This window comes from Curtobacterium pusillum, assembly GCF_007680845.1.
GTDB lineage: Bacteria > Actinomycetota > Actinomycetes > Actinomycetales > Microbacteriaceae > Curtobacterium > Curtobacterium pusillum_B.
Genome location: NZ_VEIY01000002.1, coordinates 471287 through 526887, shown reverse-complemented (window position 1 = coordinate 526887; position 55601 = coordinate 471287). Strand labels below are relative to the sequence as shown.

General features: G+C 69.2%; 59 protein-coding genes (2 of these 59 running past the window's edge). 30 read left to right on the top strand and 29 right to left on the bottom strand.

Features of this window, described 5'->3' with window-relative positions; genetic code table 11:
• The 6 genes from gyrB to dnaA all read right to left on the bottom strand — a co-directional run.
• Positions 1-304, bottom strand: partial view of a DNA topoisomerase (ATP-hydrolyzing) subunit B gene (gene gyrB, locus FS825_RS06965; RefSeq protein WP_144711728.1) — the 5' end (the start) only. 1700 nt of this gene lie to the left of the window's left edge; the window shows 304 of its 2004 coding nt (coding positions 1-304); the start codon lies at positions 302-304; the stop codon falls past the left edge of the window.
• A 133-nt stretch (positions 305-437) separates the two neighbouring features.
• Positions 438-938: a DciA family protein gene (locus tag FS825_RS06960; RefSeq protein ID WP_144711727.1), complete on the bottom strand. Its 501-nt coding sequence runs from the start codon at positions 936-938 to the stop codon at positions 438-440.
• Positions 938-2305, bottom strand: a complete 1368-nt coding sequence (gene recF / locus FS825_RS06955) for a DNA replication/repair protein RecF (protein ID WP_260981056.1) — start codon at positions 2303-2305, stop codon at positions 938-940. The genes FS825_RS06960 and recF overlap by 1 nt, the downstream gene beginning before the upstream one ends.
• 30 nt (positions 2306-2335) lie before the next feature.
• The gene (gene gnd, locus FS825_RS06950) at positions 2336-3223 is read right to left on the bottom strand and encodes a phosphogluconate dehydrogenase (NAD(+)-dependent, decarboxylating) (protein ID WP_144711726.1); all 888 of its coding nucleotides are present in this window, start codon (positions 3221-3223) and stop codon (positions 2336-2338) included.
• 70 nt (positions 3224-3293) lie between these two features.
• A complete protein-coding gene (gene dnaN / locus FS825_RS06945) occupies positions 3294-4439 on the bottom strand; it encodes a DNA polymerase III subunit beta (protein WP_144711725.1) in 1146 nt (381 codons plus the stop codon).
• A 478-nt stretch (positions 4440-4917) separates the two neighbouring features.
• Positions 4918-6384 (bottom strand): chromosomal replication initiator protein DnaA, encoded by a 1467-nt coding sequence (gene dnaA, locus FS825_RS06940; RefSeq protein ID WP_144711724.1) that lies wholly within the window; start codon positions 6382-6384, stop codon positions 4918-4920.
• A gap of 509 nt (positions 6385-6893) precedes the next feature.
• Here dnaA and rpmH point away from each other — a divergent pair.
• From rpmH to FS825_RS06900, 8 genes are all read left to right on the top strand, one after another.
• Entirely contained in the window at positions 6894-7031 is a 138-nt protein-coding gene (rpmH, locus tag FS825_RS06935; RefSeq protein WP_058724833.1) for a 50S ribosomal protein L34, read from the top strand.
• A 46-nt stretch (positions 7032-7077) separates the two neighbouring features.
• Positions 7078-7419, top strand: a complete 342-nt coding sequence (gene rnpA, locus FS825_RS06930) for a ribonuclease P protein component (RefSeq protein ID WP_144711723.1) — start codon at positions 7078-7080, stop codon at positions 7417-7419.
• Positions 7416-7796, top strand: coding sequence for a membrane protein insertion efficiency factor YidD (gene yidD / locus FS825_RS06925; RefSeq protein ID WP_144711722.1), 381 nt, complete (start codon positions 7416-7418; stop codon positions 7794-7796). Before rnpA ends, yidD begins: the two co-directional genes overlap by 4 nt.
• An 8-nt stretch (positions 7797-7804) precedes the next feature.
• Positions 7805-8779, top strand: a complete 975-nt coding sequence (gene yidC / locus FS825_RS06920) for a membrane protein insertase YidC (RefSeq protein ID WP_144711721.1) — start codon at positions 7805-7807, stop codon at positions 8777-8779.
• Positions 8780-9289: a Jag family protein gene (locus FS825_RS06915; RefSeq protein WP_186377107.1), complete on the top strand. Its 510-nt coding sequence runs from the start codon at positions 8780-8782 to the stop codon at positions 9287-9289. It abuts the gene before it with no gap.
• Entirely contained in the window at positions 9286-9930 is a 645-nt protein-coding gene (gene rsmG / locus FS825_RS06910) for a 16S rRNA (guanine(527)-N(7))-methyltransferase RsmG (RefSeq protein ID WP_144711720.1), read from the top strand. The genes FS825_RS06915 and rsmG overlap by 4 nt, the downstream gene beginning before the upstream one ends.
• An 81-nt stretch (positions 9931-10011) precedes the next feature.
• Complete coding sequence (locus tag FS825_RS06905) at positions 10012-10905, top strand: ParA family protein (RefSeq protein WP_144711719.1); 894 nt, start codon at positions 10012-10014, stop codon at positions 10903-10905.
• Complete coding sequence (locus FS825_RS06900; protein ID WP_144711718.1) at positions 10905-11885, top strand: ParB/RepB/Spo0J family partition protein; 981 nt, start codon at positions 10905-10907, stop codon at positions 11883-11885. Before FS825_RS06905 ends, FS825_RS06900 begins: the two co-directional genes overlap by 1 nt.
• A gap of 155 nt (positions 11886-12040) precedes the next feature.
• On the opposite strand, the gene FS825_RS06895 is transcribed toward FS825_RS06900, so the two are convergent.
• From FS825_RS06895 to FS825_RS06870, 6 genes are all read right to left on the bottom strand, one after another.
• On the bottom strand, positions 12041-12628 hold the full coding sequence (locus FS825_RS06895) for a YdcF family protein (RefSeq protein WP_186377106.1): 588 nt from the start codon (positions 12626-12628) through the stop codon (positions 12041-12043).
• An 83-nt stretch (positions 12629-12711) separates the two neighbouring features.
• Positions 12712-13674 carry a D-alanine--D-alanine ligase family protein gene (locus FS825_RS06890; RefSeq protein WP_144711716.1) on the bottom strand — a complete coding sequence of 321 codons (963 nt, stop codon included), beginning with the start codon at positions 13672-13674 and terminating at the stop codon, positions 12712-12714.
• 44 nt (positions 13675-13718) lie between these two features.
• Positions 13719-15023, bottom strand: coding sequence for an aminotransferase-like domain-containing protein (locus tag FS825_RS06885; protein ID WP_144711715.1), 1305 nt, complete (start codon positions 15021-15023; stop codon positions 13719-13721).
• 152 nt (positions 15024-15175) lie between these two features.
• On the bottom strand, positions 15176-15502 hold the full coding sequence (trxA, locus tag FS825_RS06880) for a thioredoxin (RefSeq protein ID WP_144711714.1): 327 nt from the start codon (positions 15500-15502) through the stop codon (positions 15176-15178).
• 65 nt (positions 15503-15567) lie between these two features.
• Positions 15568-16575, bottom strand: coding sequence for a thioredoxin-disulfide reductase (gene trxB / locus FS825_RS06875; protein WP_144711713.1), 1008 nt, complete (start codon positions 16573-16575; stop codon positions 15568-15570).
• 85 nt (positions 16576-16660) lie between these two features.
• On the bottom strand, positions 16661-20665 hold the full coding sequence (locus tag FS825_RS06870) for a DUF6049 family protein (protein ID WP_144711712.1): 4005 nt from the start codon (positions 20663-20665) through the stop codon (positions 16661-16663).
• Positions 20666-20789: 124 nt separating this feature from the next.
• On the opposite strand from FS825_RS06870, the gene FS825_RS06865 reads away from it, so the two are divergent.
• From FS825_RS06865 to dnaB, 6 genes are all read left to right on the top strand, one after another.
• Positions 20790-22226: a CCA tRNA nucleotidyltransferase gene (locus FS825_RS06865; RefSeq protein WP_144711711.1), complete on the top strand. Its 1437-nt coding sequence runs from the start codon at positions 20790-20792 to the stop codon at positions 22224-22226.
• Between the two features lie 157 nt (positions 22227-22383).
• Positions 22384-22773, top strand: a complete 390-nt coding sequence (rpsF, locus tag FS825_RS06860; protein WP_144711710.1) for a 30S ribosomal protein S6 — start codon at positions 22384-22386, stop codon at positions 22771-22773.
• Between the two features lie 3 nt (positions 22774-22776).
• Positions 22777-23340, top strand: a complete 564-nt coding sequence (locus FS825_RS06855) for a single-stranded DNA-binding protein (protein WP_144711709.1) — start codon at positions 22777-22779, stop codon at positions 23338-23340.
• A gap of 47 nt (positions 23341-23387) precedes the next feature.
• Positions 23388-23645: a 30S ribosomal protein S18 gene (gene rpsR, locus FS825_RS06850; protein ID WP_017887834.1), complete on the top strand. Its 258-nt coding sequence runs from the start codon at positions 23388-23390 to the stop codon at positions 23643-23645.
• Between the two features lie 14 nt (positions 23646-23659).
• A complete protein-coding gene (rplI, locus tag FS825_RS06845; protein ID WP_144711708.1) occupies positions 23660-24112 on the top strand; it encodes a 50S ribosomal protein L9 in 453 nt (150 codons plus the stop codon).
• A 520-nt stretch (positions 24113-24632) separates the two neighbouring features.
• On the top strand, positions 24633-26000 hold the full coding sequence (gene dnaB, locus FS825_RS06840) for a replicative DNA helicase (protein WP_144711707.1): 1368 nt from the start codon (positions 24633-24635) through the stop codon (positions 25998-26000).
• 257 nt (positions 26001-26257) lie between these two features.
• Here the strand turns inward: dnaB and FS825_RS06835 are convergent, their stop codons facing one another.
• The 5 genes from FS825_RS06835 to FS825_RS06815 form a co-directional block, all read right to left on the bottom strand.
• The gene (locus FS825_RS06835) at positions 26258-27430 is read right to left on the bottom strand and encodes an MFS transporter (protein ID WP_260981084.1); all 1173 of its coding nucleotides are present in this window, start codon (positions 27428-27430) and stop codon (positions 26258-26260) included.
• Positions 27431-27476: 46 nt separating this feature from the next.
• Positions 27477-28328, bottom strand: coding sequence for an MBL fold metallo-hydrolase (locus FS825_RS06830; RefSeq protein WP_144711705.1), 852 nt, complete (start codon positions 28326-28328; stop codon positions 27477-27479).
• Between the two features lie 11 nt (positions 28329-28339).
• Positions 28340-29509 (bottom strand): thiolase family protein, encoded by a 1170-nt coding sequence (locus tag FS825_RS06825; protein WP_144711704.1) that lies wholly within the window; start codon positions 29507-29509, stop codon positions 28340-28342.
• A gap of 77 nt (positions 29510-29586) precedes the next feature.
• The gene (locus FS825_RS06820; RefSeq protein WP_144711703.1) at positions 29587-30048 is read right to left on the bottom strand and encodes a winged helix-turn-helix transcriptional regulator; all 462 of its coding nucleotides are present in this window, start codon (positions 30046-30048) and stop codon (positions 29587-29589) included.
• A 40-nt stretch (positions 30049-30088) separates the two neighbouring features.
• Positions 30089-30667 carry a TetR/AcrR family transcriptional regulator gene (locus FS825_RS06815; RefSeq protein WP_144711702.1) on the bottom strand — a complete coding sequence of 193 codons (579 nt, stop codon included), beginning with the start codon at positions 30665-30667 and terminating at the stop codon, positions 30089-30091.
• A 125-nt stretch (positions 30668-30792) separates the two neighbouring features.
• Between FS825_RS06815 and FS825_RS06810 the strand changes: the two genes are divergently transcribed.
• From FS825_RS06810 to FS825_RS06795, 4 genes are all read left to right on the top strand, one after another.
• Complete coding sequence (locus tag FS825_RS06810; RefSeq protein ID WP_144711701.1) at positions 30793-31656, top strand: alpha/beta fold hydrolase; 864 nt, start codon at positions 30793-30795, stop codon at positions 31654-31656.
• A gap of 8 nt (positions 31657-31664) precedes the next feature.
• Positions 31665-32462 (top strand): alpha/beta hydrolase, encoded by a 798-nt coding sequence (locus FS825_RS06805; protein ID WP_144711700.1) that lies wholly within the window; start codon positions 31665-31667, stop codon positions 32460-32462.
• A 75-nt stretch (positions 32463-32537) separates the two neighbouring features.
• Entirely contained in the window at positions 32538-32984 is a 447-nt protein-coding gene (locus FS825_RS06800) for a tautomerase family protein (RefSeq protein ID WP_144711699.1), read from the top strand.
• A gap of 31 nt (positions 32985-33015) precedes the next feature.
• The gene (locus tag FS825_RS06795; RefSeq protein ID WP_186377105.1) at positions 33016-33864 is read left to right on the top strand and encodes an alpha/beta fold hydrolase; all 849 of its coding nucleotides are present in this window, start codon (positions 33016-33018) and stop codon (positions 33862-33864) included.
• 49 nt (positions 33865-33913) lie between these two features.
• Here FS825_RS06795 and FS825_RS06790 read toward each other — a convergent pair whose 3' ends face one another.
• On the bottom strand, positions 33914-34534 hold the full coding sequence (locus FS825_RS06790) for a TetR/AcrR family transcriptional regulator (RefSeq protein ID WP_144711697.1): 621 nt from the start codon (positions 34532-34534) through the stop codon (positions 33914-33916).
• A gap of 74 nt (positions 34535-34608) precedes the next feature.
• On the opposite strand from FS825_RS06790, the gene FS825_RS06785 reads away from it, so the two are divergent.
• Complete coding sequence (locus FS825_RS06785; protein WP_186377104.1) at positions 34609-35160, top strand: TetR/AcrR family transcriptional regulator; 552 nt, start codon at positions 34609-34611, stop codon at positions 35158-35160.
• Positions 35161-35292: 132 nt separating this feature from the next.
• Entirely contained in the window at positions 35293-36501 is a 1209-nt protein-coding gene (locus FS825_RS06780) for an MFS transporter (RefSeq protein ID WP_144711695.1), read from the top strand.
• A gap of 59 nt (positions 36502-36560) precedes the next feature.
• Here FS825_RS06780 and FS825_RS06775 read toward each other — a convergent pair whose 3' ends face one another.
• A complete protein-coding gene (locus FS825_RS06775; RefSeq protein WP_144711694.1) occupies positions 36561-37403 on the bottom strand; it encodes an alpha/beta fold hydrolase in 843 nt (280 codons plus the stop codon).
• A 157-nt stretch (positions 37404-37560) separates the two neighbouring features.
• On the opposite strand from FS825_RS06775, the gene FS825_RS06770 reads away from it, so the two are divergent.
• The gene (locus FS825_RS06770) at positions 37561-38517 is read left to right on the top strand and encodes an alpha/beta hydrolase (protein WP_144711693.1); all 957 of its coding nucleotides are present in this window, start codon (positions 37561-37563) and stop codon (positions 38515-38517) included.
• A 99-nt stretch (positions 38518-38616) separates the two neighbouring features.
• Here FS825_RS06770 and FS825_RS06765 read toward each other — a convergent pair whose 3' ends face one another.
• On the bottom strand, positions 38617-39255 hold the full coding sequence (locus FS825_RS06765) for an HD domain-containing protein (RefSeq protein WP_144711692.1): 639 nt from the start codon (positions 39253-39255) through the stop codon (positions 38617-38619).
• Between the two features lie 91 nt (positions 39256-39346).
• On the opposite strand from FS825_RS06765, the gene FS825_RS06760 reads away from it, so the two are divergent.
• Positions 39347-40405 carry a GlxA family transcriptional regulator gene (locus tag FS825_RS06760; protein WP_144711691.1) on the top strand — a complete coding sequence of 353 codons (1059 nt, stop codon included), beginning with the start codon at positions 39347-39349 and terminating at the stop codon, positions 40403-40405.
• Positions 40345-41178: a GNAT family N-acetyltransferase gene (locus tag FS825_RS06755; RefSeq protein ID WP_144711690.1), complete on the top strand. Its 834-nt coding sequence runs from the start codon at positions 40345-40347 to the stop codon at positions 41176-41178. The genes FS825_RS06760 and FS825_RS06755 overlap by 61 nt, the downstream gene beginning before the upstream one ends.
• A 59-nt stretch (positions 41179-41237) precedes the next feature.
• On the opposite strand, the gene FS825_RS18845 is transcribed toward FS825_RS06755, so the two are convergent.
• A complete protein-coding gene (locus FS825_RS18845) occupies positions 41238-43007 on the bottom strand; it encodes an SDR family NAD(P)-dependent oxidoreductase (protein ID WP_222126901.1) in 1770 nt (589 codons plus the stop codon).
• Positions 43008-43084: 77 nt separating this feature from the next.
• On the opposite strand from FS825_RS18845, the gene FS825_RS06740 reads away from it, so the two are divergent.
• Entirely contained in the window at positions 43085-43693 is a 609-nt protein-coding gene (locus FS825_RS06740; protein ID WP_144711689.1) for a TetR/AcrR family transcriptional regulator, read from the top strand.
• A gap of 23 nt (positions 43694-43716) precedes the next feature.
• On the opposite strand, the gene FS825_RS06735 is transcribed toward FS825_RS06740, so the two are convergent.
• Positions 43717-44436: a hypothetical protein gene (locus FS825_RS06735; protein ID WP_144711688.1), complete on the bottom strand. Its 720-nt coding sequence runs from the start codon at positions 44434-44436 to the stop codon at positions 43717-43719.
• Between the two features lie 87 nt (positions 44437-44523).
• Between FS825_RS06735 and FS825_RS06730 the strand changes: the two genes are divergently transcribed.
• From FS825_RS06730 to FS825_RS06720, 3 genes are read left to right on the top strand one after another with little or no spacing between them, the layout of a single operon-like run.
• Complete coding sequence (locus tag FS825_RS06730) at positions 44524-45546, top strand: SLAC1 family transporter (protein WP_144711687.1); 1023 nt, start codon at positions 44524-44526, stop codon at positions 45544-45546.
• The gene (locus FS825_RS06725) at positions 45539-46558 is read left to right on the top strand and encodes a GlxA family transcriptional regulator (RefSeq protein ID WP_144711686.1); all 1020 of its coding nucleotides are present in this window, start codon (positions 45539-45541) and stop codon (positions 46556-46558) included. Before FS825_RS06730 ends, FS825_RS06725 begins: the two co-directional genes overlap by 8 nt.
• A gap of 42 nt (positions 46559-46600) precedes the next feature.
• Positions 46601-46900, top strand: a complete 300-nt coding sequence (locus FS825_RS06720; protein ID WP_144711685.1) for a putative quinol monooxygenase — start codon at positions 46601-46603, stop codon at positions 46898-46900.
• Between the two features lie 55 nt (positions 46901-46955).
• Here the strand turns inward: FS825_RS06720 and FS825_RS06715 are convergent, their stop codons facing one another.
• From FS825_RS06715 to FS825_RS06700, 4 genes are read right to left on the bottom strand one after another with little or no spacing between them, the layout of a single operon-like run.
• Complete coding sequence (locus tag FS825_RS06715; RefSeq protein WP_144711684.1) at positions 46956-47210, bottom strand: glutaredoxin family protein; 255 nt, start codon at positions 47208-47210, stop codon at positions 46956-46958.
• Positions 47207-48136, bottom strand: coding sequence for a ketopantoate reductase family protein (locus tag FS825_RS06710; RefSeq protein WP_186377102.1), 930 nt, complete (start codon positions 48134-48136; stop codon positions 47207-47209). The genes FS825_RS06715 and FS825_RS06710 overlap by 4 nt, the downstream gene beginning before the upstream one ends.
• Before the next feature lie 36 nt (positions 48137-48172).
• Entirely contained in the window at positions 48173-48607 is a 435-nt protein-coding gene (locus FS825_RS06705) for a DUF6841 family protein (RefSeq protein WP_144711682.1), read from the bottom strand.
• A gap of 47 nt (positions 48608-48654) precedes the next feature.
• The gene (locus FS825_RS06700) at positions 48655-49674 is read right to left on the bottom strand and encodes a LacI family DNA-binding transcriptional regulator (RefSeq protein WP_144711681.1); all 1020 of its coding nucleotides are present in this window, start codon (positions 49672-49674) and stop codon (positions 48655-48657) included.
• 64 nt (positions 49675-49738) lie between these two features.
• Between FS825_RS06700 and FS825_RS06695 the strand changes: the two genes are divergently transcribed.
• Together FS825_RS06695 and FS825_RS06690 are read left to right on the top strand one after the other, a co-directional pair.
• Complete coding sequence (locus FS825_RS06695; protein ID WP_186377101.1) at positions 49739-51001, top strand: MFS transporter; 1263 nt, start codon at positions 49739-49741, stop codon at positions 50999-51001.
• Positions 50998-51828: an MBL fold metallo-hydrolase gene (locus FS825_RS06690; RefSeq protein WP_144711679.1), complete on the top strand. Its 831-nt coding sequence runs from the start codon at positions 50998-51000 to the stop codon at positions 51826-51828. Before FS825_RS06695 ends, FS825_RS06690 begins: the two co-directional genes overlap by 4 nt.
• 97 nt (positions 51829-51925) lie before the next feature.
• Here the strand turns inward: FS825_RS06690 and FS825_RS06685 are convergent, their stop codons facing one another.
• The 3 genes from FS825_RS06685 to FS825_RS06675 all read right to left on the bottom strand — a co-directional run bounded on the left by FS825_RS06685 (position 51926) and on the right by FS825_RS06675 (position 55256).
• The gene (locus FS825_RS06685; protein ID WP_144711678.1) at positions 51926-52630 is read right to left on the bottom strand and encodes an SDR family oxidoreductase; all 705 of its coding nucleotides are present in this window, start codon (positions 52628-52630) and stop codon (positions 51926-51928) included.
• A gap of 761 nt (positions 52631-53391) precedes the next feature.
• Positions 53392-53940 (bottom strand): hypothetical protein, encoded by a 549-nt coding sequence (locus tag FS825_RS06680; RefSeq protein WP_144711677.1) that lies wholly within the window; start codon positions 53938-53940, stop codon positions 53392-53394.
• 254 nt (positions 53941-54194) lie between these two features.
• Positions 54195-55256 carry an AI-2E family transporter gene (locus FS825_RS06675; protein WP_144711676.1) on the bottom strand — a complete coding sequence of 354 codons (1062 nt, stop codon included), beginning with the start codon at positions 55254-55256 and terminating at the stop codon, positions 54195-54197.
• 236 nt (positions 55257-55492) lie between these two features.
• Between FS825_RS06675 and FS825_RS06670 the strand changes: the two genes are divergently transcribed.
• Positions 55493-55601, top strand: partial view of a hypothetical protein gene (locus FS825_RS06670; protein WP_144711675.1) — the start only. Its footprint extends 401 nt past the window's final position; the window shows 109 of its 510 coding nt (coding positions 1-109); it begins with the start codon at positions 55493-55495; its stop codon lies off the right edge, out of view.

The following is a 55601-nucleotide window of genomic DNA, read 5'->3' as shown; positions in this document are numbered from 1 at the left end:
CGTGGATGCCGACGGGGATGCCGCGGCCGTTGTCGACCACGCGGACGCCGCCGTCTTCGCGGATGGTGACGTTGATGGTGTCGCAGTAGCCGGCGAGGGCTTCGTCGACGGAGTTGTCGACGATCTCCTGGACGAGGTGGTGCAGACCACGCGGCCCGGTCGACCCGATGTACATGCCCGGACGCTTCCGGACGGCTTCGAGCCCCTCGAGCACCTGGATCTGGTCTGCGCCGTACGCCGGTTCGGTCTGCGGGGTCTGCTCGCCGGACGAGTTCTGTCGGTCGTCGTCAGATCCTGATGCCATGTCGAGAGTGCTCCTGCCTGCGCGCGGAACACCCGCGCACTGCACCTCCCAGTCTACCTCAGGACCCCCTCGTCCGAGGGCGGAATCCGCCCGTGGACGGCCTTTTTTCGTCCTCCAGGACGATTTCGTCGGCTCACCCGTAAGTGTCGCGAGGACCGCGCCCCTGGACCGTCCTGGGACCGCGTTTCCAGGTGGGGGCGTCGGGGCCGGAAACCCGGATCGATTGCACACCCGCTCCTGGGTGCCGTTCGGCGATGGTCGTCGTGATGGTGCTGCGCATCAGTCGGAGTTGCGTCGCCCAGGCCGTCGAGTCGCACCGGATGACGAGGGCGCCGTCATCGATGGTCATCGGCCGGGAGTGCTTCGCGAGCTCGTCGCCCACCACCGAGGGCCAGTCGACGAACAGCTCGGACCGGGCGAGCGGTTCGGCCCAGCCGAGCTCCTGGGTGAGGGAGCCGACGACGTCGCCGAGTCCCTGGGGCTCGCGGCCACGGCCGTAGGGGACCGAGTCGACGTCGAGTCCGTTCACCCGTCGACGTCGGGCGTCGACGCCGCGCTTCGACGGGTCGCCGAAGACCGCGCGGAGGTGGCGGTACACCCGCGAGGGCTCGGTCGGCTTCCAGGGCTTCGGCATCAGGCGCTCGTCCCCGCACCGTCGGCGGTGGCGGTGGCGGCGGCGGCGGTGGCGGCTGCGGCGGTGGCGGCTGCGGTGGCGGCGGCGGCGGCGGTGGCGGCGGCGGCGGTGGCGTCGGCGTCGGCGTCGGCGTCGGCGGAACCAGGTTCCGGACTCAGCACCGCGTCGTTGCCCGGTTCCGTGTCCGGAACCTGGTTCGCATCGTCGGGCAGGATCGTCCCCGCCTCGATCCGGACGGTGTGCGCCGCCAGCTGTGCGGGCACGTCACCGAACACCGCTGCGGTGATGAGCACCTGCTCGTAGTCCGCGACCGCTCCGGCCAGCCGTTCGCGTCGGGATTCGTCGAGTTCGGCGAACACGTCGTCGAGGATGATGATCGGGTCGCCGAGGCTCGACTCCGCCCGGAGGATCGACGCACTTGCGAGCTGGATCGCCAGCGCGAAGGACCACGACTCCCCGTGACTCGCGTAGCCACGGGCGGGTAACCCGTTCAGCTGGAAGAGCACGTCGTCCCGGTGGGGTCCGACGAGGGTCAACCCGCGGTCGAGTTCGTCCCGCCGCCGTCGCTCCAGCGCAGCGCGGAACGCATCGGCAGCCGACGCGATGGTGACCGGCTCGTCCGGCGTCCCGAGGACGGGATCGGTCGCGGCCGCGTCCTCCGGGTCGCCCCCGCGCACGCTCAGGACGCCGGCGATCGACGCCTCGTGCCGTTCGCCGGCGACGGTCGCGTACGCCTCGGCGACGAACGGAGCGAGCCGCCGGGTGAGGTGGTCGCGGGCGGCGATGATCTCGGCGCCGAAGGCCACGAGTCGGTCGTCCCAGACGCCGAGCGTCGCGAGCGACCCCGCCTTCGCACCCGTCGCCCGAGCCGACTTCAGCAGCGTGTTCCGCTGCCGGAGCGTGCGGTCGTAGTCGGCGAGGACGCCCTGCATACGGGGAGCGATCTGTCCGAGGAGCTCGTCGAGCATCCGTCGTCGGCCGGCCGGTTCACCACGCACGAGCGCGAGGTCCTCGGGGGCGAACAGCACGCTCGTGCAGTAGCGCGGCAGTTCACGTGGCTTGATCGCCGAACGGTTGACCTGCGCCCGGTTCGATCCGGTGCGGTTGATCTGCACCTCAGCGAGGATGCTGCGGTCCTCGTGCGAGAGGCGGGCTCGGACGACCGCCGCGTCACAACCCTGACGGACGAGCGCGGCGTCGGTCGGCACCCGGTGCGACCCGAGTGTGGACAGGTAGCCGATCGCCTCGACCAGGTTGGTCTTGCCCTGTCCGTTCCGTCCGACGAACAGGTTCGGCCCGCGTGCGAGGTCGACCTCGGCCTCCCGGTAGTTCCGGAAGTCCGTGAGTTGCAGGTGGTCGACGTGCACGCGGGCCGTGGCCGGGTTGCCCCGGTTGGACTACGCCTTCTTGACGGCGTGGCCGCCGAACTGGTTGCGGAGCGCCGCGACGGCCTTCATCGTCGGGGACTCGCTGCCCTGACGCGAGACGAAGCGGGCGAACATCGCCGCGGAGAGCGCGGGCATCGGCACCGCGAGCTCGATCGCCTCTTCGAGGGTCCAGCGCCCCTCACCCGAGTCGTCGACGTAGCCCTCGAGCTCGTCGAGCTTCGGGTCCTCGTTGATCGCGAGGACGAGGAGGTCGAGCAGCCAGGAGCGGACGACCGTGCCACGCTGCCACCCGGCGAAGACCGCGGGCACGTCGTGGATGATGTCCTTGGCCTCGAGGAGCTCGTAGCCCTCGCCGTAGGCCTGCATGATCGCGTACTCGATGCCGTTGTGGACCATCTTCGCGTAGTGACCGGCGCCGATGCCGCCGGCGTGCGAGAAGCCCTCGCCGCGCGGGCCCTCGGGGCGGAGCGCGTCGAAGACCGGCATGGCGAACTCGATGTCCTTGACGTCACCGCCGACCATGAGGCCGTAGCCGTTGTCCTTGCCCCAGACACCGCCGGAGACGCCGGCATCGACGTAGCGGATGCCCTTGGCACCGAGCTGCTCGGCGTGCTTCGTGTCGTCGAGCCACTTCGAGTTGCCGCCGTCGATGACGAGGTCACCTTCGCCGAGGACGTTCGCGAGCTCGGTGATCACGTCGTCGGTGATCTTGCCGTGCGGGACCATCACCCACACGAGCTTCTGTCCCTCGGGCAGCGCCGCGGCGAGCTCCGCGAGGCTGGCGACGTCCGAGACGGCGGGGTTCGCGTCGTAGCCCGTGACGTCGATGCCTGCGTTGCGGAGACGGGCACGCATGTTGTTGCCCATGCGACCGAGGCCGACAAGACCGATGTGCATGATTTCCTCTTCTGTTCGTCGTCGCGCTGATGCTTCGTTCGCGCGTCAGCGCAGTGTTCGGCTGTTGCGCTTACCGCAGCAGGAGATTGGGCTGCAGCAGGTACCGGTATCCGTCCGTGGCCGGTGCCTCCTGCGAGGTCTGACCGGTGATGAGCACCGGCCCCGGCTTGTTGGGGTTCTCCGTCTTGGTGAAGGAGATCCGGACGAACTCGGAGTGCACCGCGTTCAACCCGTCCAGGAGGAAGGCGGGCTTCAGCGAGACCACCGTTTCCTCCCCGGTCAGCAACGCACTGATCGACTCTGACGCCTGCGCTTGTTCGGAACCGATCGCTTCGAGCGTGAGCCCGTCGACCGTGAAGGAGAACCGGAGCGCCGCTTCGCGCTCCAGGACGAGGGAGACCCGTCGGACCGCTTCGACGAGTTCCGCGGTGTTGATCACCGCGTGGTCCTCGACGGTCTCGGGGAAGAGCCGGCGGACCGGCGGGTAGTTGCCCTTGATGAGCAGGGAGGTGACGGTCTTGTCGTCGGCGTGGAAGGCGATGAGTTCGCGGTCCGACGAGCCGCTGATCGACACCGACACCGTGGAGGCCGAGCCGAACGTGCGGCCGACTTCCTGCAGGGTGCGCGCGGGCACGAGTGCGTGGAGCGGCTCCGAACCGACCCGGCCCGAGTCCCACGCGATCGTCCGGACTGCGACGCGGTAGCGGTCGGTCGCGATCAGGGACAGGTCGTTGTCGCCGACCTCGAGCTGCACGCCGGTGATCACCGGGGTGACGTCGTCGCGGCTGGCGGCGACGGCGACCTGCGACACGGCTTCGGAGAACGAGTCACCGGGGATGACGCCGGTCTGCGCACCGATCTCGGGGAGCGTCGGGTACTCCTCGACCGGCATCGACAGCAGCGTGAAGTGCGCCGAGCCGCAGGAGACCGAGATCTTGGAGTCCTCGGTGGTGAAGGTCACCGGAGCGTTCGGGAGTCGACTCGCGATGTCGTTGAGGAGCCGGCCGGAGACGAGGACCGTGCCCTGCTCGTCGATCTGTGCGGTGATCGACGTCTGCGCCGAGACCTCGTAGTCGAACGAGGAGAGCGTGAGCCGCTCGCCGTCGGCGTGGATGAGGACGCCCGAGAGGATCGGGAGGGTCGTGCGCTGTGGGAGGAGCTTCACCGCGAAGGAGACGGCTTCGGAGAAGACGTCCCGGTTGACCTCGAACTTCACAGCTGGAACCCCTGTCGATCGGTTGGACTGTCCGGCCGCCCCATTGTGGCACAGCCCGGCGGAGCCCGGATTTCTTGTCATCCCGCCGTCCACAAGGTTGGCCCGCTGAGATCAATCGTTAACCAGGAGTAATGGTGTTAACGCCTGTGCACACTGTGGATAACCCTGTGCATGCCGCTCGGCGACTGGGAACTACAACCGTGTGAGTTGTTGGCGGCCTGTTGACGGCATCTGGATGAAGGAACCTCATCTATCCACTTCCATCCCCAGTTTCCACAGTTGCCCCGCGCGCTGTGAACAACCGGGCGGCGTGTCCTCCACAGTTATCCACAGGCTATCCACACTGTGAGAACTCCGGCGCATGGAACCGTCTCAGATGGTGGATGCACGCGGAAACGGGCCGATCCCGAGGGGTCGACCCGTTCCTCCAGTCCGTCACGGACGCGACGCGCGCGACGCGCGACGCCGACGAGCGTGCTCAGCGGTACCGGCGGTCCTGCTTGATCCGGCTGGTGAGCTCGGTGACCTGGTTGTAGATGGACCGACGCTCCTTCATGAGCTCGGTGATCTTCTTGTTCGCGTACATCACGGTGGTGTGGTCGCGGTTCCCGAAGAGCTGCCCGATCTTCGGCAGCGACAGGCTCGTCAGCTCCCGGCAGAGGTACATCGCGATCTGCCGGGCGGTGGCGATCGCCTGCGACCGGGACGACCCGTAGAGGTCGTCGACCGAGAGCTTGAAGTACTCCGCGGTGTGGTTGATGATGTCGGTCGGCGCGACCACGTTGTCGTCGTCGAGGGTGATGAGGTCCTTGAGGACCGTCTGCACCAGGGCCATGTCGACGGCCGTCCGGTTCAGGCTCGCGAACGCGGTGACGCGGATGAGCGTCCCCTCGAGCTCACGGATGTTGCTCGAGACCTTCGACGCCATGAACTCGAGGATGTCGTCGGGCACCTGCAGGTGGTCGGACTGCGCCTTCTTGCGGAGGATCGCGATGCGCGTCTCGAGTTCCGGTGCCTGGACGTCGGTGATGAGACCCCACTCGAAGCGGGACCGCATCCGGTCCTCGAACCCGGTGAGGTGCTTCGGCGCGACGTCCGACGTGATGACGACCTGCTTGTTGTGGTCGTGCAGCGTGTTGAACGTGTGGAAGAACGCCTCTTGGGTGGAGTCCTTGCCCTGGAGGAACTGGATGTCGTCGATCAGCAGGATGTCGATGTCGCGGTACCGCTGCTGGAACTGGTTCGACCGGTTGTTCGCGATCGAGTTGATGAAGTCGTTCGTGAACTCCTCGCTGGACACGTACCGCACCCGGATCCCCGGGTAGAGGCTTTCTGCGTAGTGGCCGATCGCGTGCAGGAGGTGGGTCTTCCCCAGACCGGAGTCGCCGTAGATGAACAGCGGGTTGTAGGCCTTCGCGGGGGCTTCGGCGACGGCGACGGCCGCGGCGTGCGCGAACCGGTTCGACGAGCCGATGACGAAGTTGTCGAAGTTGTACTTCGGGTTGAGCCGGGACTCGGGGCGACCGCTGGTGCCCGGGGAGTCGATCTGGCTCGGGACGAACGGCGCCTCGATGTACTGGCGCGGCGCCGCGCTCTGCTCGACCGCTCCCTGCACCGGCTCCGCGTACTCGGGGACGTGGCTCGGGACCGGAGCGTCGACCCGCGGCTCGGAGGCCATGTCCGGGTTGACCGTGATCGCGAAGTTGGCCACGGCGTCGTCGCCGATCCGGGAGACGGCCTCGGTGATGGGGATGCGGATGCGCTGCTCGAGCATGCCGCGGGTGAGGTCGTTGGGGACCTCGAGGTAGAGCGTGCCGGCGAGGACGCCCTTCGGCTCGACCAGGTTGAGGAAGCCGTGGAGCTGCGGCGTGATGCGGTCGTCCTCCGAGAGGAGTCCGAGGACGGATGACCAGAGGTCTTCGACGGGGTCGGCCGGCATCGTCATGTCGCGCTCGTCTCCTGGTCTCGTGTCGTGCCACGGTGTTCCGTGGGCGCGCTGTGCTGCGTGCGTGGTGCTCGCCCGGCGGTGCCGGGACAGCGTCGACCGCAGGATCGTCCTGGCGGGTCGCAGGTGTCCGGGTGGCTTCTTCGACGGTCCGGACCACGTGTCGTCCCGCGTGGTGGTCCACAGGGTTGTCCACAGTCGGTTCACGACCGCCGAACGGTGCACGACAGGGAGACTTCCCCGTCCTGTCGGGCCGCAGGCCGATCGATCACACCACTGTAAAGGACCAGGGCGCGTCGTACCGAACGCACGTTTTCCCCAATGTGGATAATGAACGTGCGCCCACCGGCTGTGATCGGGGTGGGCGCACCGCGTTTGACCTGCTCGCCGCTGTCACGTACCGTTAACCAGTTGACTGCGGCCGTTGGGTCGCGCCCATCTGCGTCGTTCGGTACCGAGCGGCGACACATACGTGACGGCTCGCCGCGAGCAGCCGTGTGGAGATCATCATGAGCAAGCGCACCTTCCAGCCGAACAACCGCCGCCGCGCCAAGAAGCACGGCTTCCGTGCCCGCATGCGCACCCGCGCCGGCCGTGCCATCCTCGCCGCGCGTCGCGCCAAGGGCCGCACCGAGCTCAGCGCCTGATCGGCTCCCGTTCGGTCCCGTCCCGGCTCGGCACCCGGTAGCGATCGTGTTGGCCCGCGCCAACCGCATCGTCCGGGGTGACGACTACCGGTCCGTCGTGCGTCGTGGTCGCAAGAGCGCCACGGCGCACGTCGTCGTGTCGGTGGTCCACCGCGCGGCCGGACCGACCCGGTTCGGCTTCATCGTCGCCAAGACGGTTGGCAACGCGGTGACGCGGAACCTCGTCCGGCGCCGGCTCAAGGCGATCGCGCACGGACTGCTCGTCGAGATCCCGGACGGGTACGACGTCGTGGTCCGCGCACTGCCAGCCGCCGCGCAGGCCGGGTGGCCTACCCTGCTCGAAGACGTCTCGCGCTCCTGTGCGCGTGGTGTGGAGAAGGCAGCATGAACCGCAACCTCTGGACCCGGCTCGCCTGGGTCGTCGCGTTGCTCCCGCGCAACGTGTGCGTCGTCGTGCTGCGCGCCTACCGGGCCGTGATCTCGCCGCTGTACGGCAACGTCTGCCGGTACCACCCCTCGTGCTCGCGGTACGCCCTCGAAGCGATCCAGCAGTACGGGGTCATCCGTGGTTCGGCGATGGGCGCGTGGCGCATCGCACGGTGCAACCCGTGGGCGGCCGGCGGCATCGACGACGTCCGCGAACGCCGCCGCCCCTACGACGTCAACCGGTTCGGCTTCGTGCTCGCGCCGACCCAGCAGCAGTCGCAGCACCCGGGTGGGTCCGCCCTCCCGGTCCTGCTCCCCCAGCGCACTCGAAAGGCGTGACCGTCCCCATGGACCTCGGATTCATCGGAACCATCCTCTGGCCGCTCAAGTGGGTGGTCTCGGCCATCCTCGTCGGCTTCCACTGGGTGTTCGAGAGCATCGGGATGGACCCCGGCGCGGGGATCACCTGGGTCCTCTCGATCATCTTCCTGACGTTCGTGGTCCGTGCCGCGCTCATCCCGATCTTCGTGCGCCAGATCAAGTCACAGCGCCGCATGCTCGAGGTCGCGCCGCAGCTGAAGAAGATCCAGGACAAGTACAAGGGCAAGAAGGACCAGTTCTCGCGTGAGGCGATGAGCCGCGAGACCATGGCCCTCTACAAGGAGACCGGGACCAACCCGCTGAGCTCCTGCCTCCCGCTGCTCATCCAGATGCCGATCTTCTTCTCGCTGTACTCGGTGCTGCACGAGGCGCAGATCAACAAGACCGGCATCGGCCTGCTCACGAACGACCTCGCGGCGTCCTTCGGCAACGCGTCGCTCTTCGGCGCCCCGCTGCACGAGACGTTCACGAACGCGTCCGGCTGGGAGGTCCGCGTCATCGCGGGCTTCATGATCGTCGTGATGACGGTGTCGCAGTTCATCACCCAGCTGCAGCTCGTCGCGAAGAACATGTCCCCGGAGACCAAGGCGTCCCCGATGTACCGCCAGCAGCGGATGATGCTCTACGTCCTCCCGCTGGTCTTCATCATCTCCGGCCTCTCCTTCCCGCTCGGCGTCATGTTCTACTGGCTCGCGTCGAACGTCTGGACGATGGCCCAGCAGTACTTCGTCATCCGCAGCATGCCGACCCCGGGGTCGGAAGCCGCCCTCGCACGTGAGGTCCGACTCGCCAAGAAGGCACAGCGACGCGGCACGGCGACGCCGGTGCTCGCAGAGGCCGGCGCGGGAGCGGGCGCTGCCGAGATCGAGGCCGTGCGGGTGACCACGCAGCGTCAGCAGCCGGTGGGCAAGAACCGCGCCAAGAAGAACGGGAAGAAGTAAGTGAGCGAGCAGGACATCGTCGACGCCGTGGAGACCCCGGTCGAGACCGAGGACGTCGAGACCGGAGCCCGCGACGAAGCGGACATCGCGGCGGACTACATCGAAGAGCTCCTCGACATCTGCGACCTCGACGGTGACATCGAGATCGAGGAGCGTGGGGGCCGCGTGTACCTCTCCGTCACGGACGAGGGCGATGCCCTGCGCGTGCTCTCGAAGCCCGACACGGTCTCTGCCCTGCAGGAACTCACCCGCATCGCCGTCCAGGCCGAGACGGGCGAGTTCAGCCGCCTGATCCTCGACGTCGGCGGCTCGCGGGATGCTCGCGCGTCGGAACTCCAGCGACTGGTCGACACCGCTGTCGAGCGGATCGAAGCGGGCTCGACGTCCGCTGCGCTCCCGCCGATGTCGTCCTACGAGCGCAAGCTCGTGCACGACCTGGTCGCCGAGAAGGGCTTCCACTCGGAGTCCGAGGGTGAGGGTCGGGACCGCCACACGGTCGTCACCCGATGACGGAGCCCGACGCGCCGGTCCTCGAGACGGAGCCGGCCGCCGCTGCCGTGCTCTTCGGTGACCGGATCGATGTCGCGCGCTCGTTCACCGGCGAGCTCGCTCGCCGGGGCGAAGAGCTCGGGCTGATCGGACCCCTGGAGCTGCCGCGCCTTTGGACGCGACATATCCTCAATTCTGCAGTCCTGGCACCCCTCCTGGAGGAACGGGGCCGGGTCGCGGACGTCGGGTCCGGTGCGGGACTCCCCGGGCTGGTCCTGGCCATCGCACGTCCGGACGTGCAGCTCACGCTCATCGAGCCGATGGAGCGACGGGTGGAGTGGCTCACCGCCGAGGCGGCGCGGCTCGGTCTCGACAACGTCCAGGTGGTCCGTGCGCGCGCCGAGGACGTCGCCGACAGCATCGTCGTCGACCAGGTGACCGCTCGCGCGGTGAGTGCGCTGTCGAAGCTCATCCCCCTCACCGTGCCGCTCGTCCGCTCGGGCGGGCAGTTGATCCTCATGAAGGGCGCTCGGGTCGACGAGGAGATCGAGAAGGCCCGGAAGGTCATCCTCCGGAACCACCTGGCCGACGTCGAGGTCCTCGAGCTCGGAGTCGGTGTGGTCGAGGAGACCACCCGGGTGTTCCGGGCTACAGTTGACTGACGCTGCGGCTCAGGCTGGTTCGACCGGCCGCCAGTGGCTCCGCGTTCCACGTGAAACACCGAACCGGGGAAGAGGCACTCGTTGAGTTCATCGACCGACTACGACGCGTCCACACCGCTCGCTCGCGAGATCGCCGACCTCAACCGGCGCCGGCGTGCGATCGCGACGCAGCAGTTCCCGCTGCCGCCGAAGACCCGAGTCTTCACGGTGTCGAACCAGAAGGGTGGCGTCGGGAAGACGACCACCACCGTGAACCTCGCTGCGGCACTCGCCCACGGTGGCGCGCGCGTGCTCGTGATCGACCTCGACCCGCAGGGCAACGCGTCGACCGCGCTCGGCGTGAACCACCAGGCCGAGGTGGCGAGCATCTACGACGTCATCGTGGACGAAGCGCCGATCGCGGACACCGTGCAGCGCTCCCCCGAGTCGGACACGCTGTGGTGCGTGCCGGCGACGATCCACCTGGCGGGAGCCGAGATCGAGCTCGTGTCGCTCGTGGCTCGTGAGCAGCGGCTACGGACGGCGCTGGACCAGTACCTCGAATCGCTCGACGAGCCGTACCACTACGTCTTCATCGACTGCCCGCCGTCCCTCGGTCTGCTGACGATCAACGCCTTCGTCGCGGCGCAGGAAGTGCTCATCCCGATCCAGTGCGAGTACTACGCGCTGGAGGGCCTCAGCCAGCTCCTGCGCAACATCGAGCTCATCGAACGGCACCTCAACCCGAACCTGCAGGTGTCGACGATCCTGCTCACCATGTACGACAGCCGGACGAACCTCTCGAACCAGGTCGCCGCGGACGTGCGGGAGCACTTCGGCGGGCAGGTGCTCAACGCGGTCATCCCCCGATCCGTCCGGGTCAGCGAGGCACCGAGCTACGGCCAGAGCGTGGTCGCGTACGACGTCAACTCCACCGGCTCGCTCTCCTACCTGGAAGCAGCGGCCGAGATCGCAGCACGAGGAGCGCAGGACTGATGGCACCCAAGCGAACGGGACTCGGCCGGGGCATCGGAGCCCTCATCCCCACGGCGACCGAGCAGCAGGACCGCCCGGTCGACGTCTTCTTCCCGACCGGCGGATCGCCCGCCTCGGCACCCGGCGGGGACGGCGGCACCGCCGAGGACCTCATCGCCGTACCCGGTGCACGGCTCGCGAACCTCAACCCGCTCGACGTCGTCCCGAACGGACAGCAGCCGCGCAAGGAGTTCCGCGAGGAAGAGCTCCAGGAGCTGGTGCACTCGATCCGCGAGATCGGTGTCCTGCAGCCGATCGTGGTCCGCCCGATCACGGGAGCGACCGGAACCGAGCCGCAGTACGAGCTCATCATGGGTGAGCGCCGGCTCCGGGCCACGAAGGAGCTCGGGCTCAGCACGATCCCGGCCATCGTCAAGGACACCCCCGATGACGCCATGCTCCGCGACGCGCTGTTGGAGAACCTGCACCGTGCGCAGCTGAACCCGCTTGAGGAGGCCTCGGCCTACCAACAGCTCCTCGCTGACTTCGGGATCACCCAGGAGCAGCTCGCCCAGCGCATCGGCCGCTCGCGGCCGCAGATCACCAACACGATCCGACTGCTGCGCCTCCCCTCCCCCGTGCAGCGTCGAGTCGCTGCCGGGGTGCTGTCCGCCGGTCACGCTCGCGCCATCCTCGCGGCGCCGGATGCCGAGGCGATGGAGTACCTCGCCGAGAAGATCGTCAACGAGGACCTGTCCGTCCGCGCGGCTGAGGCGATCGCGCAGCAGCTCTCCGCGAAGCTCCCGGTCAAGCCGAAGCCGGAGCCGTCGAAGCGACAGGCGCACTTCAACGACCTGGCCGAGCGTCTCGGGGATCGTCTCAACACGCGGGTGAAGATCGCCGTGGGGGCTCGCAAGAGCTCGGTCACGATCGACTTCGCCAACGGCGACGATCTGAACCGGATCCTCGCCGAGCTGGGCGTGGAGGACGTCGCTAACTGAGCCCTCGGCCCCGCCGGGCTCCCGCAGCCCCTGTGCGCCTCTGTGACGTCGGTTAACGGGCCCATGTGGAGCGGGCGACGGACGCTGGGTTTTCGCCGTTCAGCCGCCAACCTCGGCTGCAGTCCCGATCAGCACGGACCGGCAACCGGACCGTTTCACGTGGAACTTCGGCGGCGTTCCACGTGGAACACCGCTCGGAGCTTCCACAGCCCGACAGCGGCGAAGACCGGCTTGATGAAGAGCATCTCGCCGAGGCGGTAGTCGTCGGCGCGAACGAGGAGCCGGCCGAGGTCGGGCCGCTGTCGGCGGAGGTACACGCGTGCCTTCTCGGCGTACAGGCCGTTCGAGGCGAAGGCCACCCAGCGCGCATCGCCGAGCAGTGGAACCACGTTCCGGACGTTCTCCCAGGTGGACGTACTCTCGGACTCGACGAGCACCGGGCCCGACCAGCCCAGCGAGCCCCTGAGATATCCGGCGAGCAGCTCGGCCTCAGGTAAGGTCCCGTGCGCCGCTCCCCCGCTGCAGATGATCGTGGCGGAGGCTCCGCGCCTCTCGGCCTCGCGTGCCGTTCGCACCGCGATGCGCGCACGCCACCGATTGACCACGTTGATCCGGTCTCCACGATTCTGGAACCCGAGGACGACCACCGCACCGGGTGCCCTGGGGGCTCGCGGCAGCTGGCGTTCGCGTCGCGCGGCGTGGGCGTGCACGGCCTCACCCCAGGCGACGATCGCCGCCGTCACGCCCAGTACCCCTGCTCCGGTGGCGATCGTCCCCCAGAAGGCGCCCGATGTTCCACGTGGAACGACGCGGCGCACCGGACGGGTCACGCGCGGTGGTCGCGGATGGCCTGCTCGGCGAGTTCGGCGTAGGTCCAGCCGAGGTCGAATCCGGAAGCCGACAGGGCTTGCGGCACCAACGAGGTCTCCGTGAGCCCCGGGAGGACGTTCGCTTCGAGGAACCACGGCGTCCCAGCGCCATCGATGATGAGGTCGACGCGCGAGATGTGGCGGAGCCCGAGCGCTCGGTGAGCTGCGATGGCGGCGTCCGAGGCTGCCGCGGCGAAGTCGTCGGACAGTCGTGCCGGCGTGTAGAACGTGGTCTCGCCGGCGTTGTACCGCGCTTCGAAGCCGTAGATCCCGCTCCGGGGGACGATCTCCACGGCGGCGAGTGCCACCGGGCCGTCGCCCGTGTCGATGATCCCCACGGCCACCTCGGTCCCGCGGATGAGCTGCTCCACCACCACGTCGTCGCAGTACGTGTACGCGGTGACCATGGCGCGCGGGAGGTCGTTGACGTCGTCGACCAGGGTGACCCCCTGCGCACTGCCGCCGCGCGCGGGCTTCACGGCCAGCGGGACCGGGTGCTCGACCGCGATGCTCTCCAGGACGCCGACGGCACCGAGCTCACGGAACACGTCGTGCGACAGCGTGACCGACCGTGGTGTCCGCACGCCGGCGCGCGCGACCAGCGCGGACGCGGTGGGCTTGTCCCAGGCCAACCGGGCCGACGTGGAACGTGAGCCGACGAACGGGATGTCCAGCGCCTCCAGGATGCCCCGCAGGGCACCGTCCTCACCCGAGGCTCCGTGGAGTGCCGGCCACACGACGTCGGGGCGGGTCTCGCGGAGGGTCGGGAGGAGGGATGCGTCAGCATCCCGCAGGTCGACCTGCCAGCCGTACCCGGTGAGGGAGTCGGCGACCCGACGGCCGGACCGCAGGCTGACGTCACGCTCGTGGGAGATCCCTCCGGCGACGACGACGACGTGACGACGGGTGAGCTCGGCCATGCGAGGAGACCTCCGGGGTGCGGTTCTGCGACGGAAAGTGCTGGTCAGGAGATGTTCGGGGGCGGCGCGCTCACCGACGACGCCGAACGGACCACGGAGCTCGGTGCGGTCGTCGGACCGAACGTCTCGATGAGCTCGAGCTCGTCGTTCACCACGTTCGCGAGGCGCTTGATGCCCACGCGGATCTGCTCCGGCGTCGGGTAGCAGAACGAGAGCCGGATGTGTCCGCCGCCGCGTCCGTCGGCGTAGAAGGCCGTGCCCGGCGTGTACGCGACGAGTTCCTTGACCGCGCGGGGAAGCATCGCCTTCGAGTCGAGCGACTCCGGCAGGGTGAGCCAGACGAAGAACCCGCCGTTGGGCTTCGTCCAGGAGAGGTCGGGGAGGAACTCCCCCAGGGCCGACATCATCGCGTCACGTCGTTCGGCGTAGAGGCCGCGGAAGGTGTCGACCTGGCCCTTCCAGTCGGCGGCGTCGAGGTAGGCGTTGACGACGTACTGGCCGAAGGAGTTCGGTGCCAGGACGGCCGACTCGTTCGCGAGGACGAGCTTCTCGCGGATGGCGTGCGGTGCGAGCGCCCACCCGACCCGGAAGCCGGGCGCGAGGGTCTTCGAGAACGAGCCGAGGTACACGACCCCTTCCTCGTCGATCGACCGGATCGCCTGCGGCGCCGGCTCGTCGAACCAGAGGAGCCCGTACGGGTTGTCCTCGAGCACCAGGATGTTGTTCGATCGGCAGATGTCGAGGATCTCGATGCGGCGCTCGCGACTGAGTGTGACGCCGGCGGGGTTGTGGAAGTTCGGGATCGTGTAGAGGAACTTGATCCGCTTCCCCTGGGTCCGCAGGTTCGCGATGGCTTCGCGGAGTGCTTCGGGCACCAGGCCGTTCTCGTCCGTCGTCACGTGGACCGTCTCGGCCTGGTACGAACGGAACACACCGATCGCGCCGACGTAGGACGGCGACTCGGCCAGCACGACGTCGCCCGGATCGATGAAGAGCCGCGTCACGAGGTCGAGCGCGTGCTGCGACCCGGTGGTGACGACGACGTCCTCGGCGCTGGCACGGATGCCCTCGAGGCTCATGATCTCGACGATGTGCTCCCGCAGGGACCGCAGACCCTGTCCGCCGCCGTACTGCAGCGCCATGGCGGCGTCCTGGGCCATCACGCGGTCGAGGGACCCCGTGACGAGCTCACGGGGCAGCGCGGAGACGTACGGCATGCCGCCGGCGAGCGAGACCACCTCGGGCCGGGAGGCGACGGCGAACAGGGCTCGGACCTCGGAGGCGCTCAGCCCGGCGGTGCGCTGGGCGTAGGAGTCGTACCAGGGGTCGAGGCTGTTGCCGTTCGTCATCAGTGCTCCGTTTCAGTGGGACATTCCCGCCACACTACGACATCGACTCGGGGAACCCGGGCTCCACGACGGGGCCGATCCGGAAGCAGTGGCCCGGAACGACGAACGGCCCCGCACCCGGTGGGGTGCGGGGCCGTCCGTCGGGGGTGGTCCTACGCGAGGAACTCCGCGAGGTCGGCCTCGAGGGCCGGCTTCGGCTTGGCGCCGATGACGGTCTTCACGACCTCGCCGCCCTTGAACACCTTCATCGCCGGGATGGACGTGATCTGGTAGTTCATGGCCGACTGCGGGTTGTCGTCGACGTTGAGCTTGACGATCTCGATCTTGTCAGCGTGCTCCGACGCGATCTGGTCGAGGATCGGCGAGACGGCGCGACACGGGCCGCACCACTCAGCCCAGAAGTCGACGAGGATCGTCTTGTCGGACTTCAGGACCTCGTCCGAGAAGGTGGCGTCGGTGACTGCCTTGGCGTTGGACATGTGTGCTCCTTCGAGAAGTCGTTCGGTGGGTACAACGGCTGGACCGTCGGTGTATTCCGCGGGTGTCAGGCGCTCGCGGTCGCGGCGGCGGTGACGTCGATCATCGCGGGCTCGGTCGGCGTGCGACCCTCGGCCTGGTCCACGAGCGCGTCGTCGAGTTCAGCGAGGTACTTCTCGGCGTCGAGCGCCGCGACCGTGCCCGAACCGGCGGCCGTGATGGCCTGACGGTAGGTGGGGTCGATGACGTCACCAGCGGCGAAGACACCGGGCAGGTTCGTCCTCGACGTGCGGCCCTGGACGGCGATCGTGCCCTCGGGTGCGATGTCGATCTGGCCGTGGATGAGGTGCGTGCGCGGGTCGTTGCCGATCGCGATGAACAGGCCGTCGAGGGCGAGTTCGCTCTCGGTGCCGTCGACCGTGTCGCGGAGGGTCACGCCGGTGACCGCGGAGTCACCCGTGATGCCGGTGACCTCCTTGTTCCACGCGAACTCGATCTTCGGGTCGTTCATCGCGCGGTCCTGCATGATCTTCGACGCGCGCAGGCTGTCCTTGCGGTGGATGACCGTCACCTTGTCGGCGAAGCGGGTGAGGAACGTCGCCTCTTCCATCGCGGAGTCGCCACCGCCGACGACGGCGATGTTCTTCTGGCGGAAGAAGAAGCCGTCGCACGTCGCGCACCAGGAGACGCCGTGGCCGGACAGGCGCTCTTCGTCGGCGAGGCCGAGGTGGCGGTAGGCCGAACCGGTCGCGTAGATGACCGCGAGGGCCTCGTACGTCTCGCCGGAACCGACGGTGACCTTCTTGACGTCACCGGTGAGGTCGACGGAGACGGCGTCGTCGTACAGGACCTCGGCGCCGAACTTCTCGGCCTGTTCCTGCATCTTGATCATGAGGTCCGGGCCCTGGATCCCCTCGGGGAAGCCCGGGAAGTTCTCGACCTCGGTCGTCTTGGTGAGCTCGCCGCCGGTCTCGACGCTGGACGCGACGATGAGCGGCTTGAGCTCGGCCCGCGCGGCGTAGATGCCGGCGGTGAACCCGGCCGGGCCGGAACCGATGATGATGAGCTGGCGCATGCCTGGTGCCCTTCCGTAGATCGCTGACCGGGTCAACACATGCTACCGGCGTGGCATTCCGCGGGACCCGGGAGTGCGGTCGGTGTCAGCGTCCGAGACGGCGACGGAGGATGTCGACCGCGCCCCGGATCTCGCCGTTCTTCGCCACGACCAGGGCGCCGAAGTACACGACCACCATGACCGATCCGGTGAGGGCGAGGGTGATCAGGGCACCGGTGACGTCGGCCATCGCGAAGCCGTCGGACGAGAAGGCACCGAAGAAGTTCGCGACGACGAGTCCGGCGACGCCGGCGATGAGTGCGGCGATGATGAACTGCACGTGCGAGCGGGTCACGATCGGGCCCTCGATGCCACTGAGACGCCGGCGCACGAGCACGAGGGCGACGATGGTCTGCGCCGACCCGGCGATCGTGGTGCAGACCGCGATCCCGACGCCGATGACGGATCCGGGCAGCATCGCGACGGACAGGGCGCCGATCACGAACAGGCCGGACTGCACGAGCTGCATGAGGAACGGCGTGCGGTGGTCGTGCATCGCCCAGAACACCCGCTGGATGATGAAGAGCATGCTGAACAGCACCAGACCGGGCATGTAGGCGACGAGCACGAGGGCCATCGCCTGCGTGTGGCCGAACTCGTTCTCCCAGATGCGGGCGAACGGCATCGCGGTGACGATGAGTGCGACCGAGGCGAACACGGTGAACAGGCCGACGATGCGGAGGGACAGCGACAGGTTGCGGCGCACGGCCGCGAGGTCGCCCGCTTCGGCGTCGTGGCTCATCCGGGTGAAGTACGCGGTCGCGATCGACACCGTGATGATCGAGTGCGGCAGCATGAACAGCAGCCAGGTCGTGCTGAGCGTCGCGTTGCCGGCACCGGTGGCGAGTGAGGCGACACGGGCCTGCACGACGCCGGCGAGCTGCGTGACGAGGATCATCGCGAAGAGCCAGCCGGCGGCGGTGCCCGTCGACTTCAGCCCGACGCCGCGCCAGCGGAAGTCCGGTCGGAAGACCAGGCCGGCACGCCGCCAGAAGAACGGCAGGAAGGCGGCCTGGGCGAGGACGCCGAGCGAGGCGCTCCCGGCGAGGACGGCGATCTTCAGCGGCGTCCAGTCGTCGGTCGAGGCGTTCACGCCGCGGCCGCCGAAGAGCGCGATGAACACGATGAGCCCGGCGATCGCGATGACGTTGTTGAGCAGCGGCGCCCAGGTGAAGGGACCGAAGACCTGCTTCGCGTTGAGGACCTCCCCCAGCAGCGAGTACATCGCGTAGAAGAGGATCTGAGGCAGGCACCAGAACGCGAACGCCACCGCGAGGTCCGTCGTCGAAGCGCTGAAGCCCTTGCCGCCGTCGCCGGCACTCTGGCTGTAGATGCGCACGAGGACGGGGGCCAGTGCCGTCGCGACGACGGTGATGACGAGGAACGCCGAACCGCCGAGCGTCACGATCTTGTTGACGTACGCCGTCCCGCCGTCGGTGTGCTGCTTCATCGAGCGCACGATCTGGGGGATGAGGACGGCGGAGAGCAGACCGCCGGCGATGAGTGCGTAGATGTTGTTCGGCAGCTGGTTCGAGATCGCGAAGGCGTTCGCGGCGTCGGAGCCGGTGTTGCCGATCGCGAACGCGAGCACGAAGGTCTTCGCGAAGCCGAGGACGCGCGAGACCATCGTCCCGGCAGCGAGCATCGCGCTCGCCCGGCCGAGGCCGCGTTCCGCGACGGGTTCGGCGTCGACGGACGGCTGGGGCTGGGTGGCGCTGACGGTGGGCTCCTCGGGCTCTGCGACCCGTTGCGGGTGGCGCGCGGTGTCGGCCTGGAGGCGCGGCGCGGGCCCGTCCTCGGTCGTCCCGGCGGCCAGGTGGTCGCCGCTGACGACCGGCTGGACCTCCAGGGGGCGGTTCGGGTCGTCGTCGTCGTCATCGTCGAGTTCGCCGTTCCGGCGACGGATCCGCTTGCGGATGCTGCGAAAGATGCCGAACCCGAAGATCGCCACGAGGGCGATCGCAGCGGCAGCGGTGATCACGGTCTCCCACTGCGCCTGCACGTTGAGCTCGACCGTGGACGGCGCGGCGATCTTGGTCCCGGTGGGACTGGTGAGCGAGAGGGTGAGGTTCACCTTGCCGTTCGCGACCGACTGCACGGGCACGGTCGTCCGGGTCGACGACTCGGCCTGCACCTTGACGACGATGTCGTTCCGGACGACGCGCAGGGCGGAGTTCGACGGCTGGACCGACAACCGGACGGTGACCGGGTACTTCGAGCTGTTCCGGATCGAGATCGGGAGCGAGGAGCGGTCGCCGAGGAGGGTGAGGCTGCTCGAGTCCGGGATGCTGACCTTCGACACGGTGTCCGACCAGTTGGCCACGCGCGCGTCGACGGCGTCCGCGAGGGCGTCGGGGTCCGACCGCCAGGCGTTCGAGGACAAGGCGAGGAGGCTGAGTCGTGCCGGTGCCGTGAGGTCGGTCGGGCTGTCCAGCGCCGAGGAGAACGCGGTGAGGTCCTGCTCGCCCGTGACGAGGCGCTCGAGGACGTCCGTCCGGGCGTCGCCGTTCGTCCCGGCCGTCAGGGAGAGCGAGCCCGCCGTGGCGGACGACGCCGTCGAGAGGTCGGACGGAGCGACCCAGGGGGTGCTCTCGATCGCGTCCAACGCCTGGCTGAGCCGCGCGGAGTCGGTCGGCCAGTCCCGCCCGAGGGTGAGGAGGATCGGCCCCTCGGCGGTGGCGGCGCGGGCGGAGGTCGCCAGGGTCGCGGTGAGCTCGGACATCGCCGTCGCCCAGTCCTGCTGGGTCGACGCGGTCGCGGCGGAACGGAGCAGCGACGACATCGACTCGTCGGACACCAGGACGTGCTCACCACCGATCTGCTCGGAGGCGGCGATCGTGCTGTCCGCGCCGGCGGAGGTGTTGCCGCTCGACACGATCGTCGTCGTGGAGCCGGCCTTGGCGAGCGCAGGGAGGTCGGCCGCGGTGACGGTGCCCTCGACCGGCCACGCGACACCGTCCACCGAGTACGGGAAGTCGAGCAGCGACTGCGTCGTCGGGAGGGTCGTCGGTTCGTCGGAGGTCCCCGGGTCGGTCGTGGGAGCGTCGGTCGGCGTCGAGGTGGCGCTCGCACCGGTCGTCGGCACGATCGCGTCCGTCGGGGTCGGCGTCGCCGTGGTGGCACCCGGGAAGTCGTCGGCGTCGACCTCTTGATCGAGGGAGATCGGCGACAGGATCCCGCTCGCACCGGCCTGGCGGAGGCCGGTGACGTCGGCGTCGGCGTAGGGCAGGGCGAAGGTCTCGTTGCGGAGCGACTCGAGACGGTCGAGCCACGCGGTGGCCGAGGAAGGGGCGTTCACGCCGAGGAGCCGGATCGAGGCGATGATCCGCGGGTCGATCGCGACCGCGACGTTGTGGTCCTCGGCGGCCAGGAGCTGCTGGGTGAGGGTGCCGTCGACGGCGGTCGCGGACGCGAGGACCCCGGCGTCGAGCACCCCGGCGCCGGTCTTCGGCATCGTGATGGGCATCGCCACGGACACGCTGACGGGGGTCTGGCCCGAGTCGGTGTCGGGGTACCAGGTGATCGCGGACCGGGCCACGGCGGTGGTGTCCCCCGCCGTGTACTCGGCGGCGATGCGGCGCGCGCCGAACGAGGAGTAGCCGCCGAGAGCGACGTTGCCGGACACGATCTTGACCGAGCCGAGCGTGACCGAGCGGTGCGCCGGGACGGCCGGGATGTCCACGGAGTCCATCGGGGCGCCGAGGTAACCCGTCGTGGTGGTGTCGGCGAGCCAGTCGGAGAGGACGTCCCGCGTGCTGACCGACCGGAAGATGTCGAGGTCGGCGGTGCCGGCCGGGACGTCCGAGTCGGTGTCGTTCGTCACCGTGATCGCGAGCTGGAGGTCGTCGTCGCGGCGGACGATCCCGCGGTCGGCCGGGGCGATCGAGATCGTCGTCTTCCCCGCTGCGGCGGCCGCGGGGTGGGCCACCCGTGTCTTCGTGGTGGCGGCCGTCGTGGCGTGGGCGCCGTCGGCTGCCAGGGGCGCGACGACGAGGCCGAGCGCGACGAGGGCCGACGCGGCGGCGGCGAGCGTGGTGCGGAGGATCTGCATGCTGGAAGGGCCACGGGATCGGTTCGGGCCGTTGACGAGTGTATGAGGCGCGACCATGGACGCTCCCGTGCGCGCGGACGTTGTGGAGAACTCGCCGACGCGATCTGGGAGGATGAGGACCGTCATGCAGTCCGTTGCCCAGGCCGTCGAGCGTCTCGACGCACTCGCCGCCACCGAGCCGGTCGCCCTCCTCGCTCGGGCCTTCGCCGACGCCGGACACGAACTCGCGCTCGTCGGCGGCCCCGTCCGGGACGCCTTCCTGGGCCGCCCGGTCACCGACCTCGACTTCACGACCGACGCCAGGCCGGACGACATCCTCGCCGTCGTCGAGCCGATCGCGAGCGCCACGTGGGACATCGGCCGGCAGTTCGGCACGATCGCCGCCCGCGTGGCCGGCGAGCAGGTCGAGATCACCACCTACCGCAGCGACGTCTACGACGGCGAGACCCGCAAGCCCGAGGTGGCGTTCGGCGACACGATCGAGGACGACCTGCTCCGCCGGGACTTCACGGTGAACGCGATGGCGCTCCGGCTGCCCGCCCGGGAGCTCGTGGACGTGCACGGCGGGGTGGAGGACCTCCTCGCCCGGCGCCTGCACACGCCCCAGGCCGCACGGGTGTCCTTCCGCGACGACCCCCTCCGGATGATGCGCGCCGCGCGGTTCACGGCCCAGCTCGGCTTCACCGTGTCCGACGAGGTGCGCGAGGCCATGTCCGACCTCGCCGACTCGATCGACATCGTCTCGGCCGAACGCGTGCGCGACGAGCTCGTCAAGCTGCTGGACACCGCTGACCCGGTGGACGGCATCCGGTTGCTGGTCGACACCGGGCTGGCCGAACGCTTCCTCCCCGAGCTGCCGGCGATGCGGCTCGAGATCGACGAGCACCACCACCACAAGGACGTCTACGAGCACTCGCTGACGGTCCTGACGCAGGCGATCGGGTACGAGGCCGAGCGTCACCCCGGCGAGGCCCCGGACACCGTCCTCCGGCTCGCGGCGCTCCTGCACGACATCGGCAAGCCGGCGACCCGCAAGCTCGAGCCCGGCGGTGCGGTGAGCTTCCACCACCACGACCTCGTCGGGTCGAAGCTCGCGAAGAAGCGCCTCCGTGCGCTCCGCTTCGACAACGACACGATCGCCGCGGTGAGCCGGCTCATCGAGCTGCACCTCCGGTTCTTCGGCTACACCGACGGCGCGTGGACCGACTCCGCCGTGCGTCGGTACGTCCGTGACGCCGGGAACGAGCTCGAGCGCCTGCACGAGCTCACGCGATCGGACGTGACGACGCGGAACCGCCGGAAGGCCGACCGGCTCGCGTTCGCGTACGACGACCTCGAGGACCGGATCCGGGAACTCTCCGAGCAGGAGAAGCTCGACTCGATCCGTCCCGACCTGTCCGGCGACGACATCATGCGGATCCTCGACATCCCGCCGGGGCGTGCGGTGGGCGAGGCGTACCGCTTCCTGCTCGAGGTCCGGATGGACGAGGGGCCCCTCCGCCCCGACGATGCCGAAGCGCGTCTGCGCGACTGGTGGGCCGCCCGGGACGCGACCGCCTGACGGACGCGACCGTTCTCCACAGCCGGTGGCGCGCCTCCAGGCCGTCCGCTAAGCTTGTGGGGTTGTCCGCGCGCTCCTGCGTGGCAGGACACATGCATCAACCCTCCTGCTCCGGGAACTGCCCGGAGCCGCTGAGACCAGAGGAGGTGGGTTCCGCATGCACCAGTACGAACTGATGGCGATCCTCGACCCCGAGATCGACGAGCGCACCGTCGCTCCCAGCCTGGACAAGTTCCTCGCCGTGATCCGCAACGACGGTGGATCCGTCGACAACGTGGACGTGTGGGGACGTCGCCGTCTCGCCTACGAGATCGCGAAGAAGTCCGAAGGCATCTACGCCGTGGTCGACTTCACGTCGTCGCCCGAGGCCGCCAAGGAGCTGGACCGCCAGCTCGGTCTCTCCGAGGCCGTGCTCCGCACCAAGGTCCTCCGCGCCGAAGAGGGCATCGCCCAGGTCGCCGCGCAGAAGCAGCGCGACGAAGCCCGTGCCGCCCGCAAGGCCGCCAACGCGACGGCCTCGGCCGCCACGACCGCGAGCGCCGAGTAAGTCATGGCCGGCGAAACCGTCATCACGGTGGTGGGCAACCTCACCGCGGACCCGGAGCTGCGGTACACGCAGAACGGGCTCGCCGTGGCGAACTTCACCATCGCCTCCACCCCTCGCACGTTCGACCGTCAGGCGAACGAGTGGAAGGACGGCGACGCGCTGTTCCTCCGCGCGAGCGTGTGGCGCGAGTTCGCCGAGCACGTGGCGGGCTCGCTGACGAAGGGCTCGCGCGTCATCGCGCAGGGTCGCCTCCGTCAGCGCTCCTACCAGGACCGTGAGGGTCAGCAGCGCACGAGCATCGAGCTCGAGGTCGACGAGATCGGCCCGTCGCTCCGCTACGCGACCGCGCAGATCACCCGTGCAGCGGGTGGCAGCGGTGGCGGTCGTGGCCAGGTCGGCGGCGGCAACGCCGGCGGCGGTCAGGGCGCGGGCGGCGGCAACTTCAACGGCGGCGGTCAGTCGGACGCGCCCTGGTCCCCCCAGGGTGGCCAGCAGGGTGGCAACGCACAGTCGAACGACGTGTGGAGCACCCCTGGTGGCACGTACGACGACGAGACCCCGTTCTGATCCTCCGCGGTTCAACGGACACAACTTCTTCTTCTTAAGGACAAACAATGGCTGGAAAGAGCACCGGCGACCGCCGGAAGCCTCGCGGTAAGGGTGGCAAGAACGCCGCTCCCGCGAAGTCGATCAAGGTCGGCGTCATCGACTACAAGGACGTCGCGACCCTTCGCAAGTTCATCTCGGAGCGTGGAAAGATCCGCGCCCGTCGCATCACCGGCGTCTCCGTCCAGGAGCAGCGCCTCATCGCCCGTGCCGTGAAGAACGCCCGTGAGATGGCGCTCCTCCCCTACGCCGGCTCCGGCCGCTGATCAGGAGGATCACCATGTCGAAGCTCATCCTCACCCACGAGGTCTCCGGCCTCGGTTCCGCCGGTGACGTCGTCGACGTCAAGAACGGCTACGCCCGCAACTACCTCATCCCCCAGGGCTTCGCTGTCGCGTGGTCCAAGGGCGGCGAGAAGCAGGTCGAGTCGATCCGTGCGGCCCGTACCGCTCGCGAGCTCGCCACCATCGAAGAGGCCCAGGACCTCAAGATGAAGCTCGAGAACGCGACCATCAAGCTGACCGTCAAGGCCGGCAAGGACGGTCGTCTGTTCGGCTCCGTCCGTCCGGGCGACGTCGCTGACGCCGTCCAGGCGCAGGGCGTCGGCTCGCTCGACAAGCGCAAGGTCGAGGTCCCCGCGACCATCAAGACCGTCGGTGACCACGAGGCCACCGTGCGTCTGCGCGAGGACATCACCGCTGTGATCTCGCTCCAGGTCGTCGCCGCCAAGTAACACTGGCTGCGGTCTCCGCTCACGACGGGCGGGTCTCCTCCGGGAGGCCCGCCCGTCGTCGTGTCTGCTGGTGTCGTCCTGGAGGCGCGGGTCGTCCTGGGCTGACTGGTTACCTCTCAGACGTGGTCGCTGTTGCTGGGAGCGGCTTGGGAACGTTCTCCTCAGGAAGCAGTTTGTCAACTGCTTTTCCACACCGCCGGGCTGTCAAATCGGAACCTTCAAGGGGTAGTTGAACCACAGTTCTGCACACACGGTGTGGATCGGGAAAACCCAGGTCAGACGGTCGAAAGTATGTTCCCCGAGCAAGTTGTCCCCAGGTCCGTCCACAGTTCTCCACACCACGGTCCGGCGTGTTCCGCATCCTCTCCACAGAGTTATCCACAGGGGTGTTTGCTGGGGATAACTCTGTACCCGTAGCTTGGCCCAGCGACTCGGCGATGTCGGTCGCCCGGGGTAGAACTGGCTCGTTCGTGCAACGAGCGTTCGTTCGAGAATCGTTCGTTCAACAAGAGGAGTACGTGTGTCGATCGCGCATCTGGACCCCGCACCGCAGGACTACGCGGAGCGCGGGGGCATCGAGCGCACCCCGCCGCACGACCTCCTCGCCGAGCAGTCGACCATCGGCGGCATGCTCCTGTCGAAGGACGCCGTCGCCGACGTCATCGAGACCGCGCGCGGGGTCGACTTCTACATCCCCAAGCACGAGGTCATCTTCGACGCGATCCTGTCGCTGTACTCGCACGGTGAGCCCACCGACGTCATCGCCGTCACCGACGAGCTGACCAAGACGGGGCTGCTGTCCCGCGCCGGCGGCGCCGAGTACCTGCACAGTGTCACGAGCATGGTGCCCACGGCCGCGAACGCGGGCTACTACGCCGCGATCGTCGCCGAGAAGGCGGTGCTGCGTCGCCTCGTCGACGCCGGCACCCGGATCGTCCAGATGGGCTACGCGTCCGAGGGTGAGGTCACTGACCTCGTCAACAGCGCGCAGGCCGAGGTCTACAACGTCGCCGGCGGGGTGCAGACCGAGGACTACGTGCCCCTCACCGACGCCATCTCCGCCGCCCTCGACGAGATCGAGGCCGCGAAGGGCCGCGACGGGCAGATGACCGGCGTACCCACCGGCTTCGCGCAGCTCGACGGGCTCACCAACGGCTTCCACCCCGGACAGCTCATCATCATCGCCGCCCGACCCGCACTCGGGAAGTCGACGCTCGCCCTCGACCTCTGCCGCGCCGCCGCGATCAAGCACAACGAGACCGCCGCGTTCTTCTCGCTCGAGATGGGCCGCGCCGAGATCGCGATGCGTCTGCTCTCCGCCGAGTCCAGCGTGCCGCTGCAGAACATGCGCAAGGGCACCGTCGACTCCCGCGACTGGACCACCATCGCGCAGACCCGTGGCCGGATCAACGACGCCCCGTTCTTCATCGACGACTCCCCCAACATGACCCTCGTCGAGATCCGCGCGAAGTGCCGACGCCTCAAGCAGCAGCACAACCTCCGCATGGTCGTCATCGACTACCTGCAGCTCATGACCTCGGGCAAGAAGGTCGAGAGCCGCCAGCAGGAGGTCTCAGAGTTCTCGCGTGCGCTGAAGCTCATGGCGAAGGAGCTCCAGGTCCCCGTCGTCGCGCTGTCGCAGCTGAACCGTGGTCCCGAGCAGCGTGCGGACAAGAAGCCGCAGATCTCCGACCTGCGTGAGTCCGGGTCGATCGAGCAGGACGCCGACATGGTCATCCTGCTGCACCGTGAGTCGGCGTACGAGAAGGACAACCCGCGGCAGGGTGAGGCGGACCTCATCGTGGCGAAGCACCGCAACGGGCCGACGGACACGATCACGGTGGCGTTCCACGGGATGTTCTCGCGGTTCGTCGACATGCCGCAGTAGGGCACAGGCTTTGTGACTGTTCACGGAAACGGTCGCCTGCCCGCCGAAAGTGTCGCTGGACCGTCTGAGCGACAACTTTATTGAGCAACCTTCGACGCTCACAGGATCCAACTCCCCGGTCCCCCGCCTACAACTCGCCGCTATCGCTGTACAAACGCGAGCTCCGATGACACGCTCTCCTGCAAATCGCCTCTGATGATGGACCTGCGCGGTTCATGGGAGCAGCGCGGCCGCACAGATGGTTCGGCAGGTGGCTGTCATCGCCGGTGATCTTCGCGCACGGGTAGGACATTCGTGATCAGCGCGATCGCCCCGACTCCACCTACTACGGGTAGTCCCGCCGAGACCCCTTGCAGCAATCCCGAGTTCGTGGCGACCACACCGAGGCCGAGAGCGACTACCACCTGGATGACGCAGCCCACGAGGTACGCGGTCGAGAGGCTGGTCACGCGGAACGACTCCGGGATCGACGACGCGAGTGCCGCCACACCAGACGCGAACAAAAGGCTGTAGGCGATGCCGCCGAGGACCGCGAAGACGACGAAGAGCACGAGCGAAGAAGCCTGCGCGGCTCCGATGAGCGTCGCAGTAGCGGCCAACGAGGTGATCCCGCCGGACACACCGGAGATCTGGGCGGACAACCGTCTCGCTGCGATCGCCACGACACCGATGACCAGGCTCGTAATCGAGATGATCGAGCCGATTGCGAAGGCGTTGGACGACTCGATGAGCTCCTTGCCGATGTCCGCTCCGAGGGACAGCTCCAGCGCGCCGAGCGAGTATGCGGCAGCGATCGAGATCGACGCTCGGATGAGGACGCCGCGGAACGGGGCGGGAAGCCGGAGGCCTCTCCTCCGCTCACTGCGGGCCTGCGCCAGTCGGTCAGGAGGGAGTCGGAGGAGCATGAGCAAGACCACGACCGCGACCGCTAAGAGGACCCAGTACGAGAAGTGGAGCGGCGCCGGTGCGTACTCTACGAGCGCCCCGCCGATGAAGGTGGCGAACGCCAGCCCGATCGCCGTGGACGCGGTCGCGATCGAACTCGATCGGCCAGGAGCAGCATGTGACGCCGATTCGACCATGACCGCCGTTGCTGGGCTCAAGCCCAGCCCGACGCCCACGCCCATCAGGGCTCTGCCGGCGATGACCGACCCGAGGTCGGGCGCGACGCCGAAGACCAGCGCTCCGGCGGCGATCGAAGCGACTCCGGCGAGCATCGCCGCGCGACGGCCGACGCGATCCGATACTCCTCCGAAACACGCGAGTACCAGGGCGAGGGCGAAGGGGTAGACGGCGAAGATCGTCGTGGCTTCGACCTGACTCAGATCCCAATCGGTTCGGTAGACCGGGTAGACCGGTGTCGACGCTCCGCTCCCCCATAAGGCGAGCGCCGGGACACTGGCCGCTGTCCAGAAGGACCTGCGCTGCAGCCCTGACGTCGTCCGGTCACGATCCGCGGCACCCAGGTCGGCGATGTCAGGACTCCTCTGCTGCGGCCAGCGCCGCTGGGGCGCCGTACCAGACCGGACTTGGGTTCAACCGCTCGGGCCAGCGTCTGAGCATCTCGTCGAAGAACCCGATCCGGTCGACGCCGGAGGCAGACACCTCCATAACGTCCGACAGGTACCGCCGTGTCTCCCCGATGGCTTCGGGCCGATCGGCTCGTCGCGCGTCCTTGTGCCCGGCGACCACGGACGTCGGGTGCAACTCGGCGACCTGGTCAAGCGCCTCCTGCCAGCGTCGATAGCCGCCGTGCGCACCCTCGGCGAGGAACTGGTGGACGCCGTTGTAGACGACGTCTCCGGCCACCACCAGTCCGATGGAGGGAACCCAGAGCACGGTCGTCGCGTCCGTGTCGGAGTGCCCGACCTCGACGGGGACGAGCTCGGCGCCCTCGAGCCAAAGCCCCTCCTCGGGGACTGGCTGGGCCACGACCGGCGTCGCGGGGAGCAGGCCCGGGAAGATCCGGTCCCAGAGTGCTTCTCGTGCGGTGGTCGCCTGGAGGCGCATGAGTTCGATGGTCCCGGGGGTCGCCCACGCTCGTGCGTCGGGGAAGCGCTCCTGGATCCGTGCCGTGCCGAACCAGTGATCGCCGTGACCGTGCGTCGCGTAGATACCCACGAGGCGTTTCCCGCTCCGCGCCACCCAGTCGATCACCTCGTCGATCTGATCAACGAGGAACGGCGGATCGACGAGGAACGCGTCGCGATCCCCTTCGATCAGGACGGTCGACAGTGGGCTCCACATCAGCGGCGAGCCGTCCGGCATCCGGTCATCGCCAGCGCGCTCGCGCCCGTGCGAGACGTGGACCGAGTACTCGATGTCCATCAGGTCCCCCGTCAGCCGAGCCCCTCGATGACCATCGCGTTCGCCAGCCCGCCTGCTTCGCAGATGACCTGGAGGCCGTAGCGGCCCCCTGTCGCGTCGAGCACGCCGAGCAGTGTCGCGGTGAGACGTGCGCCGCTGGCGCCGAGCGGATGGCCGATCGCGAGGGCGCCGCCGTGCACGTTGACCTTGGCAGGGTCAGCGCCGGTCGCCTTGAGCCACGCGAGCACGACGGACGCGAACGCTTCGTTCACCTCGAACGCATCGATGTCGTCGAGCGACAACCCGGCGCGGCGCAGAGCTTGCTCCGTGGCCGGGACGATGCCCGTGAGCATCGTGATCGGATCGTCGCCTACGACCGCGGTCGCGACGACGCGGGCCCGGGGCCGCAGTCCGAACCGCTCCACCGCTCCCGATCCGGCGACCAGCACCGCAGCGGCACCGTCGTTGACCGGACTCGCGTTCCCGGCTGTGACGCTCCAGGAGATCTCGGGGAAGCGCTCGGACCAGCGAGGGTCTTCGAAGGCCGGACGCAGCGCTGCCAGTGCCTCCGGCGTCGTGTTCGGGCGGATCGACTGGTCGACGTCGCCCGCGGACAGGGGGACCGTCTCGCGCTCGAACAGCCCTGTTCGCTGCGCCCGGGTCGCTCGACGATGGCTCTCGAGCGCGAAGGCGTCTGATTCCTCCCGCGAGATGGCCCAGCGCGCCGAGATGAGCTCGGCGCTGATGCCCTGGGGAACGAGTCCGGGGGCGAAGCGCCGCTGCACGGCCTCACCGAACGGGTCCCTGCCGGCCGTCTGGCTGCCGATCGGGATCCGGCTCATGGACTCGGCACCCGATGCGACGACGACCTCGTAAGCTCCTGCCTGGATGCCCTGCGCCGCGAAGTGCAGCGCCTGCTGGCTGCTGCCGCACTGACGATCGATGGTGACGGCAGGCACGCTCACCGGCAGGCCGGCAGCCAGCGCCGCCCACCGAGCGGTGTTCGCACTCTGCTCGCCGACCTGTCCGACGGCGCCGGCGATCACGTCACTCACGGCTGCACCGGGCACGCCCGCCCGTCGGACGACTTCTCGGATCGCGTGGGCATGGAGATCGACGGGATGCGTGCCCGCGTACTGCCCGTCGCGCTTGCCCTTGCCGAACGGGGTCCTGATCGCGTCGATGATGAACGCTTCTGCCACGACTGCCCTCCCTCACGGGTGGCGACGGTCACGCGACCATCGCCACTGACTTGTCTATCACAAGTCAGTGGTGTGACCTACACCCGGGTGAATTCCACGGCCTCGGGCGGGAGGCTGTCGTCGTCGTGACGGACGAATCCCACACGGACAGGCGCGTCGCTGCTCTGCTCGTGTCGCACCATCGTCGGGCCGTCAGATCGCGGCACGTTGTCGTCGCCCCACTGCTGGAGCGCGCCCAGTACGACGAGGAGCTGTCGCCCCTCGGCGGTCGGGCGGTATGCAGACCGCGCTCGGCGACCGGGCTCCTGGTAGTCCACTCGCTCGAGCACTCCACCGTCGACGAGCTGCTTGAGGCGATCGGTCAGCACGTTGGTGGCAATCCCCAGTCGCTCCTGGAAGTCGGCGAACCGCTCGACCTGGTACAGCAGGGACTCTCGGAGAACGAGGAACGCCCACCGGTCACTGAGGATGGTCAGGGTCCGCTCGATCGAACAGAAGGGCTGGACGGGTCCGAGTTCGGGAGTCCGTGCGCGCGACATCCCTGCATCGTACTGCGCAAGTCAGCTCCGCGGCTGTGCGTCATCCGCCGATCAATGCCGCTGCTCGTGCGGCCCGGATGAAGGTGCGATGGGCGGCGGATCGGTCGTCGAGGTAGCTCCCGACGAGGACCGCGTCGCGGAGCATGACGAGTTCGTCGGCTCGGTCCCCGGCGTCGCCACGGCCTGCGGCATCGAGGTACCGCTCCAGCTGTCCCCGGAACCAGCGCCGATGGGACGACACGACGCCCCGTACCGGGCTCTGGGCGTCGGCGTACTCGGCGGTGGCGTTGATGAAGGGGCAGCCGCGCGTGTGGTGCCGGTTCGCGTCCTCGGCGATCCCCTCGATCGCGAGTTCGAGGAGGTGTTCCGGGTCCGTCGCCACGGACTCCGCGGCGTGGAAGGCGGCCTTGAGCATCGCGTCCTCTCGCTCCAGGTAGGCAACCACCAGTGCCTCCTTGCCGGCGAAGTGCCGGTAGAGGGTCGCGCGGGTGGTGTGCGCCTCGGCGACGATCCGCTCGATGCCGACACCCGTGATGCCTTCTCGGTAAAAGAGCTCGCCCGCGACCGCGAGCAAGTGCTCGCGAGGGGAGGTCGTCGGGATCGTGTCGGTGGCGGTCATCGGCGGATAGTAACACAGAAAGAACGTTCGTTCTTTTAGCTAGATTGCTTGACGCAAGCGAGACGCCGTGCCATGCTCGTCAACAGAAAGAACGATCGTTCTTTCTCCCGTCGATCGGAGTCCTCATGACCACCTCATCCCGTCGCCTCACCACCCGCCTCGCCATCGGTGGCGCCGCGGTTGCGCTCATCGCAGTGCCGACCGCAGCGCACGCCGCCGGCACCCCGTCCACGTCGTCGACCGCGTCCGCGACCTCCACGACCAAGAGCGCGAAGCCGACCATCGTGCTCGTTCACGGCGCGTGGGCCGACGCTTCCAGCTTCGCGCCCGTCACCAAGCGTCTGCAGTCAGACGGGTACACCGTCGTCAGTGCACCGAACCCGTTGCGCGGCCTCTCGACCGACGCCGCGTCCCTCAAGGCGTTCGTCGAGCAGGCAACGACCGGGCCGGTCGTCCTCGTCGGGCACTCCTACGGCGGCGCGGTGATCACCAACGCCGCGAAGGGCATCTCCCGCGTGACCGACCTGGTCTACGTCGACGCATTCGCGCCCGACAAGGGCGAGACCGTCGTGCAGCTCTCCGGCTCGGTCCCCGGCTCGGCGTTGGCGGCAGACCCGAAGACCGTCTTCGACGCCGTGCAGGACCCGAACCTGCCGGCGGGCGACCCGGACCTCTACATCAAGAAGAGCCTGTTCAAGTCGGCGTTCGCGGCACACCTGAGCGGCAGCAAGGCCGCCGTACTCGCTGCATCACAGTCGCCGGTGGCGGGTGGCGCGCTCCAGGAGCCTTCGGGTGACCCGGCGTGGAAGACGATCCCGAGCTGGTTCGTGATCGGCTCCTCGGACAAGGTCATCCCGGCCGCCGGTCAGGAGGCCATGGCGAAGCGGGCGCACGGCGACGTGACGACGGTCAAGGCCGACCACCTGTCCATGCTCGAGCAGCCGTCGGCGATCACTCGCGTGATCGAGACCGCGGCCAAGACGAAGTAGGCGCGGCCATGACCCCGGTGCTCTTCATCCACGGTCTGTGGATCCACTCGTCGGCTTGGCGTCCGTGGCAGGACCTCTTCGAGGAGGCCGGCTACGACGCGCAGGCGCCCGGGTGGCCCGGCGACGGTGCCACGGTCGAGGAGACCCGCGCACACCCGGAGCGTCTCGCCGGCATCGGCGTGCGTGCGATCACCGACCACTACGCGGGCATCGCAGCACGCCTGCCGGAGACGCCGATCGTGATCGGCCACTCCTTCGGCGGTCTCGTCGCGCAGAAGCTCCTCGCGGCCGGGGTGGCGCGGGCAGCGGTGGCCATCGATCCGGCCCCCATCAAGGGCGTCCGCGCCCTCCCGTTCGCGCAGATCCGTTCGGCACTCCCCGTCGTCAGCAAGAAGGCGAACGCCGACCGATCGGTGTCGCTGACGCCGCGACAGTTCCGGTACGGGTTCGGGAACGCGATCAGCCGGACCGAGTCCGACCGTCTGCACCGGCAGTACACGATCCCCGGTCCCGGTCGACCCGTGTTCGAGCTCACCGCGGCGAAGAAGGACGCGTCCTCACCGACCGAGGTCGACCTCGACGACCTGCGACGCGGCCCCCTGCTCGTGATGGGCGGCAGCCGCGACCACACCATCCCGGAGATCGTGGCCCGCCAGGCGGCCCTGCTGTACGAACCGGGCCTGCACACCTCGTACCGACGCATGGACGGGCGAGGCCACTCCCTGGTCTTCGACAGCGGCTGGGAGACGGTGGCGAAGACGGCGCTCGAGTGGGTCCGTCAGAACGAGCCGAGCGTCGCCCGCTGACGGTGCTCGGCAACACCGTGGTCCGGCGCGTCTTCCCCCATGCGGCGCGCCGGACCACGACCGACAAGGAGAGACATGCCCTGGATCAACCTCACGATGCGCAAGGGCGCACTCGACCAGCAGCAGCAGGCTGCGGTGATGGCGCGTCTCACCGACGCGCTCATGCACTGGGAACACGTCCCGGACACTCCGGTCGCGCGCAGGGTGATGAAGGGGTGGGTGTACGAGGTGGAGTCCGGTGCCGACTACATCGGTGGCTCGCCGGAGCACGCGCGCCCCTCGTACTTCGTGGAGGTGCGCATCCCCGCCGGCCGGCTGACGCGTCTGGACAAGTCCGGCATCATGCGCGACTTCGCGCAGATCCTCATCGAGGCCGAGGAGCGCGTGCCCCTGCCCGAGGAGCTCCGCCGCGTCTGGGTGACGATCGTCGAGCTCGAGGCGGAGGACTGGGGCATCGGTGGTCACACCGATTGGTTGCGGGCGTACGAGAGCGCCCTCCCCAACCCCGTCGGGCAGGTCTGACGTGACGGCCACACGCGCGACCAGACGGAACGTGCTCCGTCGAATCTCGACCCGGTACGGCCGCGTCGCCGCCCACGACCACGACGGGCACGGTGCCCCCATCGTGCTGCTCCACGGCTTCCCGGACGACAGCCGGATCCACGACCGCATCGTCCCGCTCCTGTACCGGCACCGGGTGGTGACCATCGACTTCGTCGGCTACGGCGCATCCGAGCGCACGCAGAGCTCGCTCGTCCGCCCAGGGCAGCGTGTTGACGAGGCCGTGGCCGTTCTGGAGGCGCTCGACGTCAGCGACGCCGTCATCGTCGGCCACGACAGCGGCGGGCCGGTGGCCGTCGAGACGGCACTGGCGTCCGAACGGGTGTCGAGCCTCTTCCTCCTGAACAGCTACTACGGCCGCGAGTCGGCGCTCCGTCTGCCGGAGATGATCCAGATGTTCGGCGATCCTCGTCTGGCACCGCTCTCCGATGCCGTCATCGCCGATCCGGCGCAGCGAGCCTGGTTGTTGGGGCACACCGCGAGGCGCTTCGGGTACGACCCGGACGCGCCGGACAGTGTCCGTTCGCGGGCCGTCATCCCCCAGTTCTTCGGGGATGCCTCGCAGCCGGACGCGCTGCGCGCCGTCCGGGCGTGGACCCGTGCGCTGCCGCGGGACCTCGGTGAGCAGACCCGTCGTGCGGCCGCTGGCGAACTCCGCGAGCTGAGCAAGCCGGTGACGTTGGCCTTCGGTGCTGAGGACCGGTACCTCAGTCCAGCGTTGGCGCGGCAGATGGCGGACCGGTACACCGGTGCCGTGGTGCACGAAGTACCCGGCGCATCGCACTGGCCGCAGTGGGACCAGCCCGAGGTCGTCGCCGGTCTGATCGCCGACCGCCGCTGACCCGGTGTCGCCCGACCCGACCCGAACGGGCCGGGTCGGGTCGACGCCGTCAGCGGACTTCGTCGACTCCGGGGAAGACCGCCCTCGTCATCATGCCGGCGCTGCGCACGAGTTCGTCGGCGTCGATGTCGGCTGCTCCGGCGACGGCGTCCGTCGCTGCTCCGCAGTACCCGTGGTAGAGCGCTCGGGCCAGGAGTTCCGGACCGTCCGCGGCGATCACTCCCGCGCGCACGCCTGCTGTGGCGGCGGCGGCGATCATCGCGATGAGCCGTTCGTTCACGTCGTTCTTCACCGCGTCGGCACCGGACGTCCCGTAGAGGGCCCGGTGGACGTCGCCGTGATCGAGCGCGAACCGGGTCAACTCCTCGAGCACGGTCACGAGCCGTCCCGCGACGGTCCTGGTCTCGTCCGACAGGATCTGCGCTCCCACGTCGAGGAACGACTCCATGTGACGCGCCCACGCGGCCGCAGCCAGGTCTTCCTTCGTGGCGAAGTGCAGGTAGAACGACCCCTTCGACATGCCCGCGGTCCGAGCGAGTTCCTCGACGGTGGTGTCGGCGACGCCGCGCTCCGTGAACACGAGGACTGCTGCGTCGAGCAGGTCGCGACGGCGCTCCTCGGCGGGCTTGACCCGGCGTGGTGGTCGCGTCGATCGGGTTGCCGTTGTCATGCGTCCTCCTGGTCCGTCATCTTATGCACTTGCTTTCCGCACCGATCGGTCTCGATCTGCGCTACGCTCGGTCCGTGGCACGGAGCAAGGAGTTCGACCCGGAGATCGCCCTCGATCGCGCGATGGGGCGGTTCTGGGCTGCCGGGTACGAGGGCACCTCGACCCAAGAGCTCATGGCCGTGATGCGCGTCGGGAAGCGGAGCATGTACGACACGTTCGGCAACAAGCGCGCGCTGTACCTCCGCGCGCTCGACGAGTACGTCCGGCGTGCGGAACTCGTGCACCAGACCGTGCTCGACGCAGACGGGCCAGTGGCAGACCGGATCGAAGCGTTGTTGCGCTCCGGCCTTCGACTGGGGGACGCGACCCCGCAGGGGTGTTTCGCCGTCAACGCGGGGACGGACCTCGGTGGCGACCCGGATGTCCGCGCGATCGTCGACGGGCACTTCGAGCGCAGCACCGACCGCATCGCGGCGGTGCTGCGTCAGGCGGGCGGCGGGCAGGCGGCAGCACTCGCGCCGCTCGTGCACACCGCATGGATCGGGCTGCGCGCGCGATCCGCCGCGGGTCTCTCCGAGAACGGACAGCAAGCGATCATCCGGCAGATCGCCGCACTGGTGTCCTGAGCGGGCTGCGGGTTCGTCCGTCGACTCCGCTTCCGCCATCATCCACGCATCCGACTGGGCCCACGGGGTCGTTCCCGACCCCGTCTCAATCCGACCCTTCATTCCGCACCGATCAGTCTCAACAGGAGAAGCATGTCTCAGAATCACCTCGCCCCGCGGGGCCGCCGGCCCCTGGCGGCCGTCTTCGCCATCGCCCTCGGGTCCTTCTCGGTCGTCGTCGCCGAGTTCGTCCCGGTCGGCGCCCTCTCCGCTATCGCCCGCGGGCTCCGCGTGTCCGAAGGGGAGGCCGGCTTGCTGGTCACGCTGCCGGCGGTCGTCGGCGCGGTGGCCGCGCCGGTCGCCACCGTCCTCATGCGGCGTCTCGACCGTCGTGTCGCAGTCCAGGTGCTCACTGCGCTCATCGCAGTGTCCTGCCTCCTCAGCGCAGTCGCGCCGACCTTCGGCGTGATGCTGCTGGGACGTCTGCTGCTCGGCGTCAGCGTCGGTGGCGTCTGGGCGACCGCCGTGTCCGCAGCGGCACGGCTCGTCCCTGAGCGGATCGTGCACACCGCCAGCTCGATGGTGTTCGGCGCCATCGCCGTGGGATCGGTGATCACGGTGCCGTCCGCGACCCTCGCTGTGGCCCACGTCGACTGGCGCTGGACCTTCGCCGGTGCTGCGGCCGTCGCCGTGTTCGCCGTCGTCATGCAACTCGTCCTCGTACCGCGCATCCCCGCGGCAGACCGTGTGACGGGGTCGGACTTCCGGACGATCCTCACGTCTGCCCCAGCGGTTGCGCTGCTCGCGATCGTCCTGTTCGTCGTGTTCGGCCAGTTCAGCGCGTTCACGTTCGTCGTCCCCTACCTCGTCTCGGTCGCCGGTCTGTCTGCCGCCGCGGCATCGCTGCTCCTGTTCGTCTACGGGGTCCTCACCATCGTCGGGAACTTCGGTGGAGGTGCACTCCTCGGACGGAGCATCCGAGGAACCGTGGTCGCCACGCTCGTCGCGGGAGGGGTGGGGCTCCTGCTGCTCGCGCTCGGTGCCTCTGCGGTCGTGGCGGTCGTCGTCGCGCTCGTGCTGTGGGGCCTGTCGTGGGGCAACGCACCGGTCGCGCTCCAGCACTGGCTCTTCACGTTCGACGGCAAGCGGTTCTCGGCAGAGGCCGTGAACGCCTCCTTCACTGCCGTCGTGCAGGTCGGTGTGGCTGCTGGTTCATTCCTCGCGGGCCTCGCGGTGGACGCGGTCGGGACCAGCAGCAGTGTGCAGCTCGGTGCGGCGTCGGCCCTCGTCGCCCTCGTGATCGGGCTCGTGCTCATGGCTGCCACGGCCCGTCGGTACCGCGTCTCGGTCGAGACGCGCTGACTGCTCCTGTCGGTCGAGGGCGGGGCGCGCACCACGGTGCGTGCCCCGCCCTCCGTCCGTCACGCGGCGAGGAACCGCAGTGCGGTGGCGCCGAACTCCTCCGGGTGCTGAAAGAGGAAGCCGTGGCCGGCATCGCTGTAGATCACCGTCGTGGCATCAGACAGCCGCTGCGCCATCTTGAACGAGTGCTCGGCGTGCACCATCACGTCGTGCGCTCCGTTCGCGACGAGTACGGGAATGTCGAGCTCCTCGAGACGCTCCCACGCCGATCCCTCGTCCTCTCCCCAGGCGCCGATGGCGTGCAGCTGCGCCTGGATGGTCTCGGCGCCGACCTGCGGGGCATCCGGCGTCAGACGGGACTCGAGTCGACGGAGCGACTCGCTGCCGCGGCGTCGCCCGTCCTCGTGCTGACCGAAGAACAGGTAGAGGAAGTCCTCGTCGTCGTTCTCCGGCTTGACCATGACCTCGATGGACTTCGGCTCGGGACCGGGAGCGCCGTTCTGGCCGCCGGGGCCGGAGCCGAGCACGAGGAGGCGGCGGACGAAGCCCGGCTCGTCGAGTGCCACGAGCTGCGCGACGAAGCCGCCGATGGACCAGCCGACCGCGTCGATCTGCTCGATCCCGAGCGCGCGGAGGAAGTCGACCGCCGTGCTGGCCATGCCGCCGAAGGTGTCGGGCGAGACGCCCCCGCTCCGGCCGACGCCGATGTTGTCGAAGAGGATCACGTCGTGCTCGGCGGCGAGGACGTCGACGAAGGCCGGGTCCCAGTGGTCCATCGTTCCGCGGAAGCGCTGGAAGAACACGACCGGGGTGCCCCCGGTCGGGCCGAACCGGCGGTAGGCGACAGGTCCGGAGGGGGTGTCGACGGTGTGCGTCGGCGCGGTCTCGGTGCGGTTGGTCATCGCGGAATCCGTTCTCGTTGGCGGTGCGCAGGGTGCGCGCCGGGTGCGTCCATCATCTCACTTGTTTCGCAAAAGTCAGTTGTGACCGACGGTCAGTCAGTGTTACGTTCCCCCGTGCCGGTCGATCGATCGGCACTGCACTCGCACTGGAGGAACGATGACCCGCAACACCACGCCCCCGCCGTTCGACGCTGAACTCGAGCCCGTCCTCGCCCAGGCCGGGATCTCCCCGACGCTCCTGCCCGAGCACCTCGAGGTCCTGCGCGGCCCGGGCTTCACCCCATCCCTGGAGCAGCTCCTCGAGGGGCGTCCGATCGTCCACGAGGAGCACGTCGTCCCCGGGCCCGCCGGCGACCTCGTCGTCTCGGTCTTCCGGCGCACGGACCACACCGAGCCCGGTGCCGCGTTCTTCTTCACGCACGTCGGCGGGATGATCTTCGGCGACCGGTTCGTCGGGGTCGCCCCGGTCGTCGACTACGTCGTCGAGTTCGACGCCGTTGTCGTCACCGTCGAGTACCGCCTCGCGCCGGAGAACCCGGCACCGGCCGCGCTCGAAGACTCGTACGCTGCGCTCGTCTGGACGGCCGAGCACGCCGAGGAGCTCGGCTTCGACCCGTCGAAGCTCATCACGATCGGTGGCAGTGCCGGAGGGGGCCTCGCCGCCGGGATCACCCTGATGGCCCGAGACCGCGGAGTGCCGGCCCTCGCCGGCCAGGTCGTCATGTACGGCATGCTCGACGAGCACAACGACAGCACCTCGGCGCAGCAGATCGACGGCATCGGCATCTGGGACCGCACCAGCAACGAGACTGGCTGGAACTTCTACCTGGGCGACCGCCGGGGCACCGAGGACATCACGTCGTACGAGTCGGCGAGCCGTGAGCAGGACCTGAGTGGACTCCCGCCGACGTACGTCGAGGTCGGCTCGGCCGAGGTGTTCCGGGACGAGGACGTCGCCTTCGCGAGCCGGATCTGGGCCGCTGGCGGCGAGGCCGAGCTGCACGTGTGGCCTGGCGGGTACCACCTCTTCGAACTGCTGGCACCCGACGCCGAGCTCTCAAAGGCAGCACGCCGCACGCGCGGCGAGTGGGTGCGGCGTCTGCTCGCGCGCTGATCGCGCGCCGGCGTCGGTGCAGACGGACGGGAGGCGCGGTGCCAACCCGCACCGCGCCTCCCGTCCGTCACGGCCGCGGGTCACGACCCGCCGCTCCGGTCATTCCGGCCAGGTGTTGCCGCGGATGACCTCGACGAAGTCGGTCCGACGGAAGCCGGGCAGGAAGTGCGCCAGCACGTCTGCGTTGACGTTCCCGAACACCGTCTCCGGCCGGTGCCGGTTGCCCTCCGCGAAGCGCTCGAGGATGCGTCGCTTGAAGTCCGGCCGCGGGTGCGCCGCGATGACCGCTCCGAGGGTGTCCTCCGGGAGGTCGTCCCGGCCGACACCGAGGACGTCCGTCTCGACACCCGCGGTCACCAGCGCGATCTCCGGCTCGAGGAACTCCGGCACGCCGGGTGTGGTGTGCAGCGCGATGCCGAGCCACACATCTCGGGCCGCCTGGGTGTCCACGCCGTGCTCGAGGAGGAAGGTGCGGGCGTCGTCCGCACCGTCGACCTCGAACCGCTGCCCGGAGTCGCGGTGTCGATCGGTCAGGCCGAGGTCGTGGAACATCGCGCCGACGTAGAGCAACTCCAGGTCGGGGCGGAGCCCGCGCCGCTGACCTTGCAGGGCGCCGAAGAAGAACACCCGGCGTGAGTGGTGGAACAGCAGGTCGTCCTCAGCGGCACGGACGTGTTCGGTCGCCGCGCGGACGAGGGCAGTGTCCGGCACGGTGATGCCGGCGATGGTGTCGATCATGGATCGCGTCCTCTCTCGTGGATCGTGTACTCCAGGGTGGGTGGACGGCGCGACCGGCGACGAGCGACATCAGGACGGAGATGAGGCACCGATGGACATGCAGGGGACGACCGTCGCGATCGTCTTGTTTGACGGGGTCAAGTTCCTGGACGTGAGCGGGCCGGCCGAGGTGTTCGCCGAGGCCAACCGGTCCGGAGCCGACTACGTCCTCCGGTTTGTCTCCCCCGATGGACGGGCCGTCCGCACGTCGGTGGGACTGACCGTCCCCGTGGACGCCTCCCTGGCGGACCTCGACGCGCCGGACGTCCTGCTGGTCGCCGGCGGCGACGACCTCGTCGATCGATCGGCACCCGACGGACTCGTCGAGGGCGTGCGTGCGGTCGCCCGCTCCGCCCGTACCGTCGCATCGGTGTGCACGGGCGCGTTCGTCCTGGCCCAGGCCGGACTGCTCGCGGGCCGGCGCGCGACCACGCACTGGCGACACGCGGGGCTGCTGGCTCGGGTCGCGCCGGACACCGAGGTCACACCGGACTCGATCTGGGTCCAGGACGGGGACGTCGTCACCTCCGCCGGTGTGACAGCGGGGATCGACCTCGCTCTGGCGCTCGTCGAACGCGACCACGGAGGTGACCTGGCCCGCGACGTCGCTCGAGCGCTCGTGGTGCACATGCAGCGTCCTGGCGGTCAGGCGCAGTTCTCGGCGGGGTTGCGTGGGCCTGCTCCGCGCTCCTCGCCGGTGCGGTCCGTCGTGGACGTGGTCCTGGCGGATCCAGCGTCGCCGTTCAGCACCCGGGACTCGGCCCGAGCCGTGGGTGTCAGCGCCCGACACCTCGCGCGGCTCTTCGTTGAGGAGCTCGGCACCACTCCGGTCCGCTTCGTCGAGCGTGCGCGGGTGGACCTCGGTCGGCAGCTGCTCGAGCAGGGCTCGACCGTGGCGGAGGCCGCTCACGGAGCGGGCTTCACCGACCCGGCCGCGTTCCGCCGAGCGTTCCGGCGTGTCTCTGGCACGACGCCGAGCGCGCACCGCCACCGGTTCGGGACCACCGGGATCCGCCCACCTGACTCTCGTTTAGAAAGTAAGCTAACTGGATGCCGACCACAGCCACAGAGCTCCTCCGCATCGCGGAACACGCCGAAGCCGATGCCCTAGCCGACCTCGTCGGTCGGACGCCTGCGCAGGCCCGAGCAGCACTCGGACTGACTGCGGAAGCCTTCGCAGACGGCGTGCTCGTCTCGATGCCCCACGACCCGACCGACCAGTGGAGTCGCGTCGTCGGCGTCACGCGGTGGATGGGGAACGCTGACGACCTCGTCGCGCTGGCACGAGAGCGGTTCACGCGGAGTGGAGTGCGTCGAGCGTCGCTGCAGATCGCTCCGGCGTTCGAGCCGGACGGCTGGCGGGAGACGTGCGAGCGGCTGGGACTGTCGGCGGGGCCGGCGCTCGTGAAGGTGGGCGCGAAACTCGAGGAGCTCGCCGTGTCCGCCGCGCCCACCGGGCCGATGACGGTGCGTGCGGTCCGGCCCGAGGAGGCGCTGTCGTGGTCCGCGACGATGTTCGAGGCCTTCGGGGATCCGGCTGACCCGCACCTCGCTGCCATGGGAGCCGGCTCCGTGGACGCCGACGGCTGGGTGGCGCTCGGGGCATGGGACGGTGCGGACCTCGTCGGTGTCGGCGCGGTCTCGGTCCGCGGACCCGCTGCCGAGCTGTTCGGAGGCGCGACGCTGCCCCGCGCCCGACGCCGCGGTGTCCAGGGTGTCCTCATCCGCGCTCGCATCGAGGCGGCGAGGCGCGCCGGCTGTAGATGGGTGTTCGCAGAGGCTGCCCTCGGCTCCGTGGATCGGCCGGGGCAGTCGTTGCGGAACCTGCGCCGGGCGGGCCTCCGGGACCTGGGCCTCCGGACGGGCTGGACGCTGACGGTCTGAGTGGTGCGTCCGACCGAGGAGGACCCGAGCCGGACGCACCAGACCACTCCAGCTCGGCGTCAGCGCAGGAAGAGGTCCACGGTCGCAGCGAAGTGCTCCGCGTGCTGGAACAGGAACGCGTGGCCGGCGTCGCCGTAGAGCAGAGCGGTCCCGTGAGGCGCGTGCGTCGCACCGAACACCGAGGCCGAAGCCGGGATGCCCACGTCCTGCAGTCCGTTCGCGAACAGGACCGGTTGCGTGGTCCTCGCGAGTCGGGCGACCAGGTCGGGCACCGGCACTTGGTACGCGACGGACGCCGCGACCAGCTGAGCCCCGGCCGCACGGTCGGACACCACGACGGCGTCCGTCGGACGGGCCGCTGCGATCCGCGCGTCGGACGCGACAGAGGCTGCTCTGCCGTCGTCGGTGTCCGGGTAGAAGAGGTACGCCATGTCCCCAGCAGTGGCGTCTGGCTTCATCTGGATCTCAGTGACACGGGCGTCGGGCGCCGGGGTGTCGGGTACCAGCCCCGGCGTGCTCGCCGCCACGACGACGCGTCGGACCAGGTCCGGGCGGGCGTCGACGACGTACTGGGCGACGACGCCGCCGAGAGACCATCCGAGCAGGTCGACCTGCGTGAGCTCGAGGGCTTCGACGAAGTCGATGATGCCCGCTGCCGCGCCCTCCATCGAGTCGCGCGGTTCACCGGTGGAGCGCCCGGTGCCGACGTTGTCGACCAGGATGACGTCGCGGTTCCGGCTGAGGGGCTCGATGAGGGCTGGGTCCCAGTCGTCGATGGTTCCGCGGAAGCGCATCAGGAGGACGAGTGGGACCCCGCCGACCGGCCCGGTCCGTCGGTAGGCGTACGTTGCGGACGCCGTCTGGACGGTCGTCGTCGAGGGTGTCGTGGACATGGTGTTCCTCTTTCTGTTCGTGCTCGAACGGACCGCCGCGGTGCGGCAGGTCGGGAGTGGTTCGCGCGGAGGGGGTCGGAGTGCGGCGGAGAAGCCGGTGAGTGCCGATGCGCGCTCCCACAGGGCGAGCGCAGTGGCGTGGTCGTCCTCGTGGCGGGCACGGCGCTGCTCGCGGACGACCGACGGACGGCTCGGTGGTGCGAGGTACGAGCCACCGGCGACGTCCGCGGTGAGGGCCTGGAGGACCGATCGGGCACCGATCTCGGGAGACACGCCGCGCCAGCGAGCGGCACCCCGGAGGACGACGCCCATCGCACCTGTCGCGTTCCCGTTCCCGTAGAGCCCGGTCCGCGCGACTCCGGGGTGGGCCGTCACCGCGCGGACGCGGCTGCCCACGAGGTCGAGGCGGCGCTGCAGCTCGTCGGTGATCAGGAGGTCAGCGAGCTTCGACTGTCCGTACGCCCGCCACGGGCGGTACCGGCGTCGCTGCCAGTTGAGGTCGTCGAGGTCGATCCTGGCGAAGGACGCGAGCACGGACGAGACGTTCACGATGCGGTCGGTGACAGACGGCAGGAGCAGGCGGGTCAACGCGAAGTGGCCGAGGAAGTTCGTCGCGAGCTGGGACTCGAAGCCGTCGGGCGTCCGTGCGAACGGCGTGGCCATTACGCCGGCGTTGTTGAGCAGTCCGTCGAGCCGACCAGACCAGTCCCGAGCGAACGCGCGGACGGAGTCGAGGCGGGAGACGTCGAGCCCGAGCACTTCGGTCGGGCCCGGGAAGGTCGCGGCGACCGCCGCACCGCGGTCGAGGTCGCGCACCGCCAGCACCACTTCAGCGCCGGCCGTGCTCAGCGCACGGCCAGCAGCGGCGCCGATGCCGCCGGTCGCCCCGGTGACGAGGTAGCGCCGCCCGTGTTGGTCGGGGAAGTCATCGCTCATGGTGTTCTCTCTTAGATGTCGGTCGACATCTTTCGACCAGACGATAGATTACTATCAGCATCTTCGAAAGGGGCAACATGGGGCGCGTCTCACGGGACCAGGCGGACCGGCACCGTCAGCAGATCGTCAAAGCCGCATCGCACGTGTTCCGGGAGCGGGGCGCCGCGTCCGTGAGCATCGGCGACGTGATGCGCGAGGTCGGGCTCACCAACGGCGGGTTCTACCGGCACTTCCCGTCGAAGGACGCGCTCGTCGCCGAGGCCACCGCGAACGCGTACGAGCAGATGAACACGGGCCTCGCAGGCCTCGAGGAGACGTCGGTGGACCACCGTGCCGCGCTCGCCGAGCTGGTCCGGGGGTACTTGTCGGAGCACAACCGGGACGACTGGGCCGGGGGATGCGTGACGACCGGCTTCGGCTCGGACGTCGCGCGGTCGGGCGACCGAGCGGTGCGGACGGCGTTCGCCCAGGGGGTGCGGGACTTCGCAGCGTGGCTATCCGATGAGGGTGACGCCGTCACACCGGCTTCCTTGGTCCGGATGTCGACGATGGTCGGCGCGCTGTTCCTCGCGCGCGCCACCTCGACCACCGACTTCAGTACCGACGTCCTCGGGGCGGCACGGTCACATCTCCTCAGTGAGCTCGGCGAGGCCGGGTCGGAGGGTGCCGGGCCGCCCGCGGCCTGAGGTTGTCCGGCCCTCCTCGCGCGTCACACCACCGCAACGTCGGCGAGTCGGATGGACACCAGGTGCTGGTCAGCGACGATCCCACCCGCGGGGTCCCGGGGGAACACGTCGCGCGCTGTTGCGATGACGATCCCGTCCACCTCGGTGTGGCCGGCGACGAGCTGCGCGCTCGGGACCCCGCCCATCACGTCGGCTTCGTAGTCCCGCCGTCGCACGAGGTCGTCCCCGTCAACGTAGAGCGTCTGCACGCGACTGTGGGTCGTGATGCTCGACGGGTAGGTGACCCGCAGGCGACGGAGGCTCGTGCCCGCTTCGGTCCACGTGCCGTCCTCTTCGGTGTCGACTCCCGGGAGCTGCAGCGACCAGGCCTCGGTGGTGTACGTCCACATCGTGTACCCGACGAAGTAGGCGACCTGTGCTGGTGTCCAGGGGGTGTCGACACCGTGCCCGGCGAACGACTCCCTCGGGTGGTCGAGCACCTCGGACTCCCTGGTCGCCCCGTCGGTGATCGTCACTCGGTCGGGCGTGTACTCCGCGAAGCCGCCCGTGGGACCGAAGGAGTCGATGCGCGTCCGCTGACGCCGGACGTCGACGTGGGTCAGCCCGTGCTCGACGGTGCCCGTTGCGCGCTTCAACCCCCACACCGCACCGCCGAGCGTCCGAGTGGTGTCGATGCGTTCGACCTCTGACCAGCGGGACCCGCCAGCGGCTGCGGTCACGGCGATGGCGAGCGAGATGGGCATGGGGACCTCCAGGTGGTGTCGCGCGAGGATCGGTCCGACCTCGCTAGCTTGTATTCTACAAGTCAGGTGGAGCACGTGAGGAGCACGATGGACGACGGATCGACACGCCCCCTCTCCCGGCAGCTGGTCACACTCGGCTCATTCGGCGTCCCGCTCGGCCTCGCAGGGCTCGCTGGGTGCTGGACGACCGCGACGGCAGACCTGCACGCTGTGCGATGGCCGTCCGAGGCACTCTTCGCGGTGGCAGGCGTCCTGTGGGCCCTGCTCGCCGTCCTGTACGTCGTGCCCGGCCTGCGGCGATCCGGGGCGTTCCGCGCAGACCTCGAGCACCCGGGTTCCGGGCCCTTCGCGGCGTACATCCCCTTGGTCGGCCTGCTGCTGGCCTCGCACTACCGCACCGTCATCCCCGGAGCCCACCTGGACTGGGTCTGCTTCGCGTTCGTCGTCCTGCTCGGCTCCGTCGCAGCGCAACTGGTGGCGCACTGGATCGCAGGGGGTGTCGAGCTCGCCGCGGTCCACCCGGGGTACTTCGTCCCGGTCGTCGCGGGGGCGAACGTCGCGAGCATCTCCCTGTCGAGCGTCGGACTCCACCAGGCCGCTCTCGGTGCGTTCGGCGCCGGCCTGTTCTTCTGGCTGATGATCGGGACGGTCGTCCTCATCCGCTTGATGACCGGGTCGGCGTTGCCCGACACCCTGAAGCCGGCGATGACCGCGTTCCTCGCCGCCGCAGCCACCTCGAACCTCGCGTGGATCGTCGCGCATCCGGGACCCATCCGCGAAGTGCAGTCAATCCTCATCGGCATGCTCGTGTTCATGCTCGCCGTCCAGGCCGTGCTCGTCGTCGGGACCTACCGGTCGCTGCCGTTCGGCGTCTCCTGGTGGACGTTCACCTTCCCGGTCGCGTCGACCACGAACTTCGCCATCCGCTGGGCGGCCACCGTGCAGGTACCCGGATGGGAGGCGGCCGCATGGTCGGTCCTGGGCGTCGCCTCGGCGTTCGTCGTGCTGGTCGCCGCAGGTTCGGTGGCGCGACGACCCAGGCGACGAGGGGCGCACCGGGGCCGGCAGCACCCGACGGGCGGGCGCGGAGCGGTCGTGCAGCGTGGGTGACTCCATCGACGGTGCACCCCACACCGTCGCGCTGGTGACGGAACCGGACAGTGACCCGTTGGAGACAGCGGTGGTGTCGCAGGTGTTCGCGACGGCAGGGCCCGTGCCCGGGCTCACGCCCCCTGGCCCGGGCTACCGGCTCCGGATCGTCGATGCCACCGACGAGGGGACACTGCGGACCGTCGGAGGTGCGGGCACGGTCGTGGTCCCCGGATCATCGGAGCCGTTTCGGCCTCGGCCGCCGGCGCTGTTGCAGGCGCTCCGGAACGCGGCAGCCTCGGGGGCACGGGTGGTCGGACTGTGCGCAGGTGCCGTCGTCCTCGCGCAGGCGGGCCTGCTCGACGGGCGGACCGCGACGACGCATTGGGTGCACGCCGAGGAGTTCTCCGCGCGTTTCCCAGCGGTGCGGATGCGAGCGGGGCGCCTCTTCGTGGCCGACGGTGCGTTCTTCACATCCGGCGGAGGCCTCGCCGCGGTCGACCTCGCGCTCCACCTGACCGCTCGCGACCTCGGACGGGCCTACGCGAACGATGTCGCCAGGTACCTCGTGGCCGCCCCGAACCGAGCTGGAGGGCAGGCACAGTTCGCGAAGGACTCCCTCCGTGCTCCGACGGCAACCCCGCGCCTCCTCGAGTGGATGCGCGAGCACCTCGACGAACCACTGTCCCTGGAGCGGCTTGCTCGTGTCGAGCACGTCAGCCAGCGCACGCTCGTCCGCTGGTTCCGACGCGAGGTGGGCACCAGCGTCGCGGCATGGGTCACGCACGAGCGGATCGAGCGGTCGAAGGTGCTGCTCGAGACAACGCGGCTGCCCCTGTCGCAGATCGCAGCCGCAACGGGATTCGGGACGGCGGAGACCCTCAGACGGAACTTCCGGGCCCACGTCGGCGTCACGGCCTCCGCATACCGGACGACGTTCGCCCACCGGGACGGGACGACCTCAGGAGGACTTGGCGGAGACCGCGGTGCTGGTGGCCGGATGCGTGGGGTGCCCGGCCCGTCGTCGATCTAGCGTCGAAGCGAGGCCGGATCGGCCAGACAGGAGGAACGACAGATGGTGCAGAACGGATTCGTCGTGGAGTTCACGGCAGCAGCAGGACGCGAGGACGAGGTGGCGGCATTCCTCGTATCGGCACGTGCGATGGTCGAGCGGGAGCCGGAGACGATCACGTGGTTCGCATTCCGGAAGGACGACCGGACGTTCGGGATCTTCGACGCGTTCGAGACCGAGGAGGGGCGTGCGTTCCACCTCCAGGGTGAGGTGCGGCAGGCGATCGACGCGAACGGGGACCTCTTCGCCGTGCCCCCGACGATCACGCCGGTCGACCTCGTCGCGGCCAAGCTCCCGCAGTGACGTGACGCTGCCCGCGGGTCCCGCCAGCGGGGACCCGCGGAGCGGTGCCCGTCGGTCACGGATGCGCGGTCGCGCGGTCGAGCCGCCGGCGCAGTCGATCGGCATCCACGAACCACGTGCTGTGGACCCGTCCGTCCACGATCACGACGGGGACGTCCTCCGCGAACTCCTCGCGCAACGCCCGGTCGTCGAGGAGCGACCGCTCCGTCAGGACCACCGCGGGGAACGCGGCGAGGACCTCGGCGACCACGCCGCGAGCGTCGTCGCACAGGTGGCAGTCGACCGTCGTGACCAGCGTGACCTCGGTCATCGGACCAGCTCCAGGGACGCCTCGTGGACCCGGAGTCGCACCGCGGCGCTCGCGAGCAGCGGCACATCGACACCGAGGGCCCGCGCCTCGTCGAGCAGCCCTCCGAGGACCGGTTCGACCTCGGTCCGCCGACCGATCGCGAAGTCCCGGTACATGGACGTCGTGAACGGGGAGCCCGGCCGCGTCAGGGTGTGTCGGATGCTCTCGACCGCGGCGGGCCGGGGAGGATGCCCTGCAGCGGCCGCCACCGCACAGGCCTCCGCGAGGACGGCTTCGACCGTTCCGAGGCCTCCCGGGACGGCGATTACCGTGCCGACCGGACCGCCGAGCAGGACCGTGGCGGCCCCGCCCGCCGCCATGAAGATCCACTTCTCCCACATGTCCTGCGTGATCGTCGAGGAGACGACGGTCCGGAACACGGCGGGCCTGAAGCGTGCCGCGAGGTCAGCGCACCGTTCGGACGCTCCGCCGGTCAGTTCACCGAAGGTGATGCTTGCGTCCTCGCTCAGCCGACGGACGACGTGGTCTGGATCGGACATCACTCCGGCGACCGCGACCCCACCCAGCACCCGGTCGCCGAAGTGCTCGGTCAGCGGCGCGAGGTGTCGCATGCCGTTGAGGAGTGGGAGCACGATCGTCGACGCGCCGACGGCGGGCCGCGCCTCCTCGATGGCGGCGTCGAGGTCCGGCGCCCGGACCGCGAAGACCACAAGGTCCGATGCCGGGACGTCGTCGCGCACGACCGTTCGGACCGCGAGCCGTCGCACGGATCCGTCCGCGACGGACGACGCGATGGCGAGGCCGGACTGCAGCAGCTGTGCACGTCGGTGGTGACGCACGAGGAAGGAGACGTCCACCCCGACATCGAGGAGGAGGGATCCGAACAGGCCGCCGACGGAGCCGGCGCCGACGAAGAGCACACGCATGACGCCATGATGCTCCCCTTGCTTGCGCATAACAAGTTAGATGGCACCAGCGTCCGTGGCATGCGCTTGGATCGCCACCGCGCGCAGGCCCTCCTGCGTTCGCACCACTGTGAAGTGCACGGCCAGACGCTCGATCTCGCTCTCGTCGCGTCGGACCCTGGCCCAGAGGACGTCCACCGTGCCGCCGTGTGCAGTGTGCGCGATGACCCGCTGGCTGAGGACCGCGGTGCGGGCGTAGTCCTCGCTGCGCAGGCGCGCGAAGGTGCTCGCAACCCAGTGGCGGACGGCGTCGTCGTCGCGCATCAGCGTCGCCGGTCCGCGGTCGTCACCGACCCAGAGCGGCGACGCCCAGTACGCGCCGATGAACGCAGGGTCGTCCCGGAGCGCAGCTGCTGTCCACGCTGGGAGGTAGTCGTCGAAGAACCACACCGTCAATTCGGCGGTGGTCTGAGCAGACGGGATGGAGTCCATCGGATCCTCGTGTTCGTCGGTAGGCGGTGATGGCGGGGTCGGTCTACTCAGCTGGAGCCACGGTGGATGACGTGCACCCTGGCAGCCGCATCGCGGTCCGGTTCGGAGGCGCTGTCCAACCCGGCCGCGGCTGCAACGCTGAGCGCGAGGTAGCGACCGATGCGCTCGTTGTCGAGCGAAACGGTGGTGAGCGGGGGTGACGTGAAGGCCCCGACGGGAAGGTCGTCCGCCCCGACCACCGCCACGTCGTCCGGGACGCGGCTCTCTGCGTCCTGGAGTCTCGACAGTGCGACGAGGGCGACGTCGTCGTTGAAGCAGCACACGCCGTCGAAGCCTCCGTCGAGGATCCGGTGCACGGCCGTTCCCACGAACTCGGACGTGAAGTCGAAGTCGAGTCGCTCGAGGGTGACTCCCTGCCTGGCCGCGGCGCCGGCCGCGGCACCGGCGCCGGCAGTCCGAGCGGTGGACTGCGCGCGAGCTCGCTCGTCCACCAGGTCGAGGAAAGCGAGCTTCCTCCGGCCAGCAGTGACGAGGTGCTCCACCTGCGCCCGGCCGATGTGCTCGTCCAGTTCGAGGTGGTCGCCGCCCCGGCCACCGTTCCCGACGTCGAGGCGCAGCAGTGGCACGGACTGCGTGGCGAGCAGTTCCGCGTCGTCCTCGGAGAGCGGAACGAACGAGAGCACCAGTCGTGGGACGAACGTGGTCAGGACCTGCCGGAGTGAGGTCGCCACGCCCGCGGTGTGGGAGAAGACGCAGACGAGACCGACTTCCGCGAGCGACGTGCTCAACGACGACCACAAGCGGGCTGACGTCGACGACGGCATCCAGTCCGGCTCGAGCACGAGGACCGTCTCTCCGAGACCTTGGCGCAGTGCTCGGCCGTGGGCCGAGGGGATGTACCCGAGTCGATCCGCGGCTACGCGTACCCGATCGCGCGTCGCGTCGGGGATGGACTGATTGGGCGTGGCGTTCAGCACGTAGCTCACCGTGGCGCGCGAAACCCCGGCGGCCCGCGCGACGTCAGCACTCGTGGCACGGCGGTCAGGGGTCCGCCTTGACGTGGTCATGCAGCGAGTCTACTGTGCTGACACGTGTCAGCACTGACACGTGTCAGCGATTCGAGGAGGAACCGTGACCCACCAACTGCAGACGAGTCCGCCCACCCCACGGACCATCGGGACCACCCGCGTCTTGTCGACGCTCTTCCCCGGCGTCATCGGCCTCTACGGGGTCTACCAGGGCATCCAGCAGGCCCTGCTCCCCGCGCAGGTCGCATCGATCGACCCCACCAACAAGGTCGCCGTCGTCGCGCTCACCGCGCTCGTCTCGTCCGTGGCGGGGACGGTCGCCCTCCCGCTCGGCGGCGCACTCTCCGACCGCACCAGAGGACGTCTCGGACGACGGACGCCGTGGTTGCTCGTCAGCGCCGTCCTCACCGCGGTGGCATGCGTCCTGATGGCGCGAGCGACGACCGTTCCGCTCCTCGCGGTCAGCATTGGCTTCGTCTGGTTCTTCGCGAACATCTACCAGAGCACGATCTACGCGGTGATCCCCGATCGCGTTCCGGTGCGACTGCGCGGCACCGCCTCGTCCGTCGTGGGCCTCGGTCTCCCGCTCGGGATCCTCGCGTCCGTCAACGTCGTGACGCGCACCGGGCAGTTCTGGGGGTACGCCGTCCTCGGCATCTTCCTCGTCCTGGCGACCGTGGTGTTCGTCGTCGTCGCGCCCGAAGCGCCGGTGCGCACACCCGAGCTCAGGACGTCCGAACCACGCCGGAGTGTCCCCGCGCGCATCGCCGGCTTCTTCACCGGCTTCCGTCACCGGGACTTCACGCTGGTCTTCCTGTCTCGGCTGTTCTTCTTCCTCGGCTTCTTCGCGGTGATCGACTACGTGTTCTACATCGTCAGTGACTACGTCGGACCCGAGAACACGCCGTTCAGCGGGGTGAACGACGCCGTCGCGGCCGTCGCGTCGATCAACACCATCAGCCAGGTCGTGGCCATCGTGGCCTTCGGCTGGCTCGCAGACCGTCTCGACCGACGGAAGGTCGTCGTGGCCCTGAGTGCGGTGGCCATGGCCGCTGCGTTCGTGTCGCCGATCATCGCCCGAGACTGGGCAGGTCTGCTCGTGTACGCCGTCCTCGGCGGTGCTGCAACCGGCGTGTACTTCGCGGTGGACATCGCGATCATGTCCCTGGTCCTGCCGAGCCGCGCAGACGAGGGCCGCGATCTCGCGCTCCTGGCGCTCGCGACGTCGGTCCCCGCGGCGACTGCTCCACTCGTCGCTGCCGGTGTCTTCGGGCTCACCGGTTCCTACACCTGGGTACTCGTCCTGGGTGCTGCCGCGGCGGCCGTCGGAGCTGCGTTCATGTTCGGGGTCAGGAGCGTCAAGTGACGGCGGCACCGGCGCCCGATGGGTCCTCGTCCTCGTCCCCGGACTTCTCGTCCGTACGACTGACGGCTCGCGTCACACGCATCTACGACCGGCTCGACGCGCAGATGTACCTCGTCGAAGGACAGGACCGTGCCCTGCTTGTGGACACCGGTTTCGGTGTCGGAGACCTCGCGGCCTTCGTCCGGGACCTCACCGACAAGCCGGTCACGGTGGTGATCACCCACGGCCACCTCGATCATGCCTTCGGCGCGGGTTGGTTCGACGACGTCCACATGGCGCACGCCGACCTCGCCGTCCACGCAGTCCACCGCAGCTGGATCGCGGACGTGCACGATGAGGCGCGTCGGGAAGGGCGGGTCCTCGCGCCGGCCGCACCGCCGGAGCGCTTCCACGACCTCGGTAGCGGCACGACGTTCGAACTCGGTGGCATGACGGTTCGCACGATCCCAATGCCGGGCCACACCCCTGGCTCCCATGCGGTCCTCCTCGGCGAGGAGCGGACCCTGATCACGGGAGACGCGGCGAACCAACGCACCTTCCTCTTCGCAGACGACTCTGCAACGGTCACGGAGTACGCCGAGACACTGCGACGGGTCCGTGACGACCTGAGCGGACTCTACGACCGGGTGTTCATCTCCCATGCCACCGGCGACGCGCCGGTGACCGTCCTGCAGGACCTCATCGACCTGACCGCCGAGGTGGTCGCCGGAACCGACGACCGGGCGCCCTTCTCGTTCCGAGAGTTCTCAGCCCTGCTGGCGCGGAAGGTGCTCGAAGGGATCGAGGACCCTCGGGCGAACCTCGCGTACCGCCCGGATCGCATCTGATCCCGAGGTCGAAGCGAGTGCGCGGGCGGGAGCACGACGCCCAGCAGAACCCCCCCGAGCGGACCGAACCGTCGAATCGGAGGGGTTCTGCCCCGCGTCAACGGACCAAGACCGGGAACTGCTCCTCGAGCGGCGCGGACAGGAGGTGCCGCACGCGGTCCGTCATCTCATCCGCGATGACCTCGTACCGGCCGTCGCGGAGGCCATCGAGAGCGACGCGGACGACATTGGCGGGGTCGTTCTTGTCCACATCGAACGACTCGATCATCGGGGTGTCCGTGTACCCAAGGTGGAGCCCGGTGACGAGCGTGCCTCGGGGAGCGAGTTCGAGTCGCAGGGCGTTGGTCAACGCCCAGAACGCCGCCTTCGTGGCTGCGTACGCCCCTCCGCCCGGGAAGACCGTCCAGCTCAGGATCGAGTGGACGTTCAACAATGCTCCGCCACCGTTCCGCTCGAGGACGGGAGCGAAGGCGCGCGCGACGTTCAGCGCGCCGAACACATTCGTCGAGAACATCTCCTGGATCTCGTCGGCGGGCTGCGTGAGCAACGACCCGCCCGTGAAGGTCCCCGCGTTGTTGACGACCACGGTGGTGTCAGACGCGGCTTCGGCGGCAGCTGCGATCGCGCCCTCGTCACCGACGTCGACGACCAACGGCACGACGCGGTCGTCCTCCCATTCGAGCGGGCGACGGGTCGTCGCGTACACGCGTCGCGCCCCTCGATCGAGTGCTTGTCGGACGAACTCCCTCCCGAGGCCCCCACTTGCTCCTGTAACAAGAACAGCCGCGCCGTTGATATCCATCGGTCTTCCAGTCTCTAGTCTTACTTGCAAAACGCAAGTCAGAACGAAGTCTACGTCGCATCAGCGACGGACTCGTCAAGTGGAAGGGGCGTCGAGCGTCGTCGGCTACACGGCCCCGAGAGGCCGCCCGAAGGCGCGCGCGTCACTCGAGTTGGTCGAACATCTCGTCGCCGAACTAGCCTCGGCCCGAACACCTCTGTCCATGCGCGACGGGGGCCAGCTCAGGACGGCCGAGCCGTCCACGCTGTTCGGCAGACGATCGCTTACCGGGACGAGGCCTCGAAGCCGTGATGCAGCTACGCGCTCATGCTTTCCCAGAAGACGAGCTCGCTCCGACCCTCCTCGCTGAGTGGCAACCCGTTGCCCGTCGCTGCGATCTGGCAATGTCAGTTCTTGCGCCGTCCATCGCACTACCCCGTAGCCAGGCAGGTCAGTGCAGCCGGGAAGTCATCCGAGCCTCCATGCTCAACACTGTACGACTCGCACTGGCATCGAGCCCGGCACAGCTACGGGGAGGATCGTCGGCTGAGCACCGACACGAAGCGCGGACGACGCGTCGCGACGTCTGTGCGGCTTAACGCCATCGGAATCTCTCCCTCTATCGCTCGCGCGAGGATCCTCGGCAACGTGCGTCAGGACGGAGCCGGACAACCCAATCGGTGAGGTCGTGGGGGCTCGAGCCTTCTCAGTCGGTGGGGTGCGCGGACCCGAAACGCTCGCCCCACCGAACGATTCCTGCCGGCACGACTTCAACGCGACAGCTAGGTGGTCCTATCGCGCCTGCGCGTCCGGCGAGGGCACGACGCGTCATGCTTGTTGCGGCGTCGGTACCGCACTACGACCCAGACCCCGCCAGCGACCAACCAAGCGATGATGCCGAGCCAGAGCACCTCCACGTTGTCGGGAACGTCGTAGCCGCCGTTGGCGAGACCCGCTCCGCGTTCGAACGGGTTCTGCGACCCGGGGAGGACCACTTCCGTGGCACCGTACGCGGTGGGGAACGCGGTCGGTCCGGCGATGAACGACGCCACCGCCCACTGCCAGGAGTGCACCGCTTCGTGGTGGCTGAGGGTCGCGACGGAGTACACGTCAGGGACCTCGTACAGTCGTGTGATGTAGACGTCGCCGACTGCGACGCCCGCTCGAGGGATGGGGCCGCCGCGCATGTTGGCGACGAGCATGTCGTCCGGCGAGGTGCAGACGTCGGCGCCGAGCAGGTTGATGTAGGCCAGCGCGGCACCCGACGCAGGTGCGGTGACGAGGTACCGGAGCGGCCCGCGCGCTGCCTCATGGAGGGAGGGGGCGTCCAAGCACCTGTCGGTACGCCACAGTTGCCCGGTCGCCACCGGGACGACGGCGAGTAGCGCGAGGACGCCGGCAACGAGGAACAACGCCGCGCGACTACGCCGCTGCGACCTGCGGCAGAGCGCGCATCGTTCACGGCACAGGGCCCGGCGACGCCGGGCGCCTGGACGTGACCACCACAAGCCGACCAGCCCGAAACAGATCAGTCGTGCGGCGACCGCGGCGAGACCGTCCACGTCGCCGATTCCAGCCGGTCGGTTCATGCCTCTGCTCGGTTCCGCTTGCCGGAGTTGATCAGGGGCGCGATCCACGCCGCGTGTGGGTCCGCGTCGATGAGCACTGCCCGGAGGAGCAGGGTGCACGGGACAGCGAGGATCGAACCGAGTGGCCCGAGCACCCATCCCCAGAAGACGAGCGACACGACGGTCGCGTACATGGCGAGCCCGACGACGTCGCCGACGACCTTCGCCGGGAGCAGTGTCGTCACCAGCGAGTTGAGAACGACGTAGACGACGACGATGAGCACCGCCGTCCCCGGTTCACCGTCGAGGAGTGCGATGAGCGCCGGCGGGACGAGTCCGATCACGAAGCCGACGTAGGGGATGAAGTTGCACGCGGCGGCCAGGACACCCCAGAGGACGGGGTGGGGCACGTCGAGGAGCGCGAGGAACGCCGCGTCGAGGCCGCCGACGATCATGGCGAAGAAGGCGGTCACGCCGAAGTAGCGGCGGGTGAGGACTGCCCATTGGTCGAGCGCATCCCCGAGACGAGCGCGGGTGCGGCGAATCCCGGACAAGCGGACCTCGGCTTGCGTGGCCTCGACGCCGAGGAACACGAGGAGGCCGGAGAAGAACACCGCGGTGGTCGCGAATGTCACGACCGATGGCACGACGGCGGCAGCGATCCGGAGCAGATGCGTCGGGGTGATGTCCTCGAGGAACTCGTGGGCTTGTGGGGTCGTGAACCCCACGCTGACCAGCGCGTTCCCGGCGTCGGCGATGAGGCGGCTCAGATCATGGCGCCGTTCAACGACGACATGGGTGAGCCGCGCCCCGGCGAACACGACCACTGCCGCCAACGCGAGGATCATCGCGTAGCCGGTGACGAGGCTCACCGCCGTCGCTATCCACATCGGAACGCCCCGTGCCCGCAAGCCGCGGACGACGGGGAACGTGAGGGTGACGATGACGAGGGCGAGCACGCTGGGTGCGACCAACCACGACATGTACCGGGCCCCGGCGACCGCGAGCACGACTCCGCCGATGATGATGGCGATGCGCGCGCTGCGGCTGAGCACCGAGGGCGCCGCTTCGTCCTTCACGATCGCTCCGCCATGAGCGCCAGTCCTCCGTGTCCACGGGACAGCACCGTCCGTACCGCTTCGTTCTACTCGGTGCGACGCAGGGCTGACCGAGCCGGTGGTGCCCGGCGGGCGTACTCTCCGTGCCAAGCGTTGGCGACGGAGCCGCTCTCATGGGTGTACCGGGTCGGTCACGCGGGCAAGGTGGCTCCGTCGCGGTGTCCAAGGCGATGTGCCACCCGTGAGAGGAGAAGCACATGGATGAGAACCTGTGGGTCCTGAAGGACAGCGAACTCGATCTGGTGCGGGGGCTGGAACCTGACCGCATCAGGAACCTCGACGAAGACGCGCTGTTGCGCCTGCACC

Excerpts from the sequence above, each read along its gene's own strand:
- FS825_RS06960 (WP_144711727.1), bottom strand. The coding sequence starts at position 938 with ATGCCGAAGCCCTGGAAGCCGACCGAGCCCTCGCGGGTGTACCGCCAC.
- gnd (WP_144711726.1), bottom strand. The coding sequence starts at position 3,223 with ATGCACATCGGTCTTGTCGGCCTCGGTCGCATGGGCAACAACATGCGT.
- dnaA (WP_144711724.1), bottom strand. The coding sequence starts at position 6,384 with ATGACGATGCCGGCCGACCCCGTCGAAGACCTCTGGTCATCCGTCCTC.
- rpmH (WP_058724833.1), top strand. The coding sequence starts at position 6,894 with ATGAGCAAGCGCACCTTCCAGCCGAACAACCGCCGCCGCGCCAAGAAG.
- yidD (WP_144711722.1), top strand. The coding sequence starts at position 7,416 with ATGAACCGCAACCTCTGGACCCGGCTCGCCTGGGTCGTCGCGTTGCTC.
- yidC (WP_144711721.1), top strand. The coding sequence starts at position 7,805 with ATGGACCTCGGATTCATCGGAACCATCCTCTGGCCGCTCAAGTGGGTG.
- rsmG (WP_144711720.1), top strand. The coding sequence starts at position 9,286 with ATGACGGAGCCCGACGCGCCGGTCCTCGAGACGGAGCCGGCCGCCGCT.
- FS825_RS06900 (WP_144711718.1), top strand. The coding sequence starts at position 10,905 with ATGGCACCCAAGCGAACGGGACTCGGCCGGGGCATCGGAGCCCTCATC.
- FS825_RS06890 (WP_144711716.1), bottom strand. The coding sequence starts at position 13,674 with ATGGCCGAGCTCACCCGTCGTCACGTCGTCGTCGTCGCCGGAGGGATC.
- FS825_RS06885 (WP_144711715.1), bottom strand. The coding sequence starts at position 15,023 with ATGACGAACGGCAACAGCCTCGACCCCTGGTACGACTCCTACGCCCAG.
- trxA (WP_144711714.1), bottom strand. The coding sequence starts at position 15,502 with ATGTCCAACGCCAAGGCAGTCACCGACGCCACCTTCTCGGACGAGGTC.
- trxB (WP_144711713.1), bottom strand. The coding sequence starts at position 16,575 with ATGCGCCAGCTCATCATCATCGGTTCCGGCCCGGCCGGGTTCACCGCC.
- FS825_RS06870 (WP_144711712.1), bottom strand. The coding sequence starts at position 20,665 with ATGCAGATCCTCCGCACCACGCTCGCCGCCGCCGCGTCGGCCCTCGTC.
- FS825_RS06865 (WP_144711711.1), top strand. The coding sequence starts at position 20,790 with ATGCAGTCCGTTGCCCAGGCCGTCGAGCGTCTCGACGCACTCGCCGCC.
- rpsF (WP_144711710.1), top strand. The coding sequence starts at position 22,384 with ATGCACCAGTACGAACTGATGGCGATCCTCGACCCCGAGATCGACGAG.
- FS825_RS06855 (WP_144711709.1), top strand. The coding sequence starts at position 22,777 with ATGGCCGGCGAAACCGTCATCACGGTGGTGGGCAACCTCACCGCGGAC.
- rpsR (WP_017887834.1), top strand. The coding sequence starts at position 23,388 with ATGGCTGGAAAGAGCACCGGCGACCGCCGGAAGCCTCGCGGTAAGGGT.
- rplI (WP_144711708.1), top strand. The coding sequence starts at position 23,660 with ATGTCGAAGCTCATCCTCACCCACGAGGTCTCCGGCCTCGGTTCCGCC.
- FS825_RS06830 (WP_144711705.1), bottom strand. The coding sequence starts at position 28,328 with ATGGACATCGAGTACTCGGTCCACGTCTCGCACGGGCGCGAGCGCGCT.
- FS825_RS06820 (WP_144711703.1), bottom strand. The coding sequence starts at position 30,048 with ATGTCGCGCGCACGGACTCCCGAACTCGGACCCGTCCAGCCCTTCTGT.
- FS825_RS06815 (WP_144711702.1), bottom strand. The coding sequence starts at position 30,667 with ATGACCGCCACCGACACGATCCCGACGACCTCCCCTCGCGAGCACTTG.
- FS825_RS06810 (WP_144711701.1), top strand. The coding sequence starts at position 30,793 with ATGACCACCTCATCCCGTCGCCTCACCACCCGCCTCGCCATCGGTGGC.
- FS825_RS06805 (WP_144711700.1), top strand. The coding sequence starts at position 31,665 with ATGACCCCGGTGCTCTTCATCCACGGTCTGTGGATCCACTCGTCGGCT.
- FS825_RS06800 (WP_144711699.1), top strand. The coding sequence starts at position 32,538 with ATGCCCTGGATCAACCTCACGATGCGCAAGGGCGCACTCGACCAGCAG.
- FS825_RS06790 (WP_144711697.1), bottom strand. The coding sequence starts at position 34,534 with ATGACAACGGCAACCCGATCGACGCGACCACCACGCCGGGTCAAGCCC.
- FS825_RS06780 (WP_144711695.1), top strand. The coding sequence starts at position 35,293 with ATGTCTCAGAATCACCTCGCCCCGCGGGGCCGCCGGCCCCTGGCGGCC.
- FS825_RS06775 (WP_144711694.1), bottom strand. The coding sequence starts at position 37,403 with ATGACCAACCGCACCGAGACCGCGCCGACGCACACCGTCGACACCCCC.
- FS825_RS06770 (WP_144711693.1), top strand. The coding sequence starts at position 37,561 with ATGACCCGCAACACCACGCCCCCGCCGTTCGACGCTGAACTCGAGCCC.
- FS825_RS06765 (WP_144711692.1), bottom strand. The coding sequence starts at position 39,255 with ATGATCGACACCATCGCCGGCATCACCGTGCCGGACACTGCCCTCGTC.
- FS825_RS06760 (WP_144711691.1), top strand. The coding sequence starts at position 39,347 with ATGGACATGCAGGGGACGACCGTCGCGATCGTCTTGTTTGACGGGGTC.
- FS825_RS06755 (WP_144711690.1), top strand. The coding sequence starts at position 40,345 with ATGCCGACCACAGCCACAGAGCTCCTCCGCATCGCGGAACACGCCGAA.
- FS825_RS18845 (WP_222126901.1), bottom strand. The coding sequence starts at position 43,007 with ATGAGCGATGACTTCCCCGACCAACACGGGCGGCGCTACCTCGTCACC.
- FS825_RS06740 (WP_144711689.1), top strand. The coding sequence starts at position 43,085 with ATGGGGCGCGTCTCACGGGACCAGGCGGACCGGCACCGTCAGCAGATC.
- FS825_RS06735 (WP_144711688.1), bottom strand. The coding sequence starts at position 44,436 with ATGCCCATCTCGCTCGCCATCGCCGTGACCGCAGCCGCTGGCGGGTCC.
- FS825_RS06730 (WP_144711687.1), top strand. The coding sequence starts at position 44,524 with ATGGACGACGGATCGACACGCCCCCTCTCCCGGCAGCTGGTCACACTC.
- FS825_RS06720 (WP_144711685.1), top strand. The coding sequence starts at position 46,601 with ATGGTGCAGAACGGATTCGTCGTGGAGTTCACGGCAGCAGCAGGACGC.
- FS825_RS06715 (WP_144711684.1), bottom strand. The coding sequence starts at position 47,210 with ATGACCGAGGTCACGCTGGTCACGACGGTCGACTGCCACCTGTGCGAC.
- FS825_RS06710 (WP_186377102.1), bottom strand. The coding sequence starts at position 48,136 with ATGCGTGTGCTCTTCGTCGGCGCCGGCTCCGTCGGCGGCCTGTTCGGA.
- FS825_RS06705 (WP_144711682.1), bottom strand. The coding sequence starts at position 48,607 with ATGGACTCCATCCCGTCTGCTCAGACCACCGCCGAATTGACGGTGTGG.
- FS825_RS06700 (WP_144711681.1), bottom strand. The coding sequence starts at position 49,674 with ATGACCACGTCAAGGCGGACCCCTGACCGCCGTGCCACGAGTGCTGAC.
- FS825_RS06685 (WP_144711678.1), bottom strand. The coding sequence starts at position 52,630 with ATGGATATCAACGGCGCGGCTGTTCTTGTTACAGGAGCAAGTGGGGGC.